Annotated in this window: 56 protein-coding genes and 1 pseudogene (1 of these 57 running past the window's edge); 16 read left to right on the top strand and 41 right to left on the bottom strand. The window is 64.7% G+C overall.

Annotation, left to right across the window (positions count from 1 at the left end; all coding sequences use genetic code 11):
• Both AWC27_RS29285 and AWC27_RS29280 read right to left on the bottom strand, forming a co-directional pair.
• On the bottom strand, positions 1-876 hold the 5' portion of the coding sequence (locus AWC27_RS29285) for a DMT family transporter (protein ID WP_169726892.1). It extends 117 nt beyond the left edge of the window; 876 of the gene's 993 nt are visible here — the first part of the coding sequence; the start codon lies at positions 874-876; the stop codon falls past the left edge of the window.
• Between the two features lie 331 nt (positions 877-1207).
• Complete coding sequence (locus AWC27_RS29280) at positions 1208-2125, bottom strand: DMT family transporter (protein ID WP_085674414.1); 918 nt, start codon at positions 2123-2125, stop codon at positions 1208-1210.
• A 583-nt stretch (positions 2126-2708) separates the two neighbouring features.
• On the opposite strand from AWC27_RS29280, the gene AWC27_RS29275 reads away from it, so the two are divergent.
• Positions 2709-3995 (top strand): DUF349 domain-containing protein, encoded by a 1287-nt coding sequence (locus AWC27_RS29275; RefSeq protein WP_245847592.1) that lies wholly within the window; start codon positions 2709-2711, stop codon positions 3993-3995.
• Here AWC27_RS29275 and AWC27_RS29270 read toward each other — a convergent pair.
• The 4 genes from AWC27_RS29270 to recA form a co-directional block, all read right to left on the bottom strand.
• Entirely contained in the window at positions 3992-4585 is a 594-nt protein-coding gene (locus AWC27_RS29270) for an Rv2732c family membrane protein (protein WP_139837302.1), read from the bottom strand. The two genes, AWC27_RS29275 and AWC27_RS29270, sit on opposite strands and share 4 nt — an antisense overlap.
• Entirely contained in the window at positions 4582-6093 is a 1512-nt protein-coding gene (gene miaB / locus AWC27_RS29265) for a tRNA (N6-isopentenyl adenosine(37)-C2)-methylthiotransferase MiaB (RefSeq protein WP_085674408.1), read from the bottom strand. The genes AWC27_RS29270 and miaB overlap by 4 nt, the downstream gene beginning before the upstream one ends.
• 104 nt (positions 6094-6197) lie before the next feature.
• Entirely contained in the window at positions 6198-6716 is a 519-nt protein-coding gene (gene recX, locus AWC27_RS29260; RefSeq protein ID WP_085674406.1) for a recombination regulator RecX, read from the bottom strand.
• Positions 6682-7722: a recombinase RecA gene (gene recA / locus AWC27_RS29255; protein ID WP_085674404.1), complete on the bottom strand. Its 1041-nt coding sequence runs from the start codon at positions 7720-7722 to the stop codon at positions 6682-6684. Before recA ends, recX begins: the two co-directional genes overlap by 35 nt.
• A 140-nt stretch (positions 7723-7862) precedes the next feature.
• On the opposite strand from recA, the gene AWC27_RS29250 reads away from it, so the two are divergent.
• On the top strand, positions 7863-8537 hold the full coding sequence (locus tag AWC27_RS29250; RefSeq protein WP_085674402.1) for a (2Fe-2S)-binding protein: 675 nt from the start codon (positions 7863-7865) through the stop codon (positions 8535-8537).
• Positions 8538-8623: 86 nt separating this feature from the next.
• On the opposite strand, the gene AWC27_RS29245 is transcribed toward AWC27_RS29250, so the two are convergent.
• A complete protein-coding gene (locus AWC27_RS29245) occupies positions 8624-8818 on the bottom strand; it encodes a DUF3046 domain-containing protein (RefSeq protein WP_425437535.1) in 195 nt (64 codons plus the stop codon).
• Positions 8819-8840: 22 nt separating this feature from the next.
• Positions 8841-10007, bottom strand: a complete 1167-nt coding sequence (locus AWC27_RS29240; protein WP_085674398.1) for a glycosyltransferase — start codon at positions 10005-10007, stop codon at positions 8841-8843.
• A 41-nt stretch (positions 10008-10048) separates the two neighbouring features.
• On the opposite strand from AWC27_RS29240, the gene AWC27_RS29235 reads away from it, so the two are divergent.
• Positions 10049-10483 (top strand): limonene-1,2-epoxide hydrolase, encoded by a 435-nt coding sequence (locus tag AWC27_RS29235; RefSeq protein WP_085674396.1) that lies wholly within the window; start codon positions 10049-10051, stop codon positions 10481-10483.
• A gap of 4 nt (positions 10484-10487) precedes the next feature.
• A complete protein-coding gene (locus AWC27_RS29230; RefSeq protein ID WP_085674394.1) occupies positions 10488-10880 on the top strand; it encodes a DUF5313 domain-containing protein in 393 nt (130 codons plus the stop codon).
• A gap of 9 nt (positions 10881-10889) precedes the next feature.
• On the opposite strand, the gene pspM is transcribed toward AWC27_RS29230, so the two are convergent.
• The 4 genes from pspM to pgsA form a co-directional block, all read right to left on the bottom strand.
• Entirely contained in the window at positions 10890-11702 is an 813-nt protein-coding gene (pspM, locus tag AWC27_RS29225) for a phage shock envelope stress response protein PspM (RefSeq protein WP_085674392.1), read from the bottom strand.
• Between the two features lie 17 nt (positions 11703-11719).
• Positions 11720-12538, bottom strand: coding sequence for a phage shock protein PspA (pspA, locus tag AWC27_RS29220; protein ID WP_085674390.1), 819 nt, complete (start codon positions 12536-12538; stop codon positions 11720-11722).
• 129 nt (positions 12539-12667) lie between these two features.
• A complete protein-coding gene (clgR, locus tag AWC27_RS29215) occupies positions 12668-12982 on the bottom strand; it encodes a transcriptional regulator ClgR (protein ID WP_085674388.1) in 315 nt (104 codons plus the stop codon).
• Positions 12983-13066: 84 nt separating this feature from the next.
• Positions 13067-13663: a CDP-diacylglycerol--glycerol-3-phosphate 3-phosphatidyltransferase gene (gene pgsA, locus AWC27_RS29210; protein WP_211281728.1), complete on the bottom strand. Its 597-nt coding sequence runs from the start codon at positions 13661-13663 to the stop codon at positions 13067-13069.
• Between the two features lie 59 nt (positions 13664-13722).
• Between pgsA and AWC27_RS29205 the strand changes: the two genes are divergently transcribed.
• Positions 13723-14238 (top strand): amino-acid N-acetyltransferase, encoded by a 516-nt coding sequence (locus AWC27_RS29205; RefSeq protein ID WP_085674611.1) that lies wholly within the window; start codon positions 13723-13725, stop codon positions 14236-14238.
• Positions 14239-14241: 3 nt separating this feature from the next.
• Here the strand turns inward: AWC27_RS29205 and AWC27_RS29200 are convergent, their stop codons facing one another.
• Positions 14242-16785, bottom strand: coding sequence for an FtsK/SpoIIIE family DNA translocase (locus AWC27_RS29200; protein ID WP_085674384.1), 2544 nt, complete (start codon positions 16783-16785; stop codon positions 14242-14244).
• Between the two features lie 143 nt (positions 16786-16928).
• Between AWC27_RS29200 and AWC27_RS29195 the strand changes: the two genes are divergently transcribed.
• The 3 genes from AWC27_RS29195 to AWC27_RS29185 are packed head-to-tail and all read left to right on the top strand — an operon-like array spanning position 16929 to position 18933.
• Positions 16929-17243 carry a putative quinol monooxygenase gene (locus tag AWC27_RS29195; protein WP_085674383.1) on the top strand — a complete coding sequence of 105 codons (315 nt, stop codon included), beginning with the start codon at positions 16929-16931 and terminating at the stop codon, positions 17241-17243.
• The gene (locus AWC27_RS29190; protein WP_139837300.1) at positions 17240-18058 is read left to right on the top strand and encodes a mycofactocin-coupled SDR family oxidoreductase; all 819 of its coding nucleotides are present in this window, start codon (positions 17240-17242) and stop codon (positions 18056-18058) included. Before AWC27_RS29195 ends, AWC27_RS29190 begins: the two co-directional genes overlap by 4 nt.
• Before the next feature lie 2 nt (positions 18059-18060).
• Complete coding sequence (locus AWC27_RS29185) at positions 18061-18933, top strand: SAM-dependent methyltransferase (protein WP_085674379.1); 873 nt, start codon at positions 18061-18063, stop codon at positions 18931-18933.
• A gap of 23 nt (positions 18934-18956) precedes the next feature.
• Here the strand turns inward: AWC27_RS29185 and AWC27_RS29180 are convergent, their stop codons facing one another.
• From AWC27_RS29180 to thyX, 3 genes are all read right to left on the bottom strand, one after another.
• Positions 18957-20633 (bottom strand): ribonuclease J, encoded by a 1677-nt coding sequence (locus AWC27_RS29180; protein WP_085674377.1) that lies wholly within the window; start codon positions 20631-20633, stop codon positions 18957-18959.
• A gap of 19 nt (positions 20634-20652) precedes the next feature.
• On the bottom strand, positions 20653-21555 hold the full coding sequence (dapA, locus tag AWC27_RS29175) for a 4-hydroxy-tetrahydrodipicolinate synthase (protein WP_085674375.1): 903 nt from the start codon (positions 21553-21555) through the stop codon (positions 20653-20655).
• 97 nt (positions 21556-21652) lie between these two features.
• Positions 21653-22405, bottom strand: coding sequence for an FAD-dependent thymidylate synthase (thyX, locus tag AWC27_RS29170; protein WP_085674608.1), 753 nt, complete (start codon positions 22403-22405; stop codon positions 21653-21655).
• A gap of 271 nt (positions 22406-22676) precedes the next feature.
• On the opposite strand from thyX, the gene AWC27_RS29165 reads away from it, so the two are divergent.
• On the top strand, positions 22677-23861 hold the full coding sequence (locus AWC27_RS29165) for a hypothetical protein (RefSeq protein ID WP_139837299.1): 1185 nt from the start codon (positions 22677-22679) through the stop codon (positions 23859-23861).
• Positions 23862-23932: 71 nt separating this feature from the next.
• Complete coding sequence (locus AWC27_RS32540; RefSeq protein ID WP_245847583.1) at positions 23933-24370, top strand: hypothetical protein; 438 nt, start codon at positions 23933-23935, stop codon at positions 24368-24370.
• 132 nt (positions 24371-24502) lie between these two features.
• Here AWC27_RS32540 and AWC27_RS29155 read toward each other — a convergent pair whose 3' ends face one another.
• From AWC27_RS29155 to AWC27_RS29135, 5 genes are read right to left on the bottom strand one after another with little or no spacing between them, the layout of a single operon-like run.
• Positions 24503-27709 carry a type I restriction endonuclease subunit R gene (locus tag AWC27_RS29155; RefSeq protein ID WP_085674371.1) on the bottom strand — a complete coding sequence of 1069 codons (3207 nt, stop codon included), beginning with the start codon at positions 27707-27709 and terminating at the stop codon, positions 24503-24505.
• Positions 27706-28293: a DUF1016 N-terminal domain-containing protein gene (locus AWC27_RS29150; RefSeq protein WP_085674369.1), complete on the bottom strand. Its 588-nt coding sequence runs from the start codon at positions 28291-28293 to the stop codon at positions 27706-27708. The genes AWC27_RS29155 and AWC27_RS29150 overlap by 4 nt, the downstream gene beginning before the upstream one ends.
• Positions 28293-29456: a restriction endonuclease subunit S gene (locus AWC27_RS29145; protein WP_139837298.1), complete on the bottom strand. Its 1164-nt coding sequence runs from the start codon at positions 29454-29456 to the stop codon at positions 28293-28295. The genes AWC27_RS29150 and AWC27_RS29145 overlap by 1 nt, the downstream gene beginning before the upstream one ends.
• A gap of 44 nt (positions 29457-29500) precedes the next feature.
• Positions 29501-31123, bottom strand: coding sequence for a class I SAM-dependent DNA methyltransferase (locus AWC27_RS29140; protein WP_085674365.1), 1623 nt, complete (start codon positions 31121-31123; stop codon positions 29501-29503).
• Positions 31124-31137: 14 nt separating this feature from the next.
• Entirely contained in the window at positions 31138-33009 is a 1872-nt protein-coding gene (locus AWC27_RS29135) for a hypothetical protein (RefSeq protein ID WP_085674363.1), read from the bottom strand.
• Positions 33010-33179: 170 nt separating this feature from the next.
• On the opposite strand from AWC27_RS29135, the gene AWC27_RS29130 reads away from it, so the two are divergent.
• A complete protein-coding gene (locus AWC27_RS29130; protein ID WP_085674361.1) occupies positions 33180-34610 on the top strand; it encodes a Fis family transcriptional regulator in 1431 nt (476 codons plus the stop codon).
• A gap of 19 nt (positions 34611-34629) precedes the next feature.
• Here the strand turns inward: AWC27_RS29130 and AWC27_RS29125 are convergent, their stop codons facing one another.
• The 7 genes from AWC27_RS29125 to AWC27_RS29095 form a co-directional block, all read right to left on the bottom strand.
• On the bottom strand, positions 34630-35025 hold the full coding sequence (locus tag AWC27_RS29125; protein WP_085674359.1) for a type II toxin-antitoxin system VapC family toxin: 396 nt from the start codon (positions 35023-35025) through the stop codon (positions 34630-34632).
• Entirely contained in the window at positions 35022-35291 is a 270-nt protein-coding gene (locus AWC27_RS29120) for a type II toxin-antitoxin system VapB family antitoxin (protein ID WP_085674357.1), read from the bottom strand. Before AWC27_RS29120 ends, AWC27_RS29125 begins: the two co-directional genes overlap by 4 nt.
• Positions 35292-35329: 38 nt before the next feature.
• The gene (locus AWC27_RS32535; RefSeq protein WP_085674355.1) at positions 35330-36412 is read right to left on the bottom strand and encodes a restriction endonuclease subunit S; all 1083 of its coding nucleotides are present in this window, start codon (positions 36410-36412) and stop codon (positions 35330-35332) included.
• Positions 36412-37626 carry a winged helix-turn-helix domain-containing protein gene (locus AWC27_RS29110; RefSeq protein ID WP_085674353.1) on the bottom strand — a complete coding sequence of 405 codons (1215 nt, stop codon included), beginning with the start codon at positions 37624-37626 and terminating at the stop codon, positions 36412-36414. Before AWC27_RS29110 ends, AWC27_RS32535 begins: the two co-directional genes overlap by 1 nt.
• A 50-nt stretch (positions 37627-37676) precedes the next feature.
• Positions 37677-38336, bottom strand: a complete 660-nt coding sequence (locus tag AWC27_RS29105) for a DivIVA domain-containing protein (protein ID WP_085674351.1) — start codon at positions 38334-38336, stop codon at positions 37677-37679.
• Between the two features lie 92 nt (positions 38337-38428).
• Positions 38429-38926, bottom strand: a complete 498-nt coding sequence (locus AWC27_RS29100) for a dihydrofolate reductase (protein WP_085674349.1) — start codon at positions 38924-38926, stop codon at positions 38429-38431.
• Positions 38923-39723: a thymidylate synthase gene (locus tag AWC27_RS29095; protein ID WP_085674347.1), complete on the bottom strand. Its 801-nt coding sequence runs from the start codon at positions 39721-39723 to the stop codon at positions 38923-38925. Before AWC27_RS29095 ends, AWC27_RS29100 begins: the two co-directional genes overlap by 4 nt.
• 42 nt (positions 39724-39765) lie before the next feature.
• Between AWC27_RS29095 and AWC27_RS29090 the strand changes: the two genes are divergently transcribed.
• Positions 39766-40506 (top strand): dienelactone hydrolase family protein, encoded by a 741-nt coding sequence (locus tag AWC27_RS29090; protein ID WP_085674345.1) that lies wholly within the window; start codon positions 39766-39768, stop codon positions 40504-40506.
• On the opposite strand, the gene AWC27_RS29085 is transcribed toward AWC27_RS29090, so the two are convergent.
• The 3 genes from AWC27_RS29085 to AWC27_RS29075 are packed head-to-tail and all read right to left on the bottom strand — an operon-like array spanning position 40503 to position 43542.
• Complete coding sequence (locus AWC27_RS29085) at positions 40503-41597, bottom strand: acyl-CoA dehydrogenase family protein (RefSeq protein WP_085674343.1); 1095 nt, start codon at positions 41595-41597, stop codon at positions 40503-40505. The genes AWC27_RS29090 and AWC27_RS29085 overlap by 4 nt on opposite strands.
• Entirely contained in the window at positions 41594-42778 is a 1185-nt protein-coding gene (locus tag AWC27_RS29080) for an acyl-CoA dehydrogenase family protein (protein WP_085674341.1), read from the bottom strand. The genes AWC27_RS29085 and AWC27_RS29080 overlap by 4 nt, the downstream gene beginning before the upstream one ends.
• On the bottom strand, positions 42775-43542 hold the full coding sequence (locus AWC27_RS29075; protein ID WP_085674339.1) for an SDR family oxidoreductase: 768 nt from the start codon (positions 43540-43542) through the stop codon (positions 42775-42777). The genes AWC27_RS29080 and AWC27_RS29075 overlap by 4 nt, the downstream gene beginning before the upstream one ends.
• A 79-nt stretch (positions 43543-43621) precedes the next feature.
• On the opposite strand from AWC27_RS29075, the gene AWC27_RS29070 reads away from it, so the two are divergent.
• The gene (locus tag AWC27_RS29070) at positions 43622-43960 is read left to right on the top strand and encodes a PE-PGRS family protein (protein WP_085674337.1); all 339 of its coding nucleotides are present in this window, start codon (positions 43622-43624) and stop codon (positions 43958-43960) included.
• Between the two features lie 5 nt (positions 43961-43965).
• Here AWC27_RS29070 and AWC27_RS29065 read toward each other — a convergent pair whose 3' ends face one another.
• The 7 genes from AWC27_RS29065 to dapB form a co-directional block, all read right to left on the bottom strand.
• Entirely contained in the window at positions 43966-47145 is a 3180-nt protein-coding gene (locus AWC27_RS29065; protein ID WP_085674335.1) for an acetyl-CoA carboxylase family protein, read from the bottom strand.
• 10 nt (positions 47146-47155) lie between these two features.
• Positions 47156-48316, bottom strand: a complete 1161-nt coding sequence (locus AWC27_RS29060) for a PPE family protein (protein WP_085674333.1) — start codon at positions 48314-48316, stop codon at positions 47156-47158.
• 20 nt (positions 48317-48336) lie between these two features.
• Positions 48337-49143 (bottom strand): PPE family protein, SVP subgroup, encoded by an 807-nt coding sequence (locus AWC27_RS29055; protein WP_085674331.1) that lies wholly within the window; start codon positions 49141-49143, stop codon positions 48337-48339.
• A gap of 230 nt (positions 49144-49373) precedes the next feature.
• Positions 49374-50897: a class I adenylate-forming enzyme family protein gene (locus AWC27_RS29050; RefSeq protein ID WP_085674330.1), complete on the bottom strand. Its 1524-nt coding sequence runs from the start codon at positions 50895-50897 to the stop codon at positions 49374-49376.
• A 13-nt stretch (positions 50898-50910) separates the two neighbouring features.
• Positions 50911-51366 (bottom strand): flavodoxin family protein, encoded by a 456-nt coding sequence (locus AWC27_RS29045; protein ID WP_085674328.1) that lies wholly within the window; start codon positions 51364-51366, stop codon positions 50911-50913.
• The gene (locus tag AWC27_RS29040; protein ID WP_085674326.1) at positions 51359-51820 is read right to left on the bottom strand and encodes a hypothetical protein; all 462 of its coding nucleotides are present in this window, start codon (positions 51818-51820) and stop codon (positions 51359-51361) included. Before AWC27_RS29040 ends, AWC27_RS29045 begins: the two co-directional genes overlap by 8 nt.
• Entirely contained in the window at positions 51817-52554 is a 738-nt protein-coding gene (dapB, locus tag AWC27_RS29035; protein ID WP_085674324.1) for a 4-hydroxy-tetrahydrodipicolinate reductase, read from the bottom strand. Before dapB ends, AWC27_RS29040 begins: the two co-directional genes overlap by 4 nt.
• Before the next feature lie 127 nt (positions 52555-52681).
• Between dapB and AWC27_RS29030 the strand changes: the two genes are divergently transcribed.
• Entirely contained in the window at positions 52682-53194 is a 513-nt protein-coding gene (locus AWC27_RS29030) for a GNAT family N-acetyltransferase (protein ID WP_245847581.1), read from the top strand.
• On the opposite strand, the gene AWC27_RS29025 is transcribed toward AWC27_RS29030, so the two are convergent.
• From AWC27_RS29025 to AWC27_RS29015, 3 genes are read right to left on the bottom strand one after another with little or no spacing between them, the layout of a single operon-like run.
• Positions 53181-54257 carry a PDR/VanB family oxidoreductase gene (locus AWC27_RS29025; RefSeq protein ID WP_085674322.1) on the bottom strand — a complete coding sequence of 359 codons (1077 nt, stop codon included), beginning with the start codon at positions 54255-54257 and terminating at the stop codon, positions 53181-53183. The two genes, AWC27_RS29030 and AWC27_RS29025, sit on opposite strands and share 14 nt — an antisense overlap.
• Positions 54258-54267: 10 nt before the next feature.
• On the bottom strand, positions 54268-56004 hold the full coding sequence (locus AWC27_RS29020) for an SDR family oxidoreductase (protein ID WP_085674320.1): 1737 nt from the start codon (positions 56002-56004) through the stop codon (positions 54268-54270).
• Positions 56005-56007: 3 nt separating this feature from the next.
• A complete protein-coding gene (locus tag AWC27_RS29015) occupies positions 56008-56916 on the bottom strand; it encodes a metal-dependent hydrolase (RefSeq protein ID WP_085674318.1) in 909 nt (302 codons plus the stop codon).
• A gap of 222 nt (positions 56917-57138) precedes the next feature.
• Between AWC27_RS29015 and AWC27_RS32530 the strand changes: the two are divergent.
• Both AWC27_RS32530 and AWC27_RS32525 read left to right on the top strand, forming a co-directional pair.
• Positions 57139-57366 (top strand): annotated as a pseudogene (locus tag AWC27_RS32530) (PE family protein); the annotation flags it as partial.
• Between the two features lie 87 nt (positions 57367-57453).
• Positions 57454-57671 (top strand): PGRS repeat-containing protein (locus AWC27_RS32525; RefSeq protein WP_342744616.1); only part of this gene is annotated, 218 nt, incomplete at its 3' end.

The following is a 57671-nucleotide window of genomic DNA, read 5'->3' as shown; positions in this document are numbered from 1 at the left end:
GTCCTGGCCGGTGTCGGCGACTATGGTCGCAGCTTCGCCGCGGGCCAGTGCCACCGTCGCTGCGACCACCACCACGACGGCCGCGACCAGGACGAACGCCTCGGGGCCATCGGCTTGGAGCGACTCAGCGAGCACGGTTACCCCGAGAATGGTGGCCATCGCGGGCTTCACCACCGTCATCGTCGGCAGTGAGGCGGTCAGCGCACCGGCCCGAAACGCCGACTGCTGGAAGATCATCCCGGCCAGAGCCGCGAAGATCCACGGAATGAATTCCGGCGCGCGCACCGCCGCGCCCAGGCCGTCTTCGGCGACCTCGACGATTCCCTTGGTCAGCACGGCGAACAAAGCCAACGAGGAGCCCGCAACTATCGCCAACAGCACCGCCGCCACCGGGCGACCGGCCCACACCTTGGCCCCCACCACACACAACACCAATGCCGGACCCATCACCACGGCCACGATCAGCCAGGTGTTCAGTGACGCGCGCTGGTGGCCGGCTGTCGGGTCGCCGACGATGATGACCACGGCCAAAGCCCCGGCCAGCACCACGGCCCACATCCACTCCCAGCGTGTGATGCGGTGATGGGCGAACCTGGCGTAGATCGGCAGCGCGAAGAGCAGCGCCGTCACCTGTAGTGAAGTCACCAGCATCACCGACGCCCACGCCAGCGCGCAGGCCTGCAAGCTGTAATTGACAACGGCCATGACGCCGCCCATCCACCACCGCATGTCGCGCAGCGACATGCCGAACAGGGTGAGGTGACCCACCGGCTTGTCGGTGATCTCATGCGCGGAGCGTTGCCGTATCACGTCGCCGATCGCGGATGCCAGTGCCGCGAATAGGGCGATTATCGCGGCGATTTCAACCTTCGACATTGGCGACCCTCGATTCCCTGCGTCCCGCCAGCGTTCCCCCGCTGCAGCTGTCTATGCACCAATTATTCGCCGGCAGTTCACCGACCACTTTATGGCGCTGCGTACGGTCTCGATAGATATTTCCCCACCAACCTATGCGGCACCTGTAACGAGCTATGTAATAGCTGTGGGAAGCCTGGGCCCAAAACGGCACGCCACCAACGACCGGCCGACGCATAGCCTCCGAGTGCCCAACCCCCCGATTGAACCTGTTCCGCCACAGTACCGGGCAGCCGGCGGTTCCCGCTCGCCCGGCCCGGCGGTGATCCCGATTCGTTACCGCACCAGCGCGTTAGGCGGCAGGTTCAGCTAAGACACCGCGAGCGGGCCGGTGACTTCGGCCGTCGGGAGGCGGGGCCATCATCGCGGCCTCGTCGCGCGCCAGCGCCACGGTCGCGGCGACGACGACTATCACCGCGGCGGCCAGCGTCAACACCTGTCCCTCACCGGCGTGCACAACCTCGCCAAGCAGCGTGACGCCGAGCAGCGACGCAATCACCGGCCTGGCCACCGTTATCGTCGGCAACGAGGCCGTCAGCGCCCCAGCCCGCAACGACGATTGCTGCAGCATCAGCCCGATCGGCAGCACCACGACCCAGGCGTAAAACTCCGGCGCCCGAAACAGTGTCGCGAAGCCCGTTCCGAACTCAGCCATCACTCCCTTGGTCAGCACCGTGAACACCGCAAGCGCGGCGGCTGACGCAAGTGCCAACAGCACCGCGGACAAGGGACCCGAAGCGAACCGCGCCGCGACAACACAGACGACCAGCAGCGGAACCATCACCGCGGCGACCACGGCCCATGCCGGCCAGGGGGCCCGCGCGTGGCCGGCCGATGGATCGCCGGCCATCACGATCGTCGCGACCGCGCCGGCCAGCAATACCGCCCACATCCATTCCCTGGCCGTACACCGGTGGTGGGTGAGGCGAGCATCTATCGGCAGCGCAAACAGCAGCGCCGTGGCCTGCAGCGACTGGACCAGCACTACCGAGCCCATCGTCAGAGCGATGGCCTGCAGCGTGAAGCTGAACAGCGCCGCCAGGCTGCCCAGCCACCACTGCAGATGCCGCAGGGAGAGATGGAACAACGTGAAGTGTCCGACCGCTTCGGTGGTGACTTGCTGGGCGGACCGCTGTAAGACCACATATCCAATGCCGGCCATCAGCGCTGCGCCCAGTGCGAGCAACGTCGCGACCTCAACTTTGGCCATAGCTGATCTTCCTCCGACCGCCCACCGGGCGTAGTCGGGTAAACCTCGAGTTAAGCAGTTGTTCAATAATGACTCGTGTGCGCTGGTTCAGCATCACTACGGGCGTTTCTGCTAGAAAAGTTTGCTTCGCCCGCGGTGTCGCGCTTTGCCGTCGGATCCGCAGCCGAAAAATGCACCGGCGATAGCGCACGCAGTCTCTGAAGCCATCGAAGCGGCGAAGGTAGCAGCACGGGAACCTGCTAGCTGCTTGAATACTGTTGGAGCCGGTTGGCGGACCGATAGCGGGACGGGTCCGGCCAATCCATAGGTGCCGCTTCGCGCGGCAGGGGCGCGGGATATCGCCGCGCGAAGGGTAGGTGACGAGCGCATGACGGCTGACCAGACCAACAGCAGCGACTCATCCGGGCCAGTGCAGGGGCCGGTGTCAGGGCCCGCCTCAGAGTCAGGGCCCGCGTCAGAGTCAGTGCCCGCTCCAGAGCCAGTGCCCGCTCCAGAGCCAGTGCCCGCTGCAGAGCCTGGGCCCGCTCCAGAGCCTGGGCCCGCTGCAGAGCCTGGGCCCGCTGCGGGGCCCGTATCAGGGCCCATCCCACGCCCGGGACCGCGTCCCGGTCCGCGGCCGGTGCCACGCCCCTCCGCCCATCCGGTCGCAGCGCCCCGGGTCAGCGATCCGCACCGGTTCGGACGCGTCGACCACGACGGCACGGTGTGGCTGATCAGTTCGGCCGGCGAGCGCGTCATCGGCTCCTGGCAAGCTGGCGACCCCGAAGCCGCGTTCGCGCATTTCGGCCGCCGATTCGACGACCTCAGCACCGAGATCACCCTGATGGAAGAGCGGCTGGCTTCCGGGACCGGCGATGCCCGCAAGATCAAGGCCAATGCTCTGGCACTGGCCGAAACGCTGCCGACGGCGTGCGTGCTGGGCGATGTCGACTCGCTGGCCGCCCGGTTGAGCGGCTTGTGTGACCACGCCGATGCCATTGCGGCAGCGGATCGCTCCAAACGCGAAGAGCATCGAGCCGCCCAGACTGCACGCAAGGAAGCGCTGGCCGTCGAGGCCGAGGAGCTGGCCGCCGACTCGACCCAATGGAAGACGGCCGGTGACCGGCTTCGGGCAATCCTGGATGAGTGGAAGACGATCAGCGGTCTGGATCGCAAGGTCGACGACGCACTGTGGAAGCGCTATTCAGCGGCCCGGGACACCTTCAACCGGCGGCGCGGATCTCACTTCGCCGATTTGGACCGCGAGCGATCGGGCGTCCGGCAGTCCAAGGAACGGCTTTGCCGGCGGGCCGAAGAGCTGTCCGATTCGACCGACTGGACCGCCACCAGCGCGGAATTCCGCAAACTCCTGACCGAATGGAAGGCGGCTGGCCGCGCGAGCAGAGATGTCGACGACGCCCTGTGGCGCCGATTCAAGGCCGCGCAGGATGTGTTCTTCACGGCTCGTAACGCCGCCACAGCGGAGAAGGACGCCGAGTTGCGGGCCAACGCCGCCGCCAAAGAGGCGCTACTTGCCGAGGCGGAAAAGCTCGACACCAGCAATCACGACGCAGCCAGAGCTGCGCTGCGGTCGATTGCTGATAAGTGGGACGCGATCGGCAAGGTCCCCAGGGAAAGATCGGCCGACTTGGAACGGCGGCTGCGCGCGATTGAGAAGAAGGTCCGCGATGCCGGTGAGTCGGATTGGTCCGATCCGCAGGCCCAGGCCCGCGCCGAACAATTCCGCACCCGCGCCGAGCAATTCGAACAACAGGCCGCCAAGGCGGCCGCGGCCGGCCGGACCAAAGAGGCAGAGGAGGCCAGGGCTAACGCAGAACAGTGGCGACAGTGGGCCGAAGCTGCCGCCGACGCGCTGACTCGCCGGTCTTAGCGGCCGCCGTTGTCGTCGGTGGTAGGCAGGCCGTCCAGCAGCGTCATCGACTGTTGCTGCGCGACGATTCGCCGGCGCTGCTCCTCGGCCGCCAGCTGCACGATGGTGCGCTGCCAGACCACCCGCGCCCAGTGAAAGGTCAGCACCATCACGGTGATCCACGACACGATTAGGCCGAAGCCCGGGCCAGGATGACCCACCGCGACCGTTTGGCGCGACCACACTGCTAACAATCCGGTAGCGCTGGCCAGCGCCGAACCCGCCAGCGCTACCCAGGCCACCGCCCAGCGCCGAGTCGTCAGCGCCAGCATCGAGAAGCCAACGCCGAACAGCAGCGCCAGCCACTCGAAGACCCGCGAGGGCAGCGCCACCGCGGCCGCGGCCGCACCATGGGTGCCGAACAGCACGTCCCACCCGCGCACGCTTCCGGTGTGCGGCAACACAAACGATCCCAGCAGCACAAATACCAGGATTGCGACGACGAGAGCCCTTGCGCCGGGGTCGATCTCACGCGCCACGCGGCGCTCGGCGGCCTCAATTTCGCCGCGCAGGGCGGCGATGTGTTCGGTGTCGTGGTCGTTGCTCATCATGTACATCCTCCGGCGGTGTTGACGGGCTGTCCGACGCCGGGCATGCCCAGACCGACACCTCGCGGTCGCTGCCCGGCCGCGTACGCGTCGCCAGCTCGGGTGCGGCGGTGGGTCAGGATGCCGGCGTCGGCAATGAGATGGTGTGGCGCGGCGTCGGTGACCGCCACCGTGATGATATCGCCGGGACGCACCTTCTGGTCAGCGGCGAAGTGGACCAGTCGGCCGTCGCGGGCCCGCCCGCTCATGCGTGCGGAGCGAGTGTCCTTGCGTCCTTCGCCGGTGGCGACGAGCAGTTCGACTGCCTGCCCGACGACGGCTCTGTTGGCCTCCAGCGAGATCCGCTCCTGCAACTCGATCAATCGTTCATAGCGTTCCTGCACAACAGCTTTCGGCAGTTGCCCGTCGAGTATGGCCGCCGGCGTGCCCGGGCGCTGGGAGTATTGGAAGGTGAACGCGGCCGCGAACCGGGCCTGCGCCACCACGTCCAGGGTCGCCGAGAAGTCCTCCTCGGTCTCACCGGGAAATCCCACGATCAGATCGGTGGTGATGGCGGCGTGCGGCATAGCCGCCCGCACCCGGTCGATAATGCCGAGATACCGCTCGGCTCGGTAGGACCGTCGCATTGCGCGCAGCACCCGGTCCGATCCGGACTGCAGCGGCATGTGCAGGGCCGGGCAGACGTTGGGCGTCTGCGCCATCGCCTCGATGACGTCGTCGGTGAACTCCGCCGGGTGTGGCGAGGTGAATCGGACGCGCTCCAGCCCGTCTATGCGTCCGCAGGCTCGTAGCAGCTCGGCGAACGCGCCCCGGTCGCGCGGCAATGCGGGGTCGGCGAATGACACGCCGTAGGCGTTGACGTTCTGGCCGAGCAGGGTGACCTCGAGTACCCCTTCGTTCACCAATGACCGCACTTCGTCGAGGATGTCGTCCGGACAGCGGTCGACCTCTTTACCGCGCAGCGACGGCACTATGCAAAAGGTGCAGCTGTTGTTGCAGCCAACCGAAATGGAAACCCAAGCGGCATAGGCAGATTCACGCGCACTCGGCAGCGACGACGGAAACTGCTGCAGCGCTTCAGCGATTTCCACCTGGGCAGCCTTGTTGTGCCGGGCCCGGTCGAGCAGCGTGGGCAGCGAGCCGATGTTGTGGGTGCCGAAGACAACATCGACCCATGGCGCCCTGTGCAGCACTGCCTCGCGGTCTTTCTGTGCCAGGCAACCGCCGACGGCGATTTGCATCTCGGGATTGCTGCGTTTGCGCGGAGCCAGATGACTCAGGTTGCCGTACAGCTTGTTGTCGGCGTTCTCTCGGACGGCGCAGGTGTTGAAGACCACCACATCTGCGTCGGTGCCGTCAGCGGCCCGCTGATAGCCGGCGGCTTCCAGTAGGCCGGCGAGCCGCTCGGAGTCGTGGACGTTCATCTGGCAGCCGTAGGTGCGAACTTGATAGGTGCGCCCCAAAGCCGACGCCGCCGGGGCGGCAGAGTCTTGGGTCACCGTCGAAGTCACGGGCCCATGGTACGGCTGACCTGGGGCAGTCGATTAATCCGCAGCTAGTGGCGATCGCAAGCGCGGCGGAGCCGCGGGCCGCGGGTCGCCACCATCGCAGCTAGTCAGACCCGTCGCCGCTCCCGTTCGGCGGCCAGCTCGGCAATCACTACCTCACAGGCCACATTCTGGCTGTACCCGCGCCGCGCCAGCATCGCCACCAGCCGCCGGCTTACCTTCGCTTCGTCGCCCAGTGCCTCCCGTCGCAGTCTGACCCGTACCAGCTGCTCAGCTCGTGCCCGCTCAGCCCCAGCGTCGATCCCGCCCAGCACCGCGGTGATCACCTCGTCGTCGACGCCTTTGGTGTGCAATTCAGCAGCCAGCGCGCGTTTGCTCTTGCCAGCGTTTGCCCGTCGCGAGGACACCCACTGTTCGGCGAAGTCGGTGTCGTCAACCAAGCCGACGGCCGCGAGCCGATCGAGCACCCGATTCCTGATGTCGTCGGGGTATCCACGTTTTGCGAGTTGAGCTGCTAATTCGGCTCGGGTCCTCGATCTCGCGGTGAGCAGGCGCAGGCATAACGCCCGCGCCTGCTCGTCGCGGGACGGCTCAGAAGTCGACGGGGGCGGGCAGGACGCCGTCATCGGTTACCACCGCACCAATGCCGAGTTTTTCCTTGATCTTTTTCTCGATCTCGTTGGCCACATCGGCGTTCTCCATCAAGAAGTTGCGTGCGTTCTCCTTGCCCTGGCCGAGCTGCTCGCCCTCGTAGGTGAACCAGGCACCGGACTTACGGATGAAGCCCTGATCCACACCCATATCGATCAGCGAGCCCTCACGACTGATGCCTTTGCCGTAGAGAATGTCGAACTCGGCCTGCTTGAACGGCGGCGACACCTTGTTCTTGACGATCTTGACCCGGGTGCGGTTGCCGACCGCATTGGTGCCGTCTTTGAGCGTCTCGATCCGCCGCACATCCATGCGCACCGATGCGTAGAACTTCAGCGCCTTTCCACCTGTTGTCGTTTCCGGCGAGCCGAACATCACACCGATCTTGTCGCGGAGCTGGTTAATGAAGATCGCCGTGGTGCCCGAATTGTTCAGCGCACCAGTCATTTTCCGCAGCGCCTGGCTCATCAGCCGGGCCTGCAGCCCGACATGGCTGTCCCCCATCTCGCCTTCGAGTTCCGCGCGTGGCACCAATGCGGCCACCGAGTCGATGACCACGATGTCGAGCGCGCCCGAGCGGATCAACATGTCGGCGATCTCAAGCGCCTGTTCACCGGTGTCCGGCTGACTGACCAACAGCGAATCGGTGTCGACGCCGAGCCTTTTGGCGTATTCGGGGTCCAGCGCATGCTCGGCGTCGATGAACGCCGCGACACCGCCCGCGGCCTGGGCGTTAGCCACCGCATGCAGCGCCACGGTGGTCTTACCTGAGGATTCCGGGCCGTAGATCTCGATGACCCGGCCACGCGGCAGACCACCGATGCCCAGGGCAACATCCAGCGCGATGGATCCGGTCGGAATGACCGAAATGGGTTGACGCACCTCGTCACCGAGGCGCATCACCGATCCTTTGCCGTAACTCTTCTCGATCTGGGCCATTGCCAGTTCAAGAGCCTTCTCACGGTCCGGGGCTTGCGACATGGTGCCTCTCCTGTAGTCGGTGTTGATGACCGTTGTCGGTCGGTTGCTCGTGACACTAGGCGCGGGGTCCGACAAGTTTGTCCGGACGCTTCCCACAGTAGCCGAACATCTGTTCGACTCAAGTTCGACACGCCGCGGATGTGGCAATATCAGCTATCCAAGAACACCGTGACATCTCCCTAGAACTCTCCGAAATCGCCTCTTATGGAGGCTTTTTCGCGCTAGCCGTTGGCGGGGAGGCGACCGGCTGGCATCCCGTCGACCAGTCTTATCGCAAGGGGTTTACCGATCTCATCGACGCCACCGTCGAGCGGTACCGCACGACGGAGCGGCGAATCGGCGCCTCACTGGTACACCTCGGCCATGCCGCTCGACTGTGGTCGCCGGTTCTCGCCAGCGCCCTGGGTTACGGCGTTATACCTGATCTGACCTACCTGCAGCGCGCCGACGACGGAGCCCGGCTGCGCCTGCCTGAACCCGTCGGAAAACCCGTCTCCCCTTCGTCCGAACTTTTGTATCGCGTCGTCATTGAAGACCACATGGACCCACTGGCGGCTGGACTGCGCGTCAAACTGGCGCCCGGCCTGCTCTCCGGCAATATCGCGTCGGCGCTTGTCGGAACGGCCCGAATGCTGCTTGCGGCGCGACCCGACTTGCGCGAGCAAGTCGTCGAAACCACCAATAACCTCTTGAGTACCGGCGCTCTGGCCGGCACCGGCGTGCTCAGCGGTTCAAATCTGGACTACACGCGTCGCAGCTGCTGCCTTCTTTACCGCATCCCCGGCGCGGGCACCTGCGGCGACTGCCCGCTCTAGTGTGAATCGTTGGCTTCGAATGTGCCTTCAGGGTTGCAACACAGCACAGCCGGCCGCCCTGGTTACCCACACGATGCGCGCGCACCTCACCACTGGTCGCGGGGAACGTCGAAGTCGGCGCACAGCGCGTGCCAGACATCGCGGGGGTCGACACCCGCCTCGATCGCCTGGGCGGCGGTGCGGCCGCCAAAGCCGCTCAGCACGTGATCGACCAGTACCGATGAGCCATACGCGGCGCCGAACCGCAGAACCACCCGCTCGTTGAACTCCGTCAGCCGCACGCCAGCCAACATACCCAGCCGGCTAGCCCGCTAACGCCAGCGCTTCGTGACACACCCGCACCGGGTCGGCGACACCGGCGATGCTGGCCGCCGCTCGCTGCGCCGCCTCGCGGTACGTCGGCGACGACAGCACCTCGCAAACCGAGGACACCAGCGCCCCGGCAGTCAGCGGACGGATCAACCGCGCACTCCCCTGGCGCACCACCCGGTTGGCCATCTCCCATTGATCCCCGCCGCCGGGAACCACGACCAATGGCACACCCGCGAGCAGCGTCTTGGCCACCATCCCATGTCCGCCACCGCAGATCACCACGTCAGCGTGCGTCAACAGCTCGGCCTGACGGCCCAGCCCAACCACGGCCCAAGGCGGCACCGTCAGCTCCGCTCCGCCCAGCCGCGAAACCACCAGACGCGATCCCGCCGGCAGCGTGTCCCCTGGAGTGAGGCTCTGAAGCGCGAGCTCGGTCAGGCCGGCGGTCCCGGTGTGGGCCGTGGACGGCGCGACGACCACCACCGGCCCTGGGCCAGGCGGGATCTCCAAGACGCGGTCGGTCGGCTCGAAGTGCAGCGGGCCCACCACGACGGCCTCGTCCGGCCAGTCCGGCCGTGGCACCTCCAGCGCGGGCAGCGTAGCGATCAGCCGCCGCAGCGGCCCGGGGTCGCGGGCTGATAATCCGATCTCGGTCCGCGCGTCCGCGCGTTGTCGCAGACCCGCACGCCAAGACCGCGCCGTCAGGCCGCGCATCACGGTGTCGCGCAGCTTGCCGCGAAAGCCTGTGCCCGGCGCCAGTCCACTGCCGATCGGCGGCAGCCCCTTCGACGGCAGGTACAGCGGATGGGGATTGAGTTCAATCCACGGGATTCCGAGCAGCTCGGCAGCCATGCCGCCGCCGGCGGTGATCACATCGGAAACCACCAGATCTGGCGCTAATTCGCGCAGCGCCGGCACATTGAGCACCGCCATCCGCGCCGCGCGACGGTGGATCCGGGCTCCGGCGTCCAGATCCTGGTCGGTCGCCACCAGGCCATCCAGCTCCACCGCATCCACACCGGCGGCCCGGGCCGCTTCCAGCCATTCCACCCCGGTGAGCAACGTCGGCGTATCGCCGGCTGCACAGAAGCGCTGGCACAGTGCGATCGCGGGAAACGAGTGGCCGGGGTCCGGCCCGGCAACCACGGCGACACGCATCCGCCTTACCCTGCCACAGCGCTGTACGTAGGCTGGCAGGCATGACCGAGCTGACCCAACAGGCAGGCACCGACAACATCCGCACGGTCGAGGGCTTCCTCAATGCCCTGCAGGACGAGGACTTCGACACCATCGATGCGTTATTCGACGACAATCTCGTGTACGAGAACGTCGGATATTCCAGGATCCGGGGTGGCCGGCGAACGGCGGCGCTGCTGCGCAGGATGCAGGGCCGGATCGGCTTCGAGGTCAAGATTCACCGCATATCCGCCGACGGCGCCGCAGTGCTCACCGAACGCACCGACGCGCTGATCTTCGGACCGCTGCGAATTCAGTTCTGGGCCTGCGGCATCTTCGAGGTGCGCGATGGACGGATTACGCTGTGGCGCGATTACGTTGATGCTTACGACATGTTCAAGGGGCTCCTGCGCGGTCTGGCCGGGCTGGTGATCCCATCACTGAAAGCGACGCTGTAGACCGATGAGCGACGTACGCACCAAACCGAATGCGCTGGAATACATCCGCTACTGCTACGGCAAGCGGCTGCCCGACTCGATGCGCGATTGGGTGCGCCGGGATCTCACGGATAAGGGTGCCGCCGGCCGGATGATGCTGCGGGTCGCGGTGCCGGCGGTGCTGGTGCTCGCGCCATTCTGGCTGATTCCGACGACGCTGGACGTCCATCTGAGCATGACGCTGCCGATCCTCATCCCGTTCGTCTACTTCTCGCATGCGCTCAACAAGATATGGCGCCAGCACATGCTGCGTGTGCACGGCCTGGATCCCGCGCTCGTCGACGAGCGCGCCCGGAAACGCGACGCCCACATCCATCAGGCATACATCGACCGTTACGGGCCGCGAACACCCAACTAGCAAGCGCGACTAGCGGCGCTGCAGTCCACCGAGTTCATCGAACGCCTGCGCCCATCCGGTCAGCCGATCGGTGGCGTCGACCAGCTCGGCGCGGTAGCGCTGCCGGGACAGCGCCGCGCCGCCGTCGCCGCTTGCAGACGACACCAATTGCGCTGCGGCAGTAACCATTTCGTTGTACTGCCGGACACCTGCGCCCAATTGCGCGGTATAGGCGTTGATCGTCGGCACCAGATACTCGCGCGATGAAGCAGAGTGCTGCGCGGCCCGTTCCATCGACACCACTTCGGCCGCGGTGGCTCCCATGGCCGCCGACGTCCGTTTGGCCGCATCAGACAAGTCCTGGATTTCATCCCTAGGCAACATCGCGCCGCGCTCTATCACACCCAGCAACGAGAAGAACCCGCGTTCGGAAGCGCCCAACGCCGACATCGCCGACCGGGCTGCCGAACCGGGCGGAGGTAGCCGGCGGACGCTGGCCGGCCGCTGGGCCGGCAACGGCTCTGCTTTCAGCCCGTAGTAGCGGAAGAACAGCAGCGTCGCGGGAATCACCTGAACGACCGCGATAGCTCCGGTGACCTGCAGCAGCAACGCAAACCAGCCCCAGGCGGCCAGCCCGGCCGTGACCAGAGCCCAAAATAGGCAGCCGGCGGTAAAAATCCAGGCCCACCGCAGCGCGCGGCGGCGCCGCCGCAGCAGGCGCGCCCGTGGATCGGACGCGGCGGTGATCTTCTGGGCCACCAGGTCGGACAGGTCGGCGGCGGTATCAAGTCCACGCTGCAGCACGGCACGCAATGGGCCGCGCTGACCTGACTTCACCACCATTTGCAAACCGTCCCCTGTTACTGACCGAACGGTTTCTCGGCAACCCCGCCGGTCTCGGTCGCCGGCGTGGCCGGCGTGGCCCCGGGAGTGGCGGCACCGCCAGCGGGCAGCGCCTCACCGCGCATCGACGCCCGGATTTGCTCCAGCCGGGAATGCCCGGCCATCTGCACGCCGGCCTGTTGCACCTCCATCATGCGGCCCTGCACCGAACTCTGCGCCAGCTCCGCCTGCCCCAGCGCGTTGGCGTACCGGCGTTCGATCTTGTCGCGTACTTCGTCCAGGGTCGGTGTATTGCCCGGCGCGGCAAGCTCACTCATCGACCGCAGTGAAGCGCTGACCTGTTCCTGCATCTTGGCCTGCTCGAGCTGGCTGAGCAGCTTGGTGCGCTCGGCGATCTTCTGCTGCAGCACCATGGCGTTCTGCTCGACGGCCTTCTTGGCCTGCGCCGCCGCTTGCAGTGCCTGGTCGTGCAGCGTCTTGAGGTCTTCGACGCTTTGTTCGGCGGTCACCAGCTGGGCGGCGAACGCTTCGGCAGCGTTGTTGTACTCGGTGGCCTTGGCCGCGTCTCCAGCGGCGGTGGCCTGGTCTACCAACGTGAGGGCCTGACGCACGTTGACCTGAAGCTTTTCGATGTCGGCCAGCTGCCGGTTGAGGCGCATCTCCAGCTGGCGCTGGTTGCCGATCACTTGTGCGGCCTGTTGGGTCAGGGCCTGATGGGTCCGTTGTGCTTCCTCGATGGCCTGCTGAATCTGGACTTTGGGGTCGGCGCGCTCGTCAATCTTTGAGTTGAACAGCGCCATGAGGTACTTCCACGCTTTGACGAACGGATTGGCCATCAGTTAGCTCCGCCTTCGCTTCTTGTGTGCCGGATGGGCGCATACCCTCTGCCGCTCAATTTAACGGTTCAGCGCGCGTCGCCCCACTCATGGTGCGTATCTCGTCGACCCAGGCGAGTCACCGGACAGTCAGGCTACCGCCAGAGACACCACCGGGGGGATGACCACCTTGGTGCTGGCATCGATGTTCGTGCCACTGTCGGCTCGCTCCGCACGGCCCAGCCGTTCCGCGGCGTCGGTGAGCACCTGCGACAACGGCACCCGCAGGGCGTCGCATATCGCGTTCAGCAGCTCGCTCGAAGGCTCCTTGCGGCCCCGCTCCACTTCCGACAGGTACCCGAGGCTTACCCGCGCTGAATCCGACACCTCACGCAGGGTCCGGCCCTGGGAAGTTCTGGCTCCGCGCAGCACATCACCGATCACCTCGCGCACCAATGCCGCCATCGTGGTCTCCTTCGTCCGGTCACGCCTGTTCGGCAGCCAACGTCAGGTCAACGCCGACGGCGGTGGCGTTGGTTCCCGGCCGATCTAAGATTCGCGGTTGGCGCGGCTGACTTCTCTGACCGTCGATGCGACATAGTCGACACCGGTCACCACCGTCAGTACGACGGCGAGGGCCATGATCACCTCGGCACCGATATGCAGCGGCCCCGGAAGCGGCAGTACGAACAAACCGATCGCCACCGCCTGGACCACGGTCTTGAGTTTGCCGCCCCAACTGGCCGGAATGACACCGCGGCGAATCACTGCCAGCCGTAGCACCGTCACACCGAGTTCGCGGCTCAGGATCAGCAGCGTCACCCACCAGGGCAAGTCCCCCAGCATCGACAACCCGATCAGCGCCGCCCCAATCAGCGTCTTATCCGCAACGGGATCTATAAAGGCGCCGAATTCGGTGGCCATTCCATAGTTGCGCGCCAGTAGGCCGTCGAATCGATCGGTAATGCAGGCGGCGGCGAATATCGCCCACGCCACCACACGGGCCGAGGAGTGGTGACCGCCGTCATAGAACAGGGCCAGCAGGAAAATCGGGACCATCACCAAGCGCAGCAGGGTGAGGATATTGGCCAGATTGGCAATACGCGCGGGGCCGATCACCGGAGGTGTTTCTGGCTGCGCCGACACGGCAACAGAATAACGGGTTGACCAGCTTATGTAAGCCCCGATGTCGATACTGTTGCCAGGTGAGCGAAAGTCCACGGGATTTACGGCCGGCGGTCCGGCGGGCCCGGACATCCGATGTGCCCGCAATCAAACAACTCGTCGACACCTATGCGGGAAAGATTCTGCTCGAAAAGAATCTCGTGACCCTCTATGAAGCCATCCAGGAATTCTGGGTCGCCGAACTCGATGGCAACGTTGTCGGGTGCGGAGCATTGCACGTGCTGTGGTCCGATCTCGGCGAAATCCGCACGGTCGCAGTCGATCCCGCGGTGACCGGCCACGGCATCGGCCACGCGATAGTCAACAGGCTTCTCGAAGTCGCCCGTGAGCTGGAACTGCAGCGGCTTTTCGTGTTGACCTTCGAGACCGAGTTCTTCGGCCGGCACGGGTTCACCGAGATCGAGGGCACCCCCGTCACGGCCGAGGTTTTCGAAGAGATGTGCCGCTCCTATGACATCGGCGTCGCCGAATTCCTCGACCTGAGCTACGTCAAGCCGAACATCCTGGGCAACTCGCGGATGCTGCTGGTGCTCTAGCGGTCAGTCGTCCTCGTCGGATCCGTCCGCGTTGGCCCCGCCCCGGATCAACGCCAGCGTCCCGGCCAGCTCGTCCGGCTTGATGAGGACCTCACGCGCCTTGGAACCTTCGCTCGGCCCGACGATGCCGCGGGTTTCCATCAGGTCCATCAGCCGGCCCGCCTTTGCGAAGCCGACCCGCAGCTTGCGCTGCAGCATCGACGTCGAGCCGAACTGGCTGGACACCACCAGCTCCACGGCTTGCAGGAAGACATCCATGTCATCGCCGATATCGGGGTCGACGTCGGTGCGTTCGCCGTTGGGTTTGGCCGTGGTGACGCCCTCGGTGTATTCGGGTTCGGCCTGGTCCTTGCAGGCGGCGACGACGGCCTGGATCTCCTCGTCGGTGATGTAGGCGCCCTGCAGCCGGATCGGTTTGCTCGCGCCCATCGGCAGGAACAGGCCGTCGCCCATGCCGATCAGCTTCTCGGCGCCGGCCTGGTCCAGGATGACGCGGCTGTCGGTCAGCGACGACGTCGCGAACGCCAGTCGCGACGGCACGTTGGTCTTGATCAGGCCGGTGACCACGTCGACCGAGGGCCGCTGGGTGGCCAGGACGAGGTGGATGCCGGCCGCCCGAGCCTTCTGGGTGATCCGCACGATCGCGTCCTCGACGTCGCGCGGGGCGGTCATCATCAGGTCGGCGAGCTCGTCGACGATCGCAACCACGTAGGGGTACGGCCGGTACACGCGCTGGCTGCCCAGCGGCGCGGTGATTTCGCCCGAGCGCACCTTGGCGTTGAAGTCGTCGATGTGGCGCACCCGGGATGCCTGCATGTCCTGGTAGCGCTGCTCCATCTCGTCGACCAGCCAGGCCAGCGCCGCGGCCGCCTTCTTCGGCTGGGTGATGATCGGCGTAATCAGGTGCGGAATGCCTTCGTACGGCGTCAATTCCACCATCTTCGGGTCGATCAGGATCATCCTGACCTCTTCCGGGGTGGCCCGGGTCAGCAGCGAGATCAGCATGGAGTTGACGAAGCTCGACTTGCCCGATCCGGTGGACCCGGCCACCAGCAGGTGCGGCATCTTGGCGAGGTTGGCCGAGATGAAGTCACCCTCGATGTCCTTGCCCAGGCCGATCACCAGGGGGTGATGGTCGCGCCGGGTGGACGGCGCGGTCAGCACGTCGGCCAGCCGCACCATCTCCCGGTCGGTGTTGGGCACCTCGATGCCGACGGCCGATTTGCCCGGAATGGGGGCCAGCATGCGCACGCTTTCGGTGGCCACGGCGTAGGCGATGTTCTTTTGCAGCGCGGTGATCTTCTCCACCTTCACGCCGGGCCCCAGCTCGACCTCGTAGCGGGTCACGGTGGGTCCGCGGGTGCAGCCGGTGACTGCCGCGTCGACCTTGAACTGGGTCAGCACCTCACCGATGGCACCGGCCATGTGGGTGTTCGCGGCGCTGCGCTTCTTGGGCGGATCGCCGGCGACCAGCAGGTCCATCGACGGCAGCGTGTAGGGCCCCTCGACGACCCGGTCCAGGGGTTGGGTGTCCTGCTTCTTGGCGGCGCGTTTGCGGGTTCGTGGTTCCGGTATGGTCGGCGCGTCATCCACCAGCTCGGCGGCCTCTTGCGCCGACGGCCAGGCCTGTGGCCCGTCACCGGAATCGAGCGGAGCCTCGTCGTAGTAGCCGTCGGAGAAGTCTTCGCGCGCGACCTCCACGGTGTCGGCGTCATCGCCGGGAAAGTCGCCCTCGAACTCGTCGGCGTGGTCCTGGTAATCCTCGTAATCGTCGTCGTAGTCACGCTGGAAAAGTCGCGTGCCGAACATGCCGCGCAGCGCGTCGGGCACCTCGCGGATGGTGATCCCGGTCAGCAACAGCAACCCGAACAGTGCGCCGATGAACAACAGCGGTGCCGCAATCCAGGCGGTCAAACCGTCGGAGAGCGGCCCGCCGATGGCGAACCCGATGAATCCGGCTGCGCGCCGGCGCAATTCGGGCGATTCGGGTGAACCAGCCCACAGGTGGCGCAGGCCGAGGACCGACAGCGCAATCAGGCTGGCGCCCAGAATCAGCCGCGGCCGCGCCTCGGGATTGGGTTCGGTTCGCATCAGCGCGACTGCCATCCCGGCAGCGACCAGTGGCAGCAACACGACAGCTGAACCGATGAAGGTTCGGAGCACCATATCGACCCAGGCGCCGACCGGCCGGGCCGCATCGAACCACGAGCTCGCGGCGACGACGACGGCAATTCCCAGCAGAACCAGTGCGATCCCGTCACGGCGGTGCCCGGGCTCGATGTCGCGGGCTCGACCGATTGACCGCGCCGCGCCACCGGTGCCCTTGGCCGCCATCATCCAGGTGGCCCGCATAGCGCGGCCGCAGGTAAGCCCAGCCACAACCAAAAGGGACTGATTACGCCGCTTGGCCGGCCGGCTGGGACGCCGGACGGGCTGAGCCGGGCGCTTCCTGGGTGTGCTCGATCGCCCACTTCGGGATGTCCCCCGCGAAGCGGCCTTTGACCTGCTCGTTCGAGTTCCGGAGCGCGCGACGGTCTTACTAGCCATGCCCGCAAGCCTAGTCGCAAATACAACATCTGCACCATCCGCCACACTGGTAACGATGGTGTGCTCGCCTCGTTATGCAAATGCCTGAGTAGGGTGACAAGCGGTTAGCAAAAGTCACCGCGGAATTCCCAGGAGGCCCTCGCATGCCTGTCGTTGTCGTCGCCACCCTGACCGTCAAACCGCAATCAGTCGAGACCGTCCGCGACATCCTGACCACCGCGGTCGAAGAGGTGCACGGCGAACCCGGCTGTCAGCTGTACTCGCTGCACCAATCGGGCGAGACCTTCGTTTTCGTCGAGCAGTGGGCCGACGAGGAAGCGCTGAAGGCCCACAGCACCGCCCCTGCCGTCGCCAAGATGTTCACCGCGGCCGGTGAGCACCTGGCCGGACAACCCGACATCAAGATGCTGCAACCGATTCCGGCCGGAGAACCCAGCAAAGGACAGCTTCGCCCCTGATGGGCCCGCCGCTGGAAGGCAAGACTGCCTTCATCACCGGTGCCGCGCGGGGCCAGGGCCGCGCCTACGCGGTGCGATTGGCCGCCGACGGTGCCGACATCATTGCGCTCGACTTGTGCGCTCAGATCGCTAGCGTGCCGTATCCGCTGGGCACCGCTGCCGAGCTTGCCGAGACGGTGAAGCTGGTCGAGGAGACCGGCGCGCGGATCGTGGCCCGGCAGGGCGACGTCCGCGATCGCGACTCGTTGTCGGCCGCCGTACAGGCCGGCGTCGACGAGTTCGGCCGCCTCGACATTGTCGTGGCCAATGCCGGTATCGCACCCATGCAATCGGCCGACGCCTGGCATGACGTCATAGACGTCAACCTGACCGGCGTCTACCACACCATCGAGGTAGCGAAACCGACAATGATCGAGCAGGGCAGCGGCGGGGCGATCGTATTGATCAGTTCGGCCGCGGGGCTGGTCGGCATCGGCAGCTCCGACGCCGGCTCGATCGGCTACACCGCCGCCAAGCACGGCCTGGTCGGGTTGGTACGGCTCTACGCCAATCTCCTTGCGCCCCACAATATCCGGGTCAACTCCGTACATCCGTCGGGCGTCGATACGCCGATGATCAACAACGAGTTCACCAGGCAGTGGCTTACCGAGATGAGCGCGCGGGGAGAGGCTCATGGCGCGGGCAACGCTCTGCCGGTGCAGATCCTGCAGGCCGATGACATCGCTGACGCCGTGGCGTGGCTGGTGTCCGATCAAGCGCGCTACATCACCGGCGTTACCCTGCCCGTTGATGCGGGCTGTGTGAACAGGCGCTGACCATGGCACGAAATCCCGCGGCCCAGACCGCTTTTGGCCCGATGGTGTTGGCGGCCGTCGAACAAAATGAGCCGCCGGACCGGCGGTTGCTGGAAGACGACATGGCCGACTTGTTCCTGCCGGCGCCGTTACGACTGCTGGTCGCTATGACACGCGCGGCCCCGGTGCGCCGCCTGCTCATCGCAGCCTCGGAGTGGACCGGACGCGGGCTGTGGGCAAATCTGGCCTGCCGCAAGCGGTTTATCGACGACAAGCTGGCCGAGGCGCTCGACGACATCGACGCCGTAGTCGTTCTGGGCGCCGGATTGGACACCCGCGCTTATCGCCTGACCCGGCAGGTCCGCGTCCCGGTCTTCGAGGTAGACCTGCCGGTCAACATCGCCCGCAAGGCCAAGACGGTGCGACGGGTGCTGGGCGAGTTACCGCTGTCGGTCCGGTTGGTGGCAGTGGATTTCGAGCGTGATGACCTGCTGACGGCGCTGGCAGAGCACGGCTATCAGACCGACTACCGGGTCTTTTTCATCTGGGAGGGCGTCACTCAGTACCTCACCGAGCGTGGCGTTCGGCGGATCTTGGAGGGGCTGCGCGCGGTCGCGCCGGGCAGTCGCATGGTGTTCACCTACGTCCGCAAGGACTTCATTGACGGCAAGAATCGGTACGGTACCCGGACCCTGTACCGCTCGGTCCGGCAGCGACGGCAACTGTGGCACTTCGGGTTAGCGCCCGAAGGTGTGGCGGAGTTCGTCGCCGACTACGGCTGGCAGCTGGTGGAACAGGCCGGCCCCGACGAGCTTGTAGACCGCTATGTCGGGCCGGCCGGGCGCAAACTCAAAGCGTCACAGATCGAGTGGTCGGCGTATACGAAGAAGACTTAATTTCGATGACCGGGGACCCGCTTCTAGACCTCGATGACCGTCGGCACGATCATCGGTTGGCGGCGGTAGGTCTCGCCCACCCATTTGCCCACGGTGCGCCGCACCCCCTGAGCGATCCGGATCGGATCGACGACATTGTCGGCGACCAACTGTTCCAGCTCGGCCTCGACCTTGCGCACGACGGGCTCCAGGGCTTTGGGGTCCTCGGAGAACCCACGCGAATGCAGGAGCGGCGCGGCCACCGCCTTGCCGGTGCCGCGCTTGACCACCACTGTCACCGCGACAAAGCCCGAAGCCAGGATGAGCCGCTCGCCCAGAGTGATATCGCCGACGTCGCCGGTGATCAGTCCGTCGACGAACATCTTGCCCACCGGCACCGCACCGGCGATCGACGCTTTACCGGCGACCAGATCTACACTGACGCCATTCTCGGCCAACATGATTGACTCCACCGGCACCCCGGTACTGGCGGCCAGCTTTGCATTGGCCCGCAGGTGCCGCCAGGTCCCATGCACCGGCATGACGTGACGCGGCCGCACGCCGTTGTACAGGAACAACAGTTCACCGGCGTACGCGTGACCTGAAACATGCACCCGCGCTTGGGCATTGGTGACAACTCTGGCCCCGATTTTGGCCAGCGAGTCGATGACGCCGTAGACGGCTTCCTCGTTGCCCGGGATCAGTGACGACGACAAGATGATCAGATCGCCCGCGGTCAGGGTAATGCTGCGATGTTCGCCGCGCGACATCCGCGACAGCGCCGACATCGGTTCGCCCTGGGTGCCGGTGGTGATCAGCACCACCTTCTCGGGCGCCATCATCTCGGCCGCGGCGATGTCGATCAGATCGGAATCGCCCACCCGCAGGAAGCCCAGCTCCCGCGCAATGCCCATGTTACGCACCATGGATCGCCCGACGAACGACACCCGCCGGCCCAATGCCACTGCGGCGTCGATGATCTGCTGTACCCGGTCGACGTTGGAGGCGAAGCACGCCACAATGACCCGCCCGTCGGCACCCCGGATCAGCCGGTGCAGGGTCGGGCCCACTTCGCTTTCGGACGGCCCGACCCCGGGATGTTCGGCGTTGGTCGAGTCGCACAGAAACAGGTCCACGCCGGCGTCACCGAGCCGGGACATGCCGGGCAGGTCGGTGGGGCGGCCGTCCAGCGGTAATTGGTCGAGCTTTATGTCCCCGGTGTGCAGGACAGTCCCCGCACCGGTGTAGATGGCGATTGCCAGCGCGTCCGGGATGGAGTGGTTGACCGCGAAGTATTCACACTCGAACACGCCGTGACGGCTGCTCTGGCCCTCTTTGACTTCGACGAACACCGGCTTGATGCGGTGCTCACGGCATTTGGCGGCGACCAGCGCCAGGGTGAACTTGGAGCCGACGACCGGAATGTCGGGCCGCAATTTGAGCAGGAACGGGATCGCGCCGATGTGGTCCTCGTGCGCGTGGGTCAACACCAGCGCCTCGATGTCGTCGAGCCGATCTTCGATGTGGCGGATATCCGGCAGGATCAGGTCGACACTCGGCTCGTCGTGGGTGGGGAACATCACCCCGCAGTCGATGAGCAGCAGCCGGCCCAGGTGCTCGAAAACCGTCATGTTGCGGCCGATTTCGCTGATGCCGCCCAACGCGGTAACCCGCAACCCGCCCGGGGCCAAAAGACCTGGTGGGGCGAGTTCTTCGTTCACCTGTGGCTCACCCTCTGGATCACCTGAGCACCGACGCCGCGCGCATATCCTCGGCCAGCGCTTCGACCTGCTCTGGTGTTGCGGGAACCTGCGGGAGCCGGGGAACCCCGACGTCGATGCCCTGTAAGCGCAGGCCCGTCTTGGACAACGTCACCCCGCCCAGGCGGCCCATCGCATTGCACAGCGGGGCCAGCGCGACGTTGATCTTGCGAGCCGTAGCGATATCTCCAGAGTGGAAGGCGGAGAACAACTCTCGAAGCTGCCCTGCCGCCAGGTGAGAAATCACACTGATGAAGCCGGTGGCGCCCATTGCCAGCCACGGCAGGTTCAGCGCGTCGTCACCGGAGTAATAGGCCAGCCCGGTTTCGGCGATGATCTGGCCGCCGCTGTGCAGATCGGCCTTGGCGTCCTTGACGCCGACGATGTTGGGATGTGACGCCAGCGCGCGGATGGTGTCGGTCTCGATCGGCACCCCAGACCGCCCGGGGATGTCGTAGAGCAACACCGGCAGGTCGGTCGCGTCGGCGACGGCGGTGAAATGTGCCAGCAGGCCGGCCTGCGGCGGCTTCGAGTAATACGGGGTCACCACCAGGAGTCCGTGCGCGCCTTCGGCCGCACACGCCTTGGCCAGTCGGACGCTGTGCGCGGTGTCATAGGTGCCCGCTCCAGCGATGACGCGTGCCCGGTCGCCTACGGCTTCCAGGACGACACGCAGCAGCTCAACCTTCTCGTCATCGGTGGTGGTAGGCGACTCCCCCGTGGTTCCCGAAACCACGATTCCGTCGCAGCCTTGGTTGACCAGGTGAATTGCCAGGCCCGCGGCGGCGGCGGCATCGACGGAGCCGTCGGCGCCGAAGGGTGTCGCCATCGCGGTTAGCAGGGTACCCAGACGTGCTGGGGCGTCGAATCCGACGGTGGTCACGAGTCCCAAGGTTACCTGGCGCTTTATCCCCGCCGCGAGCGTGAGTGCCTGTACGCCGACGCGCCGTGCGGCCGGTACATTCGCGCACGCTCGCGCCTCATGCTTCGGTTGCTAAAGGACTGGTCGCAACCTCGGTGCCGTCGGCCAGCGCGGAAACCTCGAAGTCGGCGAACACCGCCGGCGCGATGTCGACCAGCTGGCGCAGGCACGCGATGGCCAGCCGCCGGATTTCCACGTCGGCGTGCTCGCTGGCCCGCATGGCGATGAAGTGCCGCCAGGCGCGGTAATTGCCGGTCACAACGATGCGGGTCTCGGTCGCGTTGGGCAGCACCGCACGCGCGGCTTGACGGGCCTGCTTGCGGCGCAGGACAGCGTTGGGCTGGTCAGCGAACTTGGCTTCCAGCTTGGCCAGCAACTCGGCGTACGTGGCTCGGCTGGCGTCGGCGGCCGCGGCGAGGATCTGCCGCAGCTCGGGGTCGTCCTCCATGCCCGGGGGTATGACGATCTGGGATTGCTTCTCGGGCACGTATCGCTGGGAGAGCTGTGAATAGGAGAAATGGCGATGCCGGATCAGCTCATGGGTGCACGATCGCGAGATGCCGGTGATGTAGAACGACACGCTTGCGTGCTCCAGCACCGAAAAGTGTCCGACGTCGATGATGTGCTTGATGTAACCGGCATTGGTCGCGGTCTTGGGATTGGGCTTTGACCAGCTCTGATAGCAGGCGCGGCCGGCGAACTCGACGAGCGCCGGGCCGCCTTGGGCGTCGGTGGTCCAGGGCACGTCCGGCGGGGCCAAGAATTCAGTCTTGGCGATCAGTTGCACGCGCAGCGGCGCGATGTCGGCCACGGCGCTCACCTTAATCGGCCGAATCTGCATTCGTGGCGCCGAGACTGCGCGCAGAGCGCGTGTCGAGGCGGTTTCGACACCGTGAGTGCAGTCTCGGCGCGAGGTCTGCTCGTACGGGGTCCGCTAGCTGGGCGAGTAGCTCGGACCAACTATTCGTGGAAAGCTCACCCCGATGGACGTCGGCGCCGCAATGAAGACCCGGTTCGTCAACAGTGAGGCAAGGTCGGCCTGGCGAACTTGCCTCGCTGACCGATCAAGCTAGAGCTGCGTCGTGACAGCACTCAACCAAGAGTTTCCAAACCTTTCGGAGCTTCTCGCATGGCCCACTGAACATCTCACCGAAGGCGCGGCGCACTGGGAGTCTACCCATCGGCGATGGTATGACGTCTTCTCGCGGGTCTGGGATGACTCAATGTCGGTTGACTGGACGGGCCAGGCATCTGAGCAGCTCCGGGCCCGGACCTTCGGTGATATGACGACGGTCAATCGCATTGGAGACCGGATCGAGCAAGCGGCCAAGACAGCACGCGCCGGTGCTTCCGAGTTGTATGCGGCACGGTCGCACTTGCGATATGCGGTCGAGGACGCCCATTCTGCCGGATTCGAAGTTGGCGATGACCTTTCGATCACGGACCCTGGCGCCTGCCGATCGCCGATGACGATGGCCAGCCGGCGTGCCCTGGCCCATAATCTCGCTCTCGACATCCGTCAGCGTGCAATGCAATTGGTTTCACTGGATCAGCAAGTCGCCGCGCGGATCACCATCGCGTTCGCTGAACTCCGAACTATGCTCTTCGACGACGTGCCCGCCCGCCCACGAGAAGAAGGCCGAGAACCGCCTCGGCGCAACGGGATTCAACTTGTCGACAACGGGTCTTGGAAGGATGCACCTGGTCCTCCGCCCAATCCCCCCTCGACGCCAACGGCTCAAGAAGTGCAGGAGGTAATCAGAGACCTCCCCCGTGGCAATCGCCCGTTTATCAAAGAAATCAGAAGCGAAGCAGACCTGCGCAAGCTATTGGATTGGCTAAGCGAAGGCGCGACCGAAAGGAATCCAGCGAGTAGCTACAAAGGAATAGAGCGCGTGCTAAGCGACGGAACCATCGTCGGGATACGTCAAGATGCGGAATTCGGCCTGACGATGGATATTCGTTCGCCGGATAAGAATTACGTCCGAATACATATCAACTCCGAACGAGGCGGCGTACCGAACATTGCACGGCCTCTCGCTCAACCGGTGGCTCCGCCACAGATCGAGCCCAGACCATCGGCCCGCGTGCCTGTTGAACCCGCTCCGGCCGCGGCGCCGCCTGCCCGACTCGGACCGTCTCCGATCCTTGGTCCAGTGCCTCCGGAATCTATCCCGCACCCTGTTCAACTGCCGCACAGCCACCACGACTTGCCAGTGTTAGGCAAAGACGAATTGTCGGACTTGCCCGAGTTCAACCCGGAATGACAAGACTTGACATGCAGTCAGAAAACACCGCCCCGCCGAAAAGTTAGGTACGAAATGCCAGCTGCAGCAGAATGTTTGAGGCGATAGGCTATGCAGGTCGTTCGACACAACTCAGAGCAGCGCGCAGAATGAACAACATTCGCAGAAGAGTACGTGAAGAGCTGCTGCTCGATGGGCTAGAAGGTGCCGTGCCGCTTACGGTCGTTGATTCCCACGTCACTCGACTGAATCCGGCGATACCGATATCAGAACTGCAGAAAGAGACATTAGAGACGGTACGTTCGCTGGTGAGCGATGGACTTTTCTCCCTCGGCGCTATGTCCGGCGACGACGGAAGTTGGGTCGAATGGAACGAACCGCTCGCCACGTCAATGCAGAAGATTTCCGACGCTTACGTCAATCATTACGATGATCCTGCAGTGTGGATTTGGGCGGCATGGATGAAGCTCACCGACAACGGCAAACAGGTCGCACGAGCACTAGGGCAAGAATCCACTGATCCAGTTTGATCAATGTTGAGCTGCAGCCTGTGGCGACGGAATGCTGTGGTCAGGCGCCAACTATGCAGTGGGTCTTCGACTACACGAAACGATAGACCAGCCATAGGTTCTTACTATCGGCCCGCCGCTCTTCCAGTGGCGTCACGGAGACACGTTCAGGACTTTCTCCCCGTCGGTCAATCGACCCGCTTGCTCCGCGTACCGCGGCGCTAACGCCTCCATTTGTTCGATCACCAACTTGATCGCCGCCGGTTGCTTGTCCGGCGGGTACTTGTACTTCACCAACAGCCGCTTGATCGACGACCGCAGTTTTGCACGCACGTCATCCCGCACAGTCCAGTCAGTTTTGGTGTCACGCTGCATCACCGCCACCAATTCACGGGCTATCTGCGCCAGGACCGCTTCACCCTGGATTTCAACCGCCGATTCATTGTCGGCAACCGCGTCGTAGAAGGAAAGCTCATCGTGTGACAGCGGCGGCGTGAATCTCTTGCCCCGATCTCCCTCAGCGGCAACTTCTTTGGCCATCGCGATGAGTTCGGCGATCACCTCCGCCGAGGTGAGCTGCTGGTTGGTGTACTTGCGCATCAATTCCGAGACCCGTTCAGCAAAGTCACGCTGACGTACAAGATTGTTCCGGGTCGCGCCGCCCATCTCCTCGGTGAGCAGAGCGCGTAACGCCTCAATGGCCAAGTGCGGGTTTTCAGACTTTTTGGCTTTCATTTCGAATTCCGGCGTCAGGTCGGACAGCGACGGCTTGCCGAGTCCCGCGGCCTCGTAGATGTCGATGATTTCGCCACCAGCTGTCGAGGCGTCGACCAGTTGCGAGAGCAGTCGCTTGATTTCCTCCGGGATCGGCTTGCCCTCAGCCTGGCGCTGCTGAGCATCGAACTTGCCCATCACCACACGGACCTGCTCGTAGAACTTCACGGTCTGCCGTAACTCGCCCAGCGTCTCATTGCCCGCACACAACGACCAAGCACGTGCCAAATGATTTGACAGCGTACGAAACTGATCGCCGAGTGTCGGTTGAGTTTGATTTCCCGGCGTGGTCGGATCACGCAGGTAGGCGGCCAGGCCGATCGCCGCCTTCAACCAGCCCACTAGTGGCACCCTGGACCGCCAGTCGTGGCTTGCACACAGCCCGTCCAGCCGCGCAATGAGCTTCCCGGTCTCGTCCACCGCAGCTTCGATGTCCTTGCCTAGCGGCTTTTCGGCGCGGTCCGTGTCCGTGTATTCGGCTAGGGCCGCCGTGAGATTGTCTACCAGCGGCGCGTAAGCGACCAGCAGGCCCGACGGCTTACCGCAGAACGTCCGATTAACCCGTGCGAGCGTCTGCATCAGAAGCGCGCCTTTGAGCGGACGGTCCAGATACAAGGTGTGCAGCGGCGGCGCGTCGAAGCCGGTCAACATCATGTCTTTGACGATGACGATCTGTAGTTCGTCTTCGCGGTTGCGTAACCGCTTCTGGATGGTCTTGTTTTGGCCTTCCCTGCGAACGTGTTTCGCAATTTGCTCCGGATCTTGTGCAGAACCCGAGTAGACGACCTTGATGACGCCCTTGTCGACGGATTCGTGGTGCCAGTCCGGGCGGAGCGCGATGATCTGCTCGTAGAGCCGCGCACAGATCTCTCGTGTTGCACCGACTACGAACGCTTTGCCACTGCAACCTATGAACGGTCGCATCGCTTCGGAGCGTGCTTCCCAGTGCGTCACGATGTCCTCGGCCAGCTTTGCCAGGCGTTCAGGGGCGCCGTAAATTGCGTTGATGACGGCGACCGACTTCTCGATTTGCGCCCGTTCGACGTCGTCGAGGCCGAGGGTTACCTCTTTGGCGGCGTCATCGAGGTCGCCCTCACTGACGCCTTCCGCCCAACCGACTTTGGCCAGCCGCGGCTCGAAATACACTGGCACCGTGGCGTTATCGGCTACTGCCCGGGTCAGGTCGTAGCTGTCGATGGTCGCTCCGAAGACCGCGCGGGTATCGCGGTCGACCTCCGAAATCGGCGTACCCGTGAAGGCGATGAACACTGCGTTAGGCAACGCGTCGCGGATGTGACGGGCGTAGCCGTCGATGTTGTCGTAGTGGCTGCGGTGGGCCTCGTCAACGATGACGATGATATTGCGCCGGTCAGTTAGCTTCGGATGGTCAATACCGGCGCCACGCTCGGCCTTCGTGAGACCGAACTTTTGCAGAGTCGTGAAGTAGATGCCGCCGGTGGTGCGGTTGGACAGTTCGTCACGCAGCTCGGATCGCGTGGCCACTTTCACCGGAGATTCGGCAAGCAGCGCTGAGCGATTGAATGTTTCATAGAGCTGCGAGTCGAGGTCAGTGCGGTCGGTGACGACCACGATGGTCGGGTTTTTCAGTTTCGGGTGTCGGGCGACCAGGTGCGTGTAAAGCTCCATTTCCATCGATTTGCCCGAGCCCTGGGTATGCCATACCACACCGGCCTTGCCATTGGTCTCCGCCGCCTGCACCGTATGCCCGACCGCCTTGCTAACAGCAAAGTACTGGTGCGGCTTTGCAATTCGCTTGATGAGCTTGTCGCCATCTTCATCGAAGGCGGTGAAATTGCGCAGCAGCTGAAGGAAGCGCTCGGTGTTGAACAGACCATCGATCAGAGTCTCCAGCTCGATCGGCACATCCACGTCGTTGGCGGACTTGCCGATCTCGATGAGTTTGCCGTCATCGTCGACATTCCACGGCGCGAAATGTTCGAACGGGGTGAAAGGTGTGCCGTACCGAGCGTTGATGCCGTCACTGATTATAGTGAGCACCGCGAACCGGAAGGCCATCGGGAATTCGCGTCGATAGGTTTGGAGTTGCGCGTGCGCGGCGGCGATGTCAGCGTGCTGCGCACCGGCCTGCTTCAGCTCGAAGATCGCGACAGGCATCCCATTGAGGTAGAGCACGACGTCGAAACGCCGATGCTGCTCGGTCGAGCGGATCGTAACCTGTTGGACGGCAAGGAATTCGTTCTCTTCGGGACGATGACTGATCAGCCTTATTGTGGGGTTCTGCTCGATGCCGTCCGAGTCGATATAGTTGAAACCGCGGTAGCCCTCGACAAAGTAGCGGTGCAGCCGGAAGTTCTCTGTGATGGTGTCCTGAGAGCGCGGCTGAACGATCTCGGACCGCGCCTGGTCCAGGTATTCACCGGGGACATCGGGATTGAGCTCGCGCATCTTGGCCAGCATGCGGTCTGGCAGCACGATGTCGGACCACGATTCGCGGCCGCCGACCGTGCCGGGGGCAATGTCGCTGCCGGACATCGGGGTCCACTCGTGCTCGGCCAGGTCGTCCAGAACTTTGTGCTCCCAGGCTGCCTCGTTGAATTCGGTCATGGCTCCTCATCGCTTCCGACGTCTAGCTCGGCCTCGGCCGGCGGCAGTGTTTGCGCGAAGTTGATAAGGGCGCGGCCGACCCGGTGGTGGAGTTGGCCCTCGATGTGGTGGACCATTACGTTCCGGCTCCACCGTTGGTCGACGGCGGTTTGTGCGTACCATAGCCGCAGTTCAGGGCTATCGAGCTTCTCTAGTAATGCGATGTGGTGATACCACGGCAATTGTGCAAGCGGCGCTTGCACAATTGCATCCTCCGGCCATCCCGCCGCAAACGTGCCTATGTACTCGAGATTCCGAGGCGAGAACCCCCTAGCATCCGGGAAACGTTTTTTCAAATCAGAAGTCAGCCCGTCGATGACACGGGCAACCCAACCTTCATCATCCTGCCGGGCCAGGTTTTCCGCGCCGGCACTCCAAATCGTGGCAACGAGTTCTTGGTTCGCGGCCACAACCGCTCGTGGGCGGCAAGTTTGGACCCAAGCGCTGACGACATCGAGACGCTGTGGGCACCTCAGAGCGGCGGACTTGTCAACAGATACCGCAAGAAAGGGAACTTGGCTGTCGTCCGCCTCGTTCTGAGCCATCACAACACCTCCGACACGACAGCCTCGGCGTGTTTGACCCCGAGTTTGCCGGACATCAGGAGGGGAAGGAGTTCGTCACGGGCACAGGCCAGCAGACGCGACTCGTCGAGTCTCGAACGTTCTAAGGAGTCCAACTCATCAAGTTCTCGGCCGAGGCGAGCTTGTTCAGACCTCGCCGGAACTTCCAGAATCAAGCTGCCTAGCAATTCTCTTCGAAGCTCCGTTTGCCCAGTACTACCCTCCGCGAGCGCTTCGATCTCATTCTCCAGCCGGAGGAGCGCGAACCCGGCGCACACCGGGTCTACAACAAACTCATCAAACCGAGCTATCGTAATGTGCGAGTCGACCGTCACCCCCGATTCCCGAGTCCACCGCGCAGCCCTGCCCAGCGTCCCCACGCCCGTCGAGTTCACCAAAACATCATTCTTTTGCAGCATGCGATCAAGGCGGTTCGATAGGGGCGCCATCAAACGTGCTTGGTCTAGCGACACACGCTGATCACGCACACATTTTTGGTTCAAAACCGTAATACCGTTGCGATCGACGTACTTTGGAGTCACGCCGCGGCACAACATCACAATTGCGTCCGAAACCGGAATTTTGATACTAACGCTCAAACTGCCGACGAACCGTCCAGAAGCCAATTTGCGCGCGGCCTCAACCAATCGCTTGTTCGCGGCGATCTTGTCGTCGAGGGCACCGAGCACACCTGCAATAGCCCGTTGCTCGTCGATATGCGGTAATTCAATTTCTATGGAACGCTGATCAGACAAGCTGACGTACGGTGCCATGTCCGTTTGCCCTTTGAGCACATCGAGTTGCCTTCGGAAACTCTCGGATGCCATCAGGTAACGAAGAAACCGTTGATCAAGCACATTGGGGTCCAGGGAGCGCCAAAAGGTCGTTTGAGGTGAGCATACGAAGTCTGGCGACGTCATCGGGGCGACTGCAATGCGCCCGACAGTTCCCTTGTGAGACAGAATCACATCCCCCGGTGCACCGATACCTTTTCTGATGCGTGCTCGTGCAACACCATTGATTCGCCCCGCGCCTTCGAAGTCGATTACTCCGCTCGACATATCAGCAGCACGAATGAATGGCACACCATCGACGACGAACTCACCAGGACGCGGACGGTATTCACCATGGTTACCGTCCTCCACACGAAGTACGCCTTCGCGTACGAGAGTGCCCACACGAACGGAAATCACGACAGTCGCTCCAACTGCTCCCGAATCACCTTCTCCAGCCTCGCCGACTCATCAAATGCCGCAAGAAGTTCCGTCTTCAACCTAGCGATCTTCTCGTCGATCGGTTCACCATCGTCCTCGACCTCGGGCGCTCCGACGTACCGGCCGGGCGTCAGCGCGTAGTCCGCCGCCTTGATATCCGCCAGCGTCACCGATTTGCAAAACCCCGGAACATCCTCGTAGATAACACCTTTTGCGGCAGCCGACAAAGAACCGCGCCACGCGTGGTAGGTGTCACCGATGCGCACGATGTCGTCGTTACTCAGCGCCCGCTCGGCCCGGTCCACCATGTAACCCAGCTCGCGGGCGTCTATGAACAACACCTGACCGGAGCGGTCAACCGATCCCTGCTTACCCGCGGCCTTATCCTTCGCAAAAAACCACAGACACACTGGAATTCCCGTGCTGCGAAAGAGCTGTGTCGGCAGCGCGACCATGCAGGACACCAGGTCGGCCTCCACAATCTGCGCACGAATGTCACCCTCTCCGTTCGAGTTCGACGACATCGACCCGTTGGCCATCACAACGCCGGCTTCGCCGCCGGGCTTGAGTTTGAACAGGATGTGCTGAATCCAGGCATAGTTGGCGTTGTTGGCCGGCGGTACGCCGAACCGCCACCGGGGGTCCTCTTCATTGCGGGCCCAATCCTTGATATTGAACGGCGGATTCGCCATTACGTAGTCCATCTGCACGTCGGCATGCTGATCGCGCGCGAACGTGTCGCCCCACCGGCTGCTCAACCCACTGTGGTCGATCCCGTGGATGGCCAAGTTCATCTTGGCCATGCGCCAGGTCTCCTCGATACTCTCCTGGCCATAGATGGCAATGTCTTTCGCGTCGCCGTGGTGGTCTGCGATGAACTTCTCGGTTTGCACGAACATGCCGCCCGACCCGCAGCACGGGTCGTACACACGGCCCTTGGCAGGTTCAAGCACCTCAACGATCACCTTTACCACGCTGGGCGGGGTGAAGAACTCACCACCCCGCTTGCCCTCCGCGCGGGCGAAGTTGCCGAGGAAATATTCGTAGACCTCCCCCATCAGGTCTCGCGCTTTGTGCTCACCCTGACGGCTGAATCGCGCACTGTTGAACAGGTCGATCAGTTCGCCGAGCCGCCGCTGGTCGATGTTGTCGCGGTTGTATAACCGTGGCAGCGTGCCACCCAGCGTAGGATTAGCGTCCATCACGGCATCCATGGCGTCGTCAATCAGCTTTCCGATGTTCTTACCGGGCTGATCCCCGCTCGCGGGCTTGCCTTTCGCGTTCTCCGCCAAAAACTTCCACCGCGCGGTCGGTGGCACCACGAACACGTTGTAGCCGTGGTACTCCTCAGGATCGTCGATCAGTTCTTGAATCTGATCCTCGTCCATGCCGTCGGCGGCCAACTCGGCACGAATCGATTCGCGACGCTCGTCGAATGCGTCGGAGACATATTTCAGAAAAACCAGCCCCAGAATCACGTCCTTGTATTGGTTGGCCGACAGCGACCCGCGGAGCTTGTCCGCGGCCTTCCAGAGCGTGTCCTTGAGCTCCTTCATTGTCGACGGTGCTTGCGGCTCCTGCTTTTTCCGGGGCGGCATCGCATGCGTCCTTTCTAGTTTCCGGCGCCGGGCAACCCCGGCGCACTGTGTTCCACATCGAGGGTGAGGGCGCCGGCGGCAACCCCGTTGATGAGCGCCGTCTTCAACTCCCGAACTGCAGCTACCCGGCGGCTTGCTTGTCGTTCGTATTCATCAGCCTCTGCCAACGCCGCCTCAAGGCGCTCGGCTTCGCCGCGCGGCAAAACTGGAACCGACCAAGTCGGCCATTCACTTCCGGGACAGGCGGTTTCATTGATGAGCGTGGCCAGCACTAGGGGGCCGACTTCCGCCGATGCGGACAAGCGAATGATCCGGGCAGGGCAGGCCACCATCGCCCCACCCACCCGATCCACCCAAGCCCGTGGCCGCGGCTTTTCTACAAAGATCACGTCGCCTGGTTCGGTACGAGTCGCACGCGGGTATTTCGCCTCGGCATCAACGGGATCAAGCGCGAGCCTCCCAACCACTTCTTCAGGCAGCACCCGCACCGTTCCCTCCGGGGATCCATGACTGCCGTTTATGCGCCGCCCCCGTTTGAGCAACAGCCGTTTCGCGGCATGCAGCTCGTGCAGGGAACGGTGTGCCAGGTGAATCCGCCCAGGGGCCGCGGACACCAACGCGTCCAGCGGCATCAGCGGCGCTGTCGTCACCAACGTAGCCCGGTGCACTGCCTCTACATGCTCCCCCTCGTCGTGCCCGCGCAGCCGCACCGCCCGTACTCCTCTGGGCACCACAGCAGACCCGGCCAGCACGTTCGATAGCTGAATGCGTCGTGCGTACCGGAAAGCGCGATCCTCCGTCTGCGCCAGGGCGCCGGCGACATCGGCGGCAATATCGGTTAACTCGATGTGCTCGACAGCTCCGAGGTCAGCAACCCAAGGCTGCTGCGCATTCGCACCCCCTACACATATCCACACCGCCAGGCTCTGCCGGTGCGCCTCACGCCAGAGTCCCCGCGGGAGGCGTACGGCGGCAACAAGATTGCCCACTCGAAGTGCCCCCGCACGCCGATTCTGCATTGGCCCGGCAAGCCCGTCCGAGAGTGCGGCCGCAGATCCAATAACTATCGCAACGTCCCTTGGTCGCAGCGCGAGTACAGCATCATCGAGGCGATCGAGCGCGTCTACGACATCCAGTCCGACGAGCGACAAGGCTGAAACGCATTGGGATGCAACATTTTCCCTGACGTGTATGCCGCGAATGACCGCACGACGACGCAGCGGCCGATCATTCGATGCGACATCGAGCCCACACACCTCGGCCACATCAAGCGCCACCGGTGAACCTTCGGCGCGCAGCACAACCCGGTCGTCTTCGAGATGGATAGCCGCGGCTTCAACCATGCAGCGCAACAAGTTCACCGCGTAGTCGGTGAGTTCGCGCAATTGTTCGCGACGCTTGAGTCGCCCGGCCTCGACCCGCTGCAGCGCGTCTGCCGGACCGCGCGAGGCTTCCACCAGATCGTCGACGTAGACGAGCGCGCTATCGGACACCCGCAGCTCGCGAATCTCTGTCGACAGCAGAGTGTCCTCGGGATCGAACCGCTCGGCCGAACGTACCAAGTCGGCGTGCGACACGCTGGTGAGTTCTTGTCCGGTGACCACATGCCAGCAAAGCAGCGTTACAACGTCCTCTAGGCCGGCATCGTCCGGTGCCGCCACCGCGGGCGCGTCATAGTCGCATTCGAGGTTATTCCCGCGACCGGTTCGCACCAGCCAATCCACCACAGCGTCACGAGGGAAGCGTGCGACGCCGTCGACCGTCGCCACAGGAGTCGGAAACGGGATAGAGACGCCGCGCACCATTCGCCGCTTTCGCCACATGCTGACCACGGGCCGCTGTACCTTGGCAAGGTCAGCCACGTCCTGCAGCGTCAACGTGGTCATCGGCCCTCCTTTCCGCTCAGCATCAAGTTAGCCCCCATTGCGTCTATCGCAAACAGGCTCAACCGATAAGAGGGCTTATCAGTAATAGGCATTGTCAGTCCGCCGAAGGCGACGGATCCTTCAGACACCGCTTCCGCGCACTGCGGCAGCACGACTCTCCGGGAGAAGCTATGCCGAACACGAAGCCTCAAGCCCACTTCGACGCCACCCTCACCACCGTCGAAATAGAAGGACTTGCCTTGCGAGACAAGGATGTTGCCCACGAAGCGCAACGCTGGACATCTGGTGAGCGCGGCCCCGTCATCTACGACCCAGACACTCTCAGGGGGGCTGACTTGACCGAGTTCGTCACCGAAGCCATCAAGATGGGCGCACACGCGTTGTCCGTAACCGGCGCGGCCACGGAGTCGCACCGGCTGGAGCAGATGCTGAAGGAAGTCGGCGAGAAGGCAGCAGACTCGACTAGCAAGGCGGCCGAGGTCACCGAGCGCGCCGTCGAGTCAGCATCCGAAACACTGGCGAAGGCCGCCGCCGATGCCAAGAAGGCCATCACCGAAGCCGGCGCAGCCAGCCGCAACGAGTTCACCCAATCGGTCGCGGTGGCAAAGCACGATCTCAACACAGAAGTCCGTCGCATCTTCGGTGGCGAGAACCCCGAACTTCTGGACCGGCTGCAGCCCGTACTCGACAAGTTTGGCGCCAGCCTCGATGCCAAGGCACAGGCCGGGACCAACGAGCTGCTGACGAGAGCCACCAAGCAGTTCGACCCTAGCGACCCCACTTCGCCGATGTCCAAACACGCTGCGGAACTCGGTGCGCGCCAACAACAGCTAGTCGAGATGATCGGCAAGAATCATGCCGACTTGGCCAGGAAGGTGGACGAACTGACCACGGCACTGAAGGTTCAGGAAGCTAAGGCCAGCCTTGCAAAGGTCACCCCGATCAAAGGCGACACATTCGAAAACCAAGTCAACGCAATAATTTCGGAGATTGCCGCAGGCCTAGGTGACGAGTTCACCGATACCCGCACGATCGTCGGCTCAGTGCCGCGGTCGAAGAAGGGCGACGCGGTGCTGACCATTGACGGTGGTTCGGCTCGCGTGGTGATCGAAACGACTGACTCGTCCCGTACGACGTGGGCCGAGTACTTCAATGAGGCTGAGCGCAATCGCCTTGCCGCGGCGGCGCTCGGCATCGTCCGTAGCACCGAACAGAACGGCGGTCAGTCGATCAGGGTGCTCGGCTCCCGACGCATCGTGCTCGCGTTCGACCCAGGCGTCGATGACCCTGACCTGATACGCACGGTCGTCATGCTGCTGCGGACAGCCGCGCTCACGGCCGCCACGCGGAGAGGTGCAAACCAGCTGGTGACGGCAGAGGAGAAAATTACTGAGGCCATCGAGCGGCTCACCACGCTTGACGATGTGAAGAAAACCGCCGGTTCGATTCAGAAGAGCGCGACCAAGATCGAAAACTCGTGCACTGGAATCACTAGCGGAATTCAGCGGTTGCTGACCGACGCACTGACGGCGCTACACGACGCAAGCCCCGAAGCCCACGCTGACCTTTCCACCGGTTCGTCCTCAGGTGAGGTGGCTTAGCCCACCGACGGCTAGCGACTCAAGCACAAGCAGGCCGGATATCGGTATGGATGAAATCATCACCGACGAAAAGCAGCGGCTCCCCGGTGACGTGGGCCAACGCGTAGCTAAAGGTATCGCCGAGATTGAGCCGGGCCGGGTGGCCGCTCCCGCGGCCGTAGTCACGGTATGCCTGCGCCGCAACTCGCGCTTGGTCGGCATCGAAGGCTTCAATGCCGATTCCATAATCGTTGAGCAACCTATCAACCAGCCGACTGATCTCCGGTCGGTTTGGCCGCTTCATCACTGCACACAACTCGACATAATTTGGTGCGGAGATTCGCGAGTTCGGTGAGTTGACCAGCGCGTCCTTAAGTGGTTCCGCACCCGTTTCACCGCGCACGATCGCGACGATGGCTGAGGTGTCGACAATCATCGCGGCAAACCATAGTCGTCGTAAAGGTCAGCCTCCGCGTGCCGAATCGCGCGCTTGTCGTCGTCGGTGAGCAATCGACCGAGCTCCTGCAGGGTTTTTTCTGCCGCAATGCGCCGCGCCGTAGCCCCTACGGACCCTTCGTGGTCAAGTTCCGCCAGCCGTCGTGCAACGGCTTCTTCGATCGCCGCCGTCTGATTGGTGCCTGTGCGCACCGCAAGTTCGCGCACCAATCGCACAGTACGTTCGCTCTTAATATTCAGACTCACGGTAGAAGAGTACTCTTCTGACGGTAGACTATCTACCGTCAGACCGTGTTGACGAGCGCGACCGAGTCCGTAAGACGGGCCTTGCCCGTCAACAGGAGGGGCAGGAGTACATCGCGGAGGGCCGATAGCCGGCCCGATTCCGCTCTTCGTTGGTGACAGACAGCACCAAGGCTCCTAAGGGCCTGCGCCGACCCGGCGTCCAAACTCCGTACATCCGGTACTGCGGTCCCCAGTAGCTCGCGCGGTCGTATCCGCTGACGACTTCCCGTCATACCGGCCCCCCTTTGTTGCAAGGTGGCCAAGACGTCGCGCTGGCGTAACGCCGACCAGAGCGCGCAAGGATCGACCCCGATCGGTTGCAGTACGACGAACTCGGTGCTCGCCAATGCCATTTCTGACGGCGGCTCGGCGACATTCCAAATTCGCGGTATTCTGGGATTCATCTTAGAAAATAAAACGCACCCCTCCGATATACGAAATTTGTTGCTCTTGATAGTGCTGCCGTCAACGATAATTGGTTGGGCGCCGTTGTCGAATGCCGGAAAACTGTAGTAGGCAACTCTGCGATCGAACCGTGCAGGCTCGAGACAAACGGCCGACCTACTCGCCAAGGTTGACAGCGTGGTGCGCTCAGAGATCCGCGCAACCATCGCGAGCATTAGCGCCTCAGCGGCAGCGATGACACGCTTATTAGCCACAATTTTGTCGTCCAGGGCGCCGAGAAGCTCGCCGATTCGACGACGCCCGGAGGGGATATCCGAGACAGAAACGCTTCTGACAATGCTCAGATTCAGCAGTGGCTGGCCGGATCCGGCACGATGCCGATTAAGCCCACATGTCTGCAACGCGTAGTACCAAAATCGCGTTTCGTCGGGATTGTCGGCCCGGCACACCAATGCATTATCTGTGACCCACACATCCCTTTCGCAATAGCGAAGACTACCGCAATAGGATCCAACACGACCTATTACTATCAGAGGCCCCCGAGCATTGCATTCGGACGCATATCCGATGGGCCCATTAGCGCCGTAGACGGGAAAGCGCTCGTCACCGGTTCGTGGCGGCGGGGCGCCTCCCGCGCTGAAACCGAGGTGATCTCCTAAACGGACCTTGCCGTTCATCAGCCGGCCCGTTTGGTTGCGGTGCGCAGTTCGGCGGCCAGGTCGCCCCGGCTCGATACGGTGACCCCACCTAGTTCCAGCCAAGTGGCCATCGACTCCAGCTCTGCGGTGAGCGCCTCGGCTGTTCGGGCCCGCGGCGCGCCGGGTTCGCCGAAGGCGCCCACCACGCGCAGTGCGTTGGCCGCGCGGTCGGCCTTGAGGTCGACCCGCGCGACCAAGTGCCCATCCAGCAGCAGCGGCCACACGTAGTACCCGTACCGGCGTTTGTTCGCTGGCGTATAGATCTCGATGCGGTAGTGGAAATCGAAGAGCCGCTCGACCCGAGGCCGGAAGAAGATCAACGGGTCGAACGGACACAGCAAAGCGGTGCCGCGGTCGCGGCGCGGCACCGCTCGTCCGGCCCGCAGGTAGGCCGGCGCCGGCCAGCCTTCGACGTCGACGCGCTCGATTTCCCCTGCGGCTATCAGCTCGGCGATGGCCGGCTTGACCTGCTGGGCGGACAGCCGAAAATAGTCACGCAGGTCCGCCTCGGTGCCGACGCCCAGGGCAGTCGCCGCCCGCAGCGTCAGCTCCCGGACGGCCTCCTCGTCGTCGACGTGCCGGGCCAGCACTTCGGCCGGCAGCACTCGCTCCACCAGGTCGTAATGCCGTGCGAAACCGACCCGGGTCGCAGTGGTCAGCACCCCGGAGGCAAACAGCGCTTCAGCCACCCACTTGGTGTCACTGCGCGTCCACCAGGTGCCCTTCTTGCGGCGCGGCCCCGCTTCCAGATACGCCTCGATCTGACCAGCCGTGCTCGGTCCGAGGTCTGCGACGGCGGCGACGATGTCGTCGGCCAGCTGCGGGTTGGCCTTCACGACCTGGGTGCCCCAACGTCCGTGGGTGTACTGACGCATCCGCCAGCGCAGCAGCGGCCAGTCGTCGACGGCCATCAGCGCGGCCTCATGCGCCCAGTACTCAACTAGCAATCGGGTCCGCAACGGACCCCAAGCCGCCCGGTCCAGCACGTCGCGGTCATACGGCCCGAGCCGGCTGAACACCGGCGCGTAGTGCGCGCGTACCGCCACCGACACCGAGTCCAGCTGCAACACCTGGATGCGCGAAATCAGCCGCTGTAGATGCGCGCGCGTAACTCTGCCCGCCGGCCGCGGCTCGCTAAAGCCTTGGGCGGCAACGGCTATCCGCCGGGCTTGCGCGACGGTGATCGTGCTCAGCCGGTGCCGACTTCCTGGCCCGAGCGTTCCATCTCGTTCAACTCCTGGCTCTACTCCGGTGGATTCTTTCGTTCTTGGTACGCGGTCTCAAGCGTGGCGGGAACACCCTCGAGGTCGCGGTACACGCCCATCAGTTGTTCCAGGACTTTGATTCGCTGCTGACTCGCCTGGTCCACGGCCCGCCGGGCCTTTTCGCGATAACGATCAGCTTCCTGCTTGGCGTCGGCGACGAGCTGCTCACGCTCGGTCTGCGCATCAGCGCGCATGCTGGCCAATTTGCCATCGAGCTCTTCCTTGGTGTCCTCATACTCGGATTCCAAGGCTTTTCGCCGCTCGGCCAGTTCCGCCAGCAGCTTCTCGTGCTTTCGCCGCTCGGCCTCGGCCGCCGCCTCGGCCTCGGCGATCAGCGCCTGAGCCTCGGCCCGCGCCTCGGCCTGCATCTGCGAAACCTCGTCGACCGCTCGCTGCAGCATCTTCGCCATCCGCTGTTGCATCGCGCGGGGCGAGGACGAAGTGTCTGTCAGGTCTGCGACTTCCTTGCGCAAGTCGGCTGCTTCAGCGCTGGATTGCTTCAGCCTGGCCCGCAGGCTCTCCACGTCGTCGATCAGCAACTGCTGTTTGGTGGTCAACACCTCGATGTGGGCATCAACCGCGGCCGCATCGTAGCCCCTGAACATGCGCGGGAACACTTTTGCGGGTTCGGTCATCACTGCCAACTCCCCCTTTGGGTAACGCCTGATAAACCAGTCAGACCGACCCCGAATCGAGTATGGCACGGACATGCCGTTGGTGCGGACGCTGCTCATCGGCGGTAGCTGTGAAACCGGTACCGCAGCCCGGTGCGGCTTACCTGCCACTCCCCGGACTCGCCGACCCAGGTCTCGTCGAGCACCGGCGCCAGCGCGTCCTCGTCTTCGCGCGGTAGGTCGATCTCGACTTCGGTGACCTCGCAACGGGTCGAGTACGGCAGCCCAAGCGGATAGATCTGCGCACCACCCATTACCCAGATGTCCGATTCGGTTTCGGCGAATGCCTGCTCAAGTGATTCGACGACCGTCGCACCCTGCGCCATGAAGCCAGTCTGGCGGGAGAGTACGAGATTCTTGCGGCCCGGCAGCGGCCGGACACTGGCAGGCAGTGAATCCCAGGTCCGCCGGCCCATCACGACCGTGTGGCCCATGGTGATCTTCTGGAAGTGCGCCAAGTCCTCGGGCACCCGCCACGGGATGTCGCCGCCGCGCCCGATCACGCCGGACGCCGACTGAGCCCAGATCAGGCCCACGCCCGCCCGATGCGTCATACCGCTACTGGGGCCTTGATCGCGGGGTGCGGGTCGTAATTCTCGACGACCACGTCGTCGTATGAGTAGTCGAAAATTGAATCTCTCTGGGCTAAAACAAGTTTCGGATAGGGTCGCGGGTCCCGGCGCAGTTGTTCGCAAACCTGCTCGATGTGGTTGTCATAGATGTGGCAATCGCCGCCGGTCCAGACGAACTCTCCGACCGCGAGGCCGGCCTGCGCGGCCATCATGTGCGTGAGTAACGCGTAGCTGGCGATGTTGAACGGCACACCGAGAAACAAGTCCGCGCTGCGCTGGTAGAGCTGGCAGCTCAGCCGGCCGTCGGCGACGTAGAACTGGAAGAACGCGTGACACGGCGGTAGCGCCATCCGGGGAATGTCGCTGACGTTCCAGGCCGAGACGATGATGCGCCGCGAATCAGGGTCGGTACGCAGCAGATCCAGCGCCGCGCTGATCTGGTCGATGTGCTCACCCGACGGGGTGGGCCAGGATCGCCACTGTACTCCGTACACCGGACCGAGATCGCCTGTGTCACTGGCCCATTCGTCCCAGATGGTGACGCCGTGCTGTTGCAGCCAGCCTACATTGGAATCGCCGCGCAGGAACCACAGCAACTCGTAGACGACCGACTTGAAATGCACCTTCTTGGTGGTAAGCAGCGGGAAGCCGGCCGACAGGTCGTATCTGATCTGATGGCCGAACAGGCTGCGGGTTCCGGTGCCGGTGCGGTCGGATTTGGCTGTGCCGGTCTCGAGCACCACGCGCAACAGATCCTCGTAAGGAGTTGCGATCGGCACGCGACAAGCCTACCTACGGGCTTACGGAGTAGAACGGGTGCCATGCCGAAAATCAGCGATCAAGTGACCACCCCCGACGGGACCTGCGCCGTCAAACTGTTCACTCCCGAGGGCCGCGGTCCCTGGCCAGGCGTGGTGATGTTTCCCGATGCCGGCGGCGTGCGCGACACCTTCGACCAGATGGCAGCCCAACTGGCCGGCTTCGGCTACGCGGTGCTGCTTCCCGACGTGTACTACCGCGAGGGCGATTGGAAGCCGTTCGACATGACGACCGCGTTCGGCGACGCGAAGGAACGCGCCCGGATCATGTTCATGATCGGCACCATGACACCAGACCGCATCACCCGCGACGCCACTGCGCTGTTCGACTATCTGGCCGCGCGCCCCGAGGTCAGCGGCGAGCGCTTCGGTGTGTGCGGTTACTGCATGGGCGGGCGGATTTCGGTCCTGCTGGCCGGCCGCCTTCCCGAGCGCGTCGCCGCGGCGGCGTCCTTCCACGGCGGCGGGCTGGTCACCGACAACGCCGACAGCCCGCACCTATTGGCCGACCGAATGGCCGCCACCGTGTACATCGGCGGCGCCAAGAACGATCAGTCGTTCACCCGCGCCCATGCCGAACAGCTCGAGAAGGCCTTGACGGCAGCCGGGGTCGACCACCGGATCGAGTGGTATCCCGCGGCCCACGGCTTCGCCGTCCCCGACAACCCGCCGTATGACGACGCCGCCGCCGAACGCCACTGGGCGGCGATGACAGAAACCTTCGCCGCGGCGCTGCCGCGCTAGCTGGCCGGCAGATCGACCAGCTCGGCCAGCCGGGATCGGTGCCGGTAGGCCGTGCCCAACGCCAACTGGTCGCTCTTGGCCCGCTTCAGGTAGAGGTGCGCGGGATACTCCCACGTCATCCCGATACCGCCGTGCAGCTGCACGCACTCCTCGGCGGCGTGTACGGCGACACCGCTGCAGTAGGCCTGTGCGAGTGCCGCGGCGACGGCCGCGTCCTGGTCTTCCCGGGCACAGGTGTCTGCCGCATAGCGGGCTGCGGCGGTGGCCGAACTGACCTCGAACCACAGGTCTGCCAGCCGGTGCTTGATCGCCTGATACGAGCCGATCGCGCGGCCGAACTGCTTGCGCTCCTTGGCGTATGCCAACGTCGTGTCGAAGCACCACTGCGCCAGGCCGAGTTGCTCGGAGGCCAGCAGCGCCGTTCCCGTCTCCAATGCCGCCTGGACCGCACCGTCTCCTAAACCGATCCCTGACGACGTCGCCCCTGAAAAGCGCACGTCGGCAAGGGGTCTGGTCATGTCGAAGGACAACCGCGGCGACACTTCGACACCCGTCGCGTTACGCGAAACAGTGTGCAGCTCAAGACCATCGGCGCCGGCCACCGGCACCACCAGCACGTCGGCTTCGGCCGCACCAGCGACGCTGGTAACCAGACCGGTCAGACCGTCGGCACTGTTGCTCACCTCGGGTAGCGGCGCACCGGGTGCCGTGGACAGCGGTACCACCAGCGCCGCGGTCACGCTGCCCTGTGCCAGCTCCGACAGGGTCTCCCTTTCACCTGCCCGCAACAGCGCAACCGTGGCGAGCACCGAGCTGGTCAGAAACGGCACCGGCGCCACGGACCGCCCGATCTCCTCCATCACGACCGCTGCCTCGCGGGCGCTCGCGCCGGCCCCACCCAGCGACTCGGGCACCAACAGCCCCGCAACTCCCAGCTCGGCGGCCAGGGTCCGCCAGAGCGGCGAAAAGTCCTGCGGCTCAGAGTCGTACGCCTTGGCCACCGTCTCCGGCGGGCAACGGTCGGCGAGCAACTGCCGAACACTGTCCCGCAGCGCCTCCTCGGTGTCGGAATAGAGCAGGTCCCCGGTCATCGCGGCAAGTCCTTCCACGCCACCGTCTTATCGACACGGTGTTCGCCGGGCAGACCCAGGATCCGCTCGGAGATGGTGTTGCGCAGGATCTCCGAGGTGCCACCTTCGATCGAGTTGCCGCGGGCCCGCAGATAGCGATAGCCGGGCTCGCGGCCGATCAGGTCGACGGTCTCGGGCCTGCGCAGGGTCCAATCGTCGTAGTGCAATCCGGATTCGGCATGCAATTCCAGGTCGAAACCCGAAATCTGTTGCGCCAGACGGGCAAAGGCCACCTTCATACCGGCGCCTTCGGGGCCGGGTTGACCGCTGGCGGCCTGCTGGCGCAATCGCTCGCCGGTCAGGCGCACCACTTCGGCCTCGACCCACAGCCGCATCAACTCGTCGTGCATCGCCGGGTTGCGCAACGCGGGGTCGTCCCGCCACGCCTCGGTGATCTTGCTGATATGGCCGCCTTCGCGGGGTACGCCACTGCGCGAACCGATCGCGACGCGCTCGTTGTTCAGTGTCGTGGTCGCCACCCGCCAGCCGCCGCCTTCGGGGCCGAGGCGGTTGGCGTCGGGCACCCGGACATCGGTGAGAAACACCTCGTTGAACTCCGCCTCGCCGGTGATCTGGCGCAGCGGCCGGATGTCGATCCCCGGCTGGGTCATGTCACACAGAAAGTACGACAGCCCAGCGTGTTTGGGCACATCTGGGTTGGTACGCGCGACGAGGATCGCCATTTGGGCGTGCTGGGCCATCGACGTCCATACCTTCTGGCCGTTGACCACCCAGTCCTCGCCGTCGCGGACCGCACGCGTTGCCGCCGCGGCCAGGTCAGACCCCGCGCCCGGCTCGCTGAACAACTGGCAGTACAGATGTTCACCAGTGAACAACGGGCGCAGGAACTTTCGCTTTTGTTCGTCGGTGCCGAAGGTCGCGATCGTCGGCGCGGCCATGCCGATCCCGATGATGTTGCGGCCACCGCCGGCCGGGGGTGCACCCGCCGCGGCAAGCTGGGCCTCGACCTGCGCCTGATATGTGTGCCGCAGGCCGAGCCCGCCGTTACCGGAGGGGAAATGCACCCAGGCCAGGCCCGCATCGAACCGCGCACCCAGGAAGTCGCGCGCGTCGGTGGTCGCCGGGTCATACTCGTTGAGCAGTGTCTGAACCCGCGTCCGCAGGTCGCCCTCGGTACTCATCTGCTTTGGTAGCCCTGAGCCGGGCCAAGCAAGAGGCCGCCGTCGATAACCATGGTCTCGCCGGTGATCCAGCTCGCGGCGTCGGAAACCAGGAACGCGACCGCGTCGGCCACATCGGCCGGCTCGCCGATGCGGCCGAGCGCTATCGACTTGGCCAGCGGGTCCTCGTGGTCCTTCCACAACGCCTCGGCAAGCCTGGTCCGCACCACGCCCGGACAGATCGCGTTCACCCGGATGCGCGGTGAAAGTTCCAGCGCCAGTTGCTTGGTGACGTGAATCAGCGCGGCTTTGGTGGCGTTGTACATGCCCATCGCCGGTGACTGGTGCATGCCGCCGATGGAGGCGGTATTGACTATCGAACCGCCGTGTTCGCCCATCCATGACTTGACGACCAGCGACGTCCACAGCAAGGGCGCCCAGAGATTGACGTCGAAGATCTTGGTGAAGCGGGCGTGGTCCTGCTCGATCAGTGGACCGTAGGCGGGGTTGGTCCCGGCATTGTTTATCAGGATGTCCACGCTGCCGAAGCGCTCGAGGCTGAGGTCGACGCAGCGCCGCGCGGCATCCTCGTCGACCGCGTGCGCGCCCACGCCCAGGGCGCGTTCGCCGACTTGTGCCGCGGCCGCATCGGCGGCTTCTTGCTTGCGTGCCGTGAGTACGACATTTGCGCCCGCTTCGGCCAGGCGCTGGCCTATCGACAACCCGATTCCCCTGGAGGCGCCGGTGACTATCGCGGTGCGGCCGGTCAGATCCATTGAGGTCATTTCGCCCGATTTCTCGTGCCCGGGTTTTATACGGGTGGGCACGTGGTATGCGACTGGAATGTTAGCGAGATTAAACCTCATGAAACCACTGGTCGTGGCCGGGGCTGTCGCTACAGCGATCGCTGCGGCACCGGCTGCCACTGCCGATGTTTTTGCGGCCGGCCCGGCGCCGGCCGGCACTGGCATCACCCACTTCGTCCCTAAGAACGACCCGCCCGGGCCGGGCGGTGGAGGCTGCGATGCCAACGGCAACTGTGGCAGCGGCGGGGTCAACGGCGGTCCCAACGGCGGTCCCGGGGGCCAAGGCTGCGTTCCGGGTGTCGGCTGCGGCTCAGGCGGCCAGTTCGGTGGGCCCAACGGCGTGCCCGGCGGTAGCGGATGCCTGCCGGGCGTGGGCTGCGGCAGCGGCCACGGTTGATACCGTCACGCAAGCCTGGCGATCCAGGCCCGGGACTCCGCCGGGTCGATGACGTCGTCGAGCTCGAAAGTGGTGGCCGAGCGCAGTGCCTTGCCGTGCTGGTAGGCCGCCTCGACCAACCGATCGAACAGCGCCTGGCGTTCGGCCTCGTCGGCCGCAGCGGCTAGCTCTTTGCTAAAGCCGAGCCGCACAGCGCCTTCCAGGCCCATACCACCGATTTCCCCGGTGGGCCAGGCGACGGTGAACTGTGGCGCGTGGAACGAACCGCCGGCCATGGCCATGGCGCCAAGGCCATAACCCTTGCGCAGGATGATCATTCCGAATGGCACCGTCAACTGAGCGCCGACGATGAACATCCGGCCGAACCGGCGAACCGCGGCGTCCTTCTCCGCGTCCGGACCCACCATGAACCCCGGTGTGTCGCACAGCGAGATCACCGGCAGCCGGAATGACTCGCACAGAGCGAGGAAGTCGGCGACCTTATCGGCCGCCTCGGCATCGATCGCACCGCCGAGATGGTGGCTGCTATTGGCAATCAACCCGTATGCCAGGCCCTCGACACGAACCAGCGCGGTGACGACACCTACGCCGTGGTCCGGGCGCAGCTCCAACACCGAACCGACGTCGACGATCGACTCGATGGCCCGACGCACGTCGTAGGCGCGTAACCGGTTCTGCGGCACCACATGCCGGGCCAGCCCGGGATCCGGGGCCGCCCAGTCCGCGACGCTGCCCTGGAAGTAGGACAGGTACTGCTTGGCCAGCGACACCGCATGCGCCTCGTCGCGAGCGACCAGGCTCACCACGCCGTTGTGCCGCTGCACCTCAATGGGCCCGATCGCCTTGGGCGAGTACACGCCCAGGCCGCCGCCTTCGATCATCGCCGGCCCACCCATTCCGATGTTCGCATCCGGGGTTGCGATGATCACGTCGCAGACCCCTGCCAGTGCGGCGTTACCGGCGAAGCAGTACCCGGAAACGATGGAGACCAATGGAACCTGGCCGCTCAAGCCGGCCAGCACCCGAAACGTCGGCACGTCCAGCCCGGCCATACCGCCGACGTCGGTGTCCCCGGGCCGACCGCCGCCGCCTTCGGCGAAAAGCACCACCGGTAATCGTTTTCGGACGGCCAGGTCGAACACGCGGTCGGTCTTGGCGTGGTTACGCATGCCCTGGGTTCCGGCCAGCACGGTGTAGTCATAGGACACCACGACGGCCTCGGCCCCGCCGACGGTGGCCAGGCCGGCGACCAACCCGTCGGCCGGGGTGTTGGCGATCAGGTCCTCTTCCGAACGCCGGCTGCGCTGCGCGGCGATCACCAGCGCGCCGTACTCGACGAAACTGCCGTCGTCGACGAGATCGGCGATGTTCTCCCGTGCCGTACGCCGACCTTGGCTGTGCCGCTTGGCAACCGCGGCTTCCCGGCCCTCGTCCAACGTAACCAGATGCCGCCGCCTGATCTCATCGAGGTCGGCCCGCGACCGATCTAAATCAACTGTGGCAGAGGACTTTTCACCTTTCCCGCGATCACCGGTGCGAGTGAAGACCAGCACTGGGTCACCCGTACCGACAACCTGACCGGGGACTACCAGACTCCGCACGGTACGCAGCGCGTCCGGCGCGGCCAGCACGTGCTGCATTTTCATCGCCTCCAGCACGACCAGTTGGGCACCGGCGCCGAATTCGCCGCCTTCGGGAGCAATTTCCACCACGGTGCCGGCCAGGTGTGCACGCAGCGCCTCTTCGCCCGGATAGAGTTCGACGGCGGCCACCCGGACGTCATGCTGGTGGGCCAAAGCAGCCGTCGCCAACCCGGGAAGCTTGGCGTCGAGGAAGCTCGTCGGTACGGGGCCCGATTGTATTTCGCTGTCGGACAAAAGCTCTCGCAGGAATCCGATGTTGGTGCCGATCCCCTCGATACTGAACTCGGCCAGCGCGGTACGCGCCTTGCGCACCGCGGCCGGAAACGAGGATCCGTGCACGTGAGTGACGACCTTGGCCAGCAACGAGTCATACCGCGGACTCGGCGTCAACCCGGGCCGTCCGTACGTGTCGACGCGCACACCGGGCCCACTCGGCGGCGAGAACACCGTCAGGGTGCCGGTCGCGGGGCGAATGGAGCCGTCAGGGGCATACGTCTCGGTGTTGACGCGGGCTTGTATCGCGACGCCGCGTCGGGCGGCGGGTTCGCCGATGACTTCGCTTCCGTCAGAGGCAATTCCGGCCGGCAAGCCCAGCTGATAATAGGAAGCTCCCTGAGCGATGGCCAGCTGCACCGCCACCAGGTCCACCCCGGTGACTTCCTCGGTCACCGTGTGTTCGACCTGGATTCGCGGATTGATTTCGAGGAAGAAGAACTTTTCGCCCGCTATCAGGAACTCGACGGTTGCCAGGCCGTGCACACCCACCCTGGCGCACAGCCGGGCCGCCGCCTCATGTAGTCCATGCCGCAAGCCATCCGAAAGCTCCTGAGCGGGCGCAATTTCGACAAGTTTCTGGAAGCGCCGCTGGATGCTGCAGTCGCGGTCGCCCAACGCGAGCGCACGCGTCTGGTGTCCGACGGGTGCGCCGACGATCTGCACCTCGATGTGCCTGGCGGCACCGAGATGCGCCTCAGCGAACACCGCCGGATTTCCGAAGCCCAGTTCAGCCTCGGCGGCGCACTGGCGGTAGGCGTTCTCGATCTGATCGGCGCCGTCCACCTTGCGCATTCCCCGGCCACCGCCACCGGCCAGCGCTTTGATCATGATGCTGCCGTCCTGCCCGGCGAAGAAGGCGCGGACATCGGCGACGCTGGTGGGGCCCCGGGTCGCGGGAAGCACCGGCACGCCGGCTGCGATGGCGGCGCCGCGTGCCGAGGACTTATTGCCCACCAACTCGAGCACGTTGGCTTGCGGACCGACGAATGTGTAACCGGCGCCCGCGCAGGCACGGGCGAATTCGGCGTTCTCGCTGAGAAACCCGTAACCCGGATGGATCAGTTCGGACCCGGAGCTTTTCGCCGCGGCCAGGATCGCACCATGGTCGAGATAGGCAGACACGCAGATCGCTTCGTCCGCGGTGTGCACATGCGGGCTGTCGGCATCGTCCTCGGCGTAGACCGCGACCGTTTGGACGCCCAATTCGGTTGCCGTGCGGATGATTCGAAGGGCGATCTCGCCACGGTTGGCGACCAGCAGCCGCATAGCCGATAGATTAGACGACGACCTGCTTGGGCATCACGACGGGCTTGAAGCCGTAGCGCGGCCCGGCGTAGCCGCCGGCCCCCTTGCCAACCGCAGCCATCCCGGGCATCCCGGGCATTCCCGCGATCGCCCCGCCCTCTTCCGGCACCGCCCAACCGCTGCCGTCGGCCACCGACGCACCCACGGTCATCGCCGGAGCGGCCGAAGACCAGCCGGCCGGCACCGACAAGCCACCCACTGCTGCCGCCTGACCCATACCCGCGGCCAACGGCGTCACACTGTGCGCCAGACCGGCCACACCCGCGGCCGCGGGGACGGCAGCCACGGCGGCATCGGCCGCCGGGCCGAGCGCATTGACGGTGTGGCCGAGGAACACCGCGTTGCAAATTCCGGCCATGACAAACCAGGCCGCGGTGTTGACCGCGCCATTGATGGCGTTCTGCACGAAGGGGATGCCGAGCAGATCGGTGATGTCCTGCAGGATTCCGTCCAGCCCCGTGCTCGCAGCCGCCGACGCGACCGGTGTGGCCAGCCCCGTGACTGCGCTTTGCAGGTTGGTGATCAAGCTGCTCAAGCCCACCTGCGAGACGGTGCTGGACGCGGCTGCTTGACTGACGGCCGCCGCCTGACCGGCGAGCCCGCCTGGGTTGGTCATCTGCGACGGTGAGGTCAGCGGGGAGAGCACCGCGGCGGCTCCCGAGGATGCCGCGTAGCCGTACATGGCCAGCGCGTCCTGGGCCCACATCTCTGAATACTGAGCCTCGGTTGCCATGATGGCCGCCGTGTTCTGGCCCAGCACGTTGGTGGCAACGAGTGCAGCCAGCAATGCCCGGTTGGCGCCGACCTCCGCTGGGGGCACAGTCATGGCGAACGCCGTCTCGAAGGCGGCCGCCGATGCCGTGGCTTGCGAACCGGCATGCTGAGCGCATTCGGCCGTGTAATTCAGCCAGGCCAGGTAGGGCTGGGCTGCGGCGGCCATCGACAGCGAGGCGGGTCCCATCCACTGCTCGGTGGCCAATTGCGTAATGACCGATTCGAAGGCTGCCGCGGTGGTATTCAACTCGACGGCCAGGGTGTTCCACGCCGCCGCAGCGGCCATCATGGGCGCCGCGCCGGCGCCGGAGTACATGCGCACGGAGTTGATCTCGGGGGGCAAGGCTGCGAAATCCATTGCTATCTCCTTTTTTTCGGCTAACCGACGGCCGGTTTCGGCATGACGATGGGCTTGGCTCCATAACGGGGGGCCCCGAAACCGGCGCTGTTGCGCGTCGCTGAGGCCAACCCCGGCAATCCCGGAATCGCTGTCACAGGTGTGGCTTGCACCGCGGCGGCGGTCCAGCCCGCGCCCTGCAGCGAGGTGGTGCTCGAAACCAGCGTGGCGGGTCCGGCCCAACTCGGCGGCACCGACAGAGCACCGATCGAGGATGCGGCCGCCAGCGGAGCCGCACCCAAGCCAGCCGCCGCAGCGGGTTCCAGCGCTGCGGTCGCCAAGCCGCCCGCGGCGGCGTCGGCAGCCGCATCGGCGATTTCGGTCTGCTCGACGGCGGGAAGAAGGCCACCGCTGGCCAACCCGATCAGATCCGACGCGGCAGACGCCCAGTTCCCGACCCCGATGTTGAGGATGTTGGCGAGGTCCGAAATCCACGGTGGCACCGGGTTGGGTGCGGCGCCGAGCAGGCTGGTGATCGTCGAGAGGGGCGAAGCGGCCGCCGCCGAGTTGGCGGCCTCAGTGTCGGCATACGTGCCGGCGCTGGTCTGCAAGGTGTTGACGAACATCTGATAGGCGGCCGCGGCTTGGGCGCTGACCTGCTGGTAGAGGGTTCCGTAGGCGGTGAACAGCGACGCCTGTAATGCCGACACCTCATCGGCTGCCGCGGGTGTGACACCAGTCGTCGGGGCGGCCGCGGCCACATTCTGGGCGTCCAACGCGGCGCCTACCGTATCCAGTTTGCCCGCCGCAGCGGCCAACTCTTCCGGCTGTGTGGTTAGGAATGACATATCCCGCTCCTCGGATTCCTGTGCGTTTGCTGGTCGATATCTGAGTATTAGCTGTGCAGAGCCTGTGTGGTGAGATAAGGCTAGCGATCCCCACCCCCGCGGTCCTGATCGGAAGCCGCAAATGCTGAGTTTTTACGGCTTGTTTACGCTGGTGCCGGCAGTCTTAACGCTGTCTCGTCGAGCGTGTCATTTGCTGGCTATTCGCCGCAGAGAAATGCGCTGCATTCGCGCTAACGCAGCGGTGGACCCCACTGCACCTGTTTGCGAAGTGCCCCTTTGAGAAGTTTGCCGCCGGCATTGCGCGGCAGCGCCTCGGTCACCACCGTGACGTATTGCGGAACCTTGAAGTCGGCGAGCTGGCTGCGGCAATGGTCGAGCACCGCGGCCACATCGATCTCGTCGTCGCCGCCGAACAGCACAGCGCCGACCTTCTCCCCCATGACGTCGTCGGGCACCGCCAGCACGCAGGCATCGGCGACCTGGGGGGCCGAGAGCAGCGCGGCTTCGACCTCCACGCTGGAGACGTTTTCGCCACCCCGGTTGATGATGTCCTTGAGCCGATCGATGATGTGTACTCGGCCCGCCTCGTCGACCCGGACGACGTCGCCGGTATGCAGCCACCCGTCCACAAATGTGGCCTCATTGGCTTCGGGTCGATTCCAGTAGCCGGCAGTGATGTTCGCACCGCGCACCACCAACTCACCCACGCTGGGATCGTCCCCGAAGGAAACCACACCGATATCCACCGAGGGGACCGCGTAACCCACTGAGTCCGCGTGCTCGACGGCGTCCTCGTCGGGAAGCACGGTCATCAGCGACGCTGATTCGGTCATGCCGTACCCGTTGGAGACGGTGGCTTGCGGAAACGCGTCCTGCAGCGTTTTGACCAGCGATGGGGCAGTCGGCGCGCCACCGTAGCCGACCCAGCGCACGGCGGAAACATCGGCTTCGGCAAATGCCTTGTGCCGCGTCAACAATGAGTACACGGCGGGCACGGTCACCATGAACGAGATCCGCTCGGCAGCCAGCGTCGCGATCACCTGGTCGAGGTTGAGCGCGGGCATGATCACCGCCGTTCCCCCGGTGCGCGCTGCGCTCAAAAGCTGTGAATTGCAACCGGTTACGTGAAACAGCGGCACCGAGATCAGGGTGCGTAAGTCCTCGCCGGGAGTGTCGTCTTGCCCGAAGCAGCGCAGCATGTTTTCGGTGTTGGTGACGAATGCCTCGTGCGTGGTCGGTACACCTTTGGGGTGACCGGTGGTGCCGGAGGTGTAGAACATCGCGGCAATGTCTTGGCGGCCAAGTCCTTCGGCCACGTACGGCTTCCCGTCGGGCAGCGCCGTGCCGGCGGCCAGATCGACCTGTACCCCGGCATCGGACAACACGAACTCGACCTCCGGTGGCGCCGATCGCGTATTTACCGCCACCGCAACGCCGCCCGCCATTACCGTGCCCCAGAACGCGAGCACCCAGTCGATCCCGGCGGGATACCGCAGCGCAACATGCTCGCCCGACTTCAGACCAGCCGCGCGCAGGCCGCCAGCGACCCGCGACGCCCGGTCCCAAAGCTGGCGGTACGTCAAGCGGTCTGCGCCGAGCTCAGTCACCGCCTCGTTGTTCGGGCGCGTTTCGACATGCTCGGCGAGCATGTCGAGCAACGTGTCCGGTAGTCCCTCGTAATGCGGAATTCCGTTGGCGTCGCGGGAAACCCCCGTTTGCGGGAAAGGATTGTGGTCACGCGGAATCATGTTCATCTGAGACATTTCGTCACTCCATCAGCGTCGCGGCCAGCGTGCCGCCGAGTTCGTATGCTTTCTCGCGGGCGGCGGCGTCTATTGGGCCGACGATCTCGAGCACGTCGGCCGCTTGGCTGAGCGCCAGTCCGGTAGCCAGCTTGCCGACGGCGGCCGCGGCGCCGACGGTGTCGTTGTTTCCGTGCACCCACAGACCGTAGGGACGGCCGGCGACGTGGTCAAGGCTCGGGTAGTAGACGGTGTCGAAGAAGTGTTTGAGCGCACCCGACATATAGCCGAAATTGGCTGTGGTACCGAACAAATAGCCGTCGGCATCAAGCATGTCGGGCAGGGTGGCGGCCAGCGCGGGCCGGGCCAGGACGTCGACACCCTGAATCTCAGGATCGTTGGCGCCGGCGAGCACCGCTTCTAAGACCTCGCGGGTGGCAGGCGACGGGGTGTGGTGCACGATCAGCAGCGTCTTACTCATCGGCCTGCGCCTGCAGTTGCACGGCCGTCTTCATCGCTTCGCGAGCACGCCGCCGATCCCCCGCGTAGTCATACGCGCGCGCCAATCGGTACCAGCGCCGCCAGTTGTCCGGGTCGTCTTCCAGTTCGGTGCGCACCGTGTCGAACAGTGCGTCAGCCGCGTCTCGCTCGATGCGGCCCGATGCCCGCCGCGGTAGCTGCGTGGTGTCGAGTTCCATTCCGTCTTGCGCGATCAGCCGCGCCAGCTTCTGGTGTGCGAATCCGGCTCGCAGTGTGGTGATCATGGCCCACAGCCCGAGCATGGGCATGATCAGCACGGCCAGGCCCAACCCCACCGCGGCCGGCCGGCCGGAGCCGATCATCGCGACGGCAAGGCGACCGAGCATGACGAAGTACGCCAGCATTGCCACGCACATGAATGCGATCAGCAACTGGACGCGTACGGTAGCCGTCATTGCAAGTTGAGCAACGGCTCCAGCCCTACGGTTAGGCCGGGGCGTTCTTTGACGCGGCGAACCGCCAACAGCACGCCGGGCACAAACGATGTCCGGTCGATGCTGTCGTGGCGGATGGTCAGCGTCTCCCCTTGGGTGCCGAACAGCACCTCCTGGTGTGCCACCAGGCCGGCCAGCCGGACCGCATGCACCGGTATCCCGTCGACGTCGGCGCCGCGCGCCCCGGGCAGGCTGGTGCTGGTGGCATCGGGGTTGGGCGGCAGGTCTTTTCGCGCTTCGGCAATGAGTTGGGCGGTGCGGGTGGCCGTTCCCGACGGGGCGTCGGCCTTGTGCGGATGGTGCAACTCGATCACTTCTGCGGAGTCGAAGAACGGCGCGGCCTGCTTGGCGAAATGCATGCACAGCACCGCGCCGATCGCGAAGTTCGGCGCGATCAGCACGGAGGTCCCGGGTTGGTCGGCGAGCCAGGACTGCACCTGCTCGATGCGGTCGGCGGTGAAGCCAGTAGTACCGACGACGGCATGAATTCCGTTGTCTATCAAGAACTCCAGGTTACCCATCACCACGTCCGGGTGGGTAAAGTCGATGACCACCTCGGTGTTGCCGTCGGTGAGCAGGTTCAGCGGATCACCGGCGTCCACCTCGGCGGACAGGGTCAGATCCTCGGCGGCCTGCACCGCCGCCACGATCGTCGCTCCGACTTTGCCTTTAGCGCCCAGCACGCCTACCCGCATGGGTGCAGCCTACTGCCGCGCATCTTGCCGCCGTTCTGGACGGTGCAGACGCCGACGGCGGGCAAAATAGTCCGAATATGCGTTCGAAGCCGCTGGGTGGGCACCCTCGAGCCTTAGGCTTGCTGATGTGAAATCGCGCGACATCAGGATCCGCCAGGCCAAGCCGGCCGATTTCGCGAAGGTCGCGGCCATGCACTATCCGGTGTGGCGGCAGTCGTGGAGCGGCATGCTCTCGGACTACGAACTCAACCTGCTCGCCCCACCCCAACGCTGGGCCGCGCAGTTGTACCCGCAGACGCTGAGCCGCCGCGGGTGGATCATGTGGCTTGCCGAGTCCGGCGGCCAGGTCATCGGCATGGCCATGTATGGCCCGGACCTGACAAACCCACGCGACCTTCATATCGACGCGCTCTACGTCACCGAGAACGACCAACGGCACGGCATCGGCGGCCGCCTGCTCAACAAAGCCCTGCACGCAGATCCCACCGAAGACGTGATTTTGTGGGCCGCGAGCAAAAACGAAAAAGCACGCCGCTTCTATGAAAAGAAGAACTTCGAACTTGACGGCAGATCGTTCGACTGGAGACCACTGCCGGGTGTGAGTGTGCCGCACGTGGGCTACCGGCTCAGGCGTCGATGACCACGCGGTCGCCCTTGGCCCGTGACACGCAGACCAGCATCTCGTCGTCGCTTTCGGCGGCGCGCCCACGGCGATCGACCTGTCCGGAGAGCACTTTCACCCTGCATGTTCCGCAGAATCCCTGCTGGCAGGAGTAGGCGGTGGTGGGATCGCGATCGAGCATCATCGCGAGAGCCGAACGATTCGATGGCACCTCCAGCACCTGCCCCGACCGCGCGAGCTCCAGCTCAAACGCGATTCCGTCGACCACCGGCGGCGGGCTGAACCGCTCGTAATGCAGTGGCGCGGAAGCATGTTCGTCACGGGCCACCCGAACCGCCTCCAGCATCGCGGTCGGCCCGCACACGTACACCGCCGTCGTGGGGCCCGCTCCGGCGAGCAGCTCGTCAACACCGGCGAAGCGACCATGCTCGTCGTCAGCCCACACGGTGACGCGGTCGGGCGACAGCGCGACCACTTCATCCAGAAATGGCAGGTATTCCCGGCTTCGGCCGGCATATATTGCGCGCCAATCCATTCCGCGCTGGGCAGCCAGCTGCATCATCGGCAGCACCGGGGTCACGCCGATACCGCCGATCACGAACAGCACATCGCGCTCGGCTGTGCTCAGATAGAACGCATTGCGCGGCCCTTCGAACACCAAGGTGTCGCCCACCCGGTAACCGTCATGCATCTCGATCGACCCACCGCCGCCGTCGGCGATACGGCGGACCGCGATGCGGTAGTCCGTGCGCCGGCCTGGCGGACCGCACAGCGAGTACTGGCGACGCCGCCCCGAGGGCAGCTGGACGTCGATATGCCCGCCGGGGGTCCAGTACGGCAGTAGCCCGCCATCGGGATCGCCCAGGGTCAGCGCCACCACGTCGGGTGCCACCAGCTCGCGGTTGGTGACCACCGCCGGGTGCGTTCGCCGCACCGGCGTTACCCGTGACGGCTTCCACCGCGATGCCGAGGCGAAGCCGCCGAACATCGTGCGAACACCCCACAGCGCGGTGGCGAAGCGGTCCCGCTTCCGCCGACCGTACAGATCCGCGGGCCTACTCGTCCAAATGCTCTCCGGCACAGCGCAATTCCTACATCTGACGGATGTCTAAGCGCGCCGCCAGTCGCAGCGCCGAGGGGCTGATCCGCCGCAACGCGTACCCAATCCTGGATTCGACGGCAACCGGCAGGACGGGCGGACCCTTTTTGACCGCCTTTACGATCGCCTTGGCGGTGGCTTCGGGCGTGAAATTACGGCGCCGATAGGCGGTGTCGGCCTTCTGTCGGGCACGTTCCTGCTGTTCGGCCGTCAGGCCGGCGTACACGGTGCTCTTGGCGATGTTGGTGTTGACAAAGCCCGGGCACACCGCGGTGACCGTGATTCCCTCGTCGGCGAGGTCGGCACGCAACGATTCACTGAAGGCCAGCACCGCGGCCTTGGTGGTGCTGTAGGCGACCATGGATTTCGACGGCATGAAGGCAGCGCCCGAGGACACGTTGATGATCGTGCCGCCCTCTCCACGCTCCACCATCTGGGCGGCAAATGCCCGGCTGCCGCTGATGACACCTCGCACATTGATTGCGATGATGTCGTCCCAGTGCTGCGACGTCGTCTCCAAGAACCGGCCCGCCACCGCGATTCCGGCGTTGTTCACCAGGATGTCGACCACGCCGTGTTCTTTAAGCACTTGTGCGGCAAGATCATTCATCGCCGCTTCGTCGCTCACGTCGACCTGGTAGACGGCCGCCTCGGCACACGCCGCGCGAACCGCATCTGCGGTCTCGTTGGCCGCATCGAGGTCGCGATCGACGATCACCACTTTGGCCGCCCCCTGGCTGGCCAGTTCCACCGCGGTGGCCCGGCCGATGCCGGCACCCGCGCCAGTAACCAGTGCCAACTTGCCGCGCACCTCGCGTGGGCCGCCGCGGGCAGCCGAACCCCCAGCTCCGTCCACCCATTCAGAGGTCAGCCGGGCAACGACGTCGGGCCGCGACGTCACCACCCAGTGCCCGCCTTCGATCGACACGACGCGCCCGTTGCGCGGAATCGCTCCGGTGAACCGCTGCAGCGCCGGCGATACGAAATAGTCCGCACGCGGCACCAGCACCTGTACAGCGACGTCGGTTTCGGGCAGCACCTGCCCGGGCGACAGCAACGGACCGGGCATATTCGCACGATAGAGATTGAGTGCGTTGACGTAGTCGCCGATCGAGCGCGGGGGCGAAAGGTGTTGGCTGCGGGTACTCGAGCGGCCGATTCGCTCGATCGCCTTGACGACCTGCACCGCCACCCTCGACCGAAACGCGACCTCGGGGACACCGGGACACAGGAAGAAACCGATATAGCTGGACGCCACAAGCTGTTTGGCGGTATCGGCGAAGGTGCGTGGGCTGCGTGCCGACCGCACGAACCTGCCCGCGTACTGCAGGTGCGGCCCCGAGATAGAGGTGAAGGAGGCGATCTTGCCACTCACCGAATCGTCGGTGACTGCCGCCCATCCCTGAATCGAGCCCCAGTCGTGCCCAAGCAAGTGCACCTGCGAGACACCCAAGCTGTCGATCACCGCATCGATGTCGGCAACCAGCTGAGGCAGCCGGTAGCCCGAACGGCTTGGCGGAGAAGATGATTGGCCGGCGCCACGCACGTCGTAGGCCACCACGTTGTAGTGCTCGGTGAGATGCTCGGCCACGCTGTCCCACACCTGGTGGTTATCGGGCCAGCCGTGAAGGGCCAGGACGGTCGGACGTTGCGGGTTCAGTTCGTTGTACCGGTGCACCACCAGGGTGACACCGTCGGACGCGGTAAGTGTCGATGAAGTGATAGCCATGGGTCAGTGCGACGCCCGCGCGGCCGGCGAGACGGCCAGATAGTCGACGGCCAGTCCCAGCCCGCCCAGCTGCGACGGGTGGAAGCCCGGTTTGTAGTAGTCGCCGACGACCCGCGCCAGCCGAATCGGACCGGGCACCAATCCCCGGCGCGCGGCGCTGAAGTAATCCCGCCAGCGCGGCTTGGTTCCCGGCGGCAGACAGGGATCCACCGAGTACATGAACCGCACTCCGCGGATCCACAACAGCAACATCACCGGAGAGACGGCCAACTGTGTGCGCACCTGTCGCCAGTACCCGGCCCGCAAATGCTTCATGGTGTCGAAGGCCACCGCCTTGTGTTCGACTTCTTCTGCTCCGTGCCAGCGCAACATGTCCAGCATTACCGGGTCAGCTCCCACGACATCGAGTTCTGGGGAGTTCAGGATCCATTCACCCAGCACGGCGGTGTAGTGTTCGATGGCCGCGATGAACGACACTTGCTCCAGCAACCAGCTGTGCTGGCGTCGCGCGCTGCGCTGCGGCCGGTCCCCCAGCAACTTTCTGAACAGCCACCTGACCTGGTCGGTGAACGGCGTGAGATCGACATCCTGCGCGGCGAAGTGATCAAGCACTCCGGAATGCGCCTGGGAATGCATGGCCTCCTGCCCGATGAAGCCCTGCACGTCCAGCCGCAGCTGATCGTCTTTGATCAGCGGCAAAGTCTTCTTGAACACCTCGACGAAGAACTCCTCGCCGGCCGGCAACAGCAGGTGCAAGACGTTGAGTACATGGGTGGCCAACGGCTCGTCAGGTACGTAGTGGAACGGCAGATTCGCCCAGTCGAACTCGACGTCACGCGCCTCGAGCACGAGACGCTCATGATCGGCCGCGCACGAATGCGGTCCCACTGCCCGGTCGTCGACAGTGCTCATGTCAGGCCCCCTTGCCTCGGCGTCTCGACCGTTGTACACAAACGCCAAAATGTCGCCCCGGTCGACATCACGCCTTGGCAAGTATAGTGACGCGCCTCCGACGCATGACGAAACGGGAGCTCCCCGTTGAGCAACCAGGCGGAAACAAGGATTCGAGCGCCCGTACCGGATAGGCTCTGCATCGCTGCGGATAGCCCAAGCGCTCAGAAAGTCGCCGGCAAGATGGCTATGTCATTGGTGATCGTGTCGCCCGAATCATTGGTGGTCGCGGCGACGGAGCTGGACGCGGTCGGCTCATCGCTGAGCTCGGCCAATCGGGCCGCAGCGGCCGTCACCACCGAGCTGCTGGCCGCCGGGACTGACGAAGTATCGGGGGCAATCGCCGGCGTCTTTTCCGGTCACGCTAAGGGCTATCAGGTGCTCAGCGCACAGGTGTCGACGTTTCACGACCAATTTGTGCTGGCGTTAACCCGGGCTGCGGGAGCGTATGCCGGCTCCGAAGCTGCCGCTGTCTCCCCGCTACAGGCGGCGCTCGATGTGCTAAATGCCCCCACCCAGGCACTGTTGGGGCGTCCATTGATCGGAAACGGGGCCGACGGCCTCGCGGGGACCGGGCAAGCCGGAGGGGACGGCGGGCTGCTTTTCGGCAACGGTGGCAACGGTGGATCTGGTGCGCCCGGAGAGGTCGGCGGTAACGGCGGGAACGCCGGACTGATTGGGGCCGGCGGGGCCGGCGGGGCCGCCGGTCACCCCGG

The organism is Mycobacterium szulgai, assembly GCF_002116635.1.
GTDB lineage: Bacteria > Actinomycetota > Actinomycetes > Mycobacteriales > Mycobacteriaceae > Mycobacterium > Mycobacterium szulgai.
The sequence above is the reverse complement of the archived record's forward strand: the minus strand, read 5'-3'. Positions and strand labels throughout refer to the sequence as shown.

Coding starts and splice junctions, on each gene's coding strand:
- AWC27_RS29280 (WP_085674414.1), bottom strand. CDS start 2,125: ATGGCCAAAGTTGAGGTCGCGACGTTGCTCGCACTGGGCGCAGCGCTG.
- AWC27_RS29270 (WP_139837302.1), bottom strand. CDS start 4,585: ATGATGAGCAACGACCACGACACCGAACACATCGCCGCCCTGCGCGGC.
- recX (WP_085674406.1), bottom strand. CDS start 6,716: ATGACGGCGTCCTGCCCGCCCCCGTCGACTTCTGAGCCGTCCCGCGAC.
- recA (WP_085674404.1), bottom strand. CDS start 7,722: ATGTCGCAAGCCCCGGACCGTGAGAAGGCTCTTGAACTGGCAATGGCC.
- AWC27_RS29240 (WP_085674398.1), bottom strand. CDS start 10,007: ATGCGTGTCGCCGTGGTTGCCGGGCCGGACCCCGGCCACTCGTTTCCC.
- AWC27_RS29235 (WP_085674396.1), top strand. CDS start 10,049: ATGACCGAGCTGACCCAACAGGCAGGCACCGACAACATCCGCACGGTC.
- AWC27_RS29230 (WP_085674394.1), top strand. CDS start 10,488: ATGAGCGACGTACGCACCAAACCGAATGCGCTGGAATACATCCGCTAC.
- pspM (WP_085674392.1), bottom strand. CDS start 11,702: ATGGTGGTGAAGTCAGGTCAGCGCGGCCCATTGCGTGCCGTGCTGCAG.
- pspA (WP_085674390.1), bottom strand. CDS start 12,538: ATGGCCAATCCGTTCGTCAAAGCGTGGAAGTACCTCATGGCGCTGTTC.
- clgR (WP_085674388.1), bottom strand. CDS start 12,982: ATGGCGGCATTGGTGCGCGAGGTGATCGGTGATGTGCTGCGCGGAGCC.
- AWC27_RS29200 (WP_085674384.1), bottom strand. CDS start 16,785: ATGGCTAGTAAGACCGTCGCGCGCTCCGGAACTCGAACGAGCAGGTCA.
- AWC27_RS29195 (WP_085674383.1), top strand. CDS start 16,929: ATGCCTGTCGTTGTCGTCGCCACCCTGACCGTCAAACCGCAATCAGTC.
- AWC27_RS29185 (WP_085674379.1), top strand. CDS start 18,061: ATGGCACGAAATCCCGCGGCCCAGACCGCTTTTGGCCCGATGGTGTTG.
- AWC27_RS32540 (WP_245847583.1), top strand. CDS start 23,933: ATGTTTGAGGCGATAGGCTATGCAGGTCGTTCGACACAACTCAGAGCA.
- AWC27_RS29155 (WP_085674371.1), bottom strand. CDS start 27,709: ATGACCGAATTCAACGAGGCAGCCTGGGAGCACAAAGTTCTGGACGAC.
- AWC27_RS29150 (WP_085674369.1), bottom strand. CDS start 28,293: ATGGCTCAGAACGAGGCGGACGACAGCCAAGTTCCCTTTCTTGCGGTA.
- AWC27_RS29140 (WP_085674365.1), bottom strand. CDS start 31,123: ATGCCGCCCCGGAAAAAGCAGGAGCCGCAAGCACCGTCGACAATGAAG.
- AWC27_RS29135 (WP_085674363.1), bottom strand. CDS start 33,009: ATGACCACGTTGACGCTGCAGGACGTGGCTGACCTTGCCAAGGTACAG.
- AWC27_RS29130 (WP_085674361.1), top strand. CDS start 33,180: ATGCCGAACACGAAGCCTCAAGCCCACTTCGACGCCACCCTCACCACC.
- AWC27_RS29125 (WP_085674359.1), bottom strand. CDS start 35,025: ATGATTGTCGACACCTCAGCCATCGTCGCGATCGTGCGCGGTGAAACG.
- AWC27_RS32535 (WP_085674355.1), bottom strand. CDS start 36,412: ATGAACGGCAAGGTCCGTTTAGGAGATCACCTCGGTTTCAGCGCGGGA.
- AWC27_RS29100 (WP_085674349.1), bottom strand. CDS start 38,926: ATGACGCATCGGGCGGGCGTGGGCCTGATCTGGGCTCAGTCGGCGTCC.
- AWC27_RS29090 (WP_085674345.1), top strand. CDS start 39,766: ATGCCGAAAATCAGCGATCAAGTGACCACCCCCGACGGGACCTGCGCC.
- AWC27_RS29085 (WP_085674343.1), bottom strand. CDS start 41,597: ATGACCGGGGACCTGCTCTATTCCGACACCGAGGAGGCGCTGCGGGAC.
- AWC27_RS29080 (WP_085674341.1), bottom strand. CDS start 42,778: ATGAGTACCGAGGGCGACCTGCGGACGCGGGTTCAGACACTGCTCAAC.
- AWC27_RS29075 (WP_085674339.1), bottom strand. CDS start 43,542: ATGACCTCAATGGATCTGACCGGCCGCACCGCGATAGTCACCGGCGCC.
- AWC27_RS29070 (WP_085674337.1), top strand. CDS start 43,622: ATGAAACCACTGGTCGTGGCCGGGGCTGTCGCTACAGCGATCGCTGCG.
- AWC27_RS29065 (WP_085674335.1), bottom strand. CDS start 47,145: ATGCGGCTGCTGGTCGCCAACCGTGGCGAGATCGCCCTTCGAATCATC.
- AWC27_RS29060 (WP_085674333.1), bottom strand. CDS start 48,316: ATGGATTTCGCAGCCTTGCCCCCCGAGATCAACTCCGTGCGCATGTAC.
- AWC27_RS29055 (WP_085674331.1), bottom strand. CDS start 49,143: ATGTCATTCCTAACCACACAGCCGGAAGAGTTGGCCGCTGCGGCGGGC.
- AWC27_RS29050 (WP_085674330.1), bottom strand. CDS start 50,897: ATGAACATGATTCCGCGTGACCACAATCCTTTCCCGCAAACGGGGGTT.
- AWC27_RS29045 (WP_085674328.1), bottom strand. CDS start 51,366: ATGAGTAAGACGCTGCTGATCGTGCACCACACCCCGTCGCCTGCCACC.
- AWC27_RS29040 (WP_085674326.1), bottom strand. CDS start 51,820: ATGACGGCTACCGTACGCGTCCAGTTGCTGATCGCATTCATGTGCGTG.
- dapB (WP_085674324.1), bottom strand. CDS start 52,554: ATGCGGGTAGGCGTGCTGGGCGCTAAAGGCAAAGTCGGAGCGACGATC.
- AWC27_RS29020 (WP_085674320.1), bottom strand. CDS start 56,004: ATGGCTATCACTTCATCGACACTTACCGCGTCCGACGGTGTCACCCTG.
- AWC27_RS29015 (WP_085674318.1), bottom strand. CDS start 56,916: ATGAGCACTGTCGACGACCGGGCAGTGGGACCGCATTCGTGCGCGGCC.